This window comes from Halobaculum litoreum (assembly GCF_030127125.1).
GTDB lineage: Archaea > Halobacteriota > Halobacteria > Halobacteriales > Haloferacaceae > Halobaculum > Halobaculum litoreum.
This window is the reverse complement of sequence record NZ_CP126156.1, coordinates 1,987,631-2,042,438: the sequence shown is the minus strand read 5'-3', so window position 1 is coordinate 2,042,438 and position 54,808 is coordinate 1,987,631. Positions and strand designations below refer to the sequence as shown.

Here is a 54,808-nt window from a genome sequence, read left to right as displayed (position 1 = left end):
GACCGCCTGACGGGGGTGCCGGCGCACTCGCGGGCTACGCGCCCCGCGGCACCGCGACCGCCCGCACGTCCGGGAGGCCGAGCGTGCGCCCGCGCCAGCCGCCGTCGGCGAACACCCGGGCCTCCCCGGCCTCGGTGACCGCGACGAGGTGACGGCCCGCGAACGCCGCGTCGACGATCCCGGCCTCGTCGTGCTCGGTCCACTCGGTCGCCGTCGCGTCGGCGCGCTCGTACGCCGCGGCGTCGGTCGCGGCGACCGCGCGCTCGCCCTCCTCGTCGGCGACGACACAGCGGAACGACCCGTCGGCGCCGGCGTCCAGATCCGCCATCCAGCCGTTGCCGAGGGTGTACAGCGTCTCGGCGGTGACCGCCAGCGGGACGCCCCGGTCGCTCACGTCGCGGGCGTCGTCGAGGCCGGCGTACTCCATCCCGCCGTCGCGGAGGCGGTGGACGCCGTCCCCGGCGGCGACGAGGCGACCGTCCATGCGCCGGGGGTCGTCGACCGACCCGACCGCGACCCACGCGTCGCCGGTCGGTTCCGCGTCGGGGGCGTCGCCCTCGGCGTCGCCCGCCAACAGCGAGACGGTGCCGTCGGGCGCGGCCGCGAGCACGCCGTCGCCGGCGACGCCCACGGCGACCGCGGGCCCGTGGCCCGTCGGGGCGAAGTCCCCCACGAGCACGTCCTCGTCGGTGGCGACCGCGAGCGCGCCGCCGCGGGCGGCCACGTCGCGGGCGTCACAGCGGTGTTCGATCCCGAACTCCCCGACGATGTCGCCCGACAGCGAGACGCTCGCGACCCCCATCGAGGAGGCGACGAACACCCGAGCGACGTCGTCGCGCTGCGTGAACACGCGCTTCTCGGCGATAGTCGGCATACGCGGGCGTCCGACGGCGCGGCGAATAAGTGCCGCGGACCGCGCGAGGGCGACGCCCGCAGGCGGTCCGGCGTCCCCTCGGGAACGACCCGGTCCGGACTTGTTCGTTCCCGAACGAATGACAATAGCTAACACGCGACATCGAGAACCGACGGGGTACGCATGCCAGAGCCAGTGATCGCGTCGGTCGGCGCCTCGCCGCTGGGCCGGACGGAGTTACCGGGTCGGGACCTGTTCTCGGTCGCGCTCGCGGAGGCGTTCGACGGCCTCCCCGACCCGGCCGACGTCGTCGAGGCGGTGTACGTCGGCAACCAGTCGGAGACGTACGAACACCAGATCATGACCGGGACGCTGCTGGCGGAGTGGGCCGGCCTCCGGCACGTCCCCGCCGAACGCGTCGAGGGGTGTGCCGCCGCCGGTGCGCTCGCCCTCCGGCACGCCGTGAAGGACGTCCGCAACGGCGAGCACGACGCCGTGCTCGCCTGTGGCGTCGAGAAGATGACCTCGGCGGGCACCGCCGGCGCGACGGACGCGCTGTCGGCGGCGTTCGACCGCGCCATCGAGCAGCGCTCCGGCGTCACCGCGCCCAGCCAGTACGCCCTGCTCGCGCAGCGCTACCTCCACGAGACGGACGCCACCGAGCGCGACCTCGCGGAGATCGCGGTGAAGAACCACGCCAACGCCGCGCGCAACCCCCGGGCGCAGTTCCCCAAGGAGATCGACGTCGACACCGTGTTGGACTCGACCCCCGTCGCCCCGCCGCTGAAGCTGTACGACTGCGCGCCGGTGGGCGACGGCGCCGCCGCCGTCCTCGTGACGAGCGCGGAGCTGGCGGCCGAGCTCGACGGCCCACAGGTGCGCGTCGCCGGCAGCGGCGCCTCCGCGAACAACATCGCGGTCGCCGAACGCGACATGACCGACATCGCGGGCGCCCGCATCGCCGCCGAGACGGCCTACGAGGAGGCGGGCGTCGACGCCGCGGACGTCGACATCGCGGAGGTCCACGACGCGTTCACCGTCTGTGAGGCGCTGCTGTCGGAGGCCGTCGGCTTCGCGCCCGAGGGACTGGGCTACCAGAGCTACCTGCCGCCCGAGGAGCGGGCCGACGGCTGGACCGACGTCCGAGTGAGCCCCAGCGGCGGGCTGAAGGCCCGGGGCCACCCCATCGGTGCGACCGGACTCCTGCAGGCGCTGGAGGCGTACGAACAGCTCACCGGCGCGGCGGGCGACCGCGCGGTCGACGGGGCCGAGACGGCCCTCCTGTTGAACGAGGGTGGCGTCGCGGACGCCGTGACTGTCGGGCACGTCCTCACGACGGCGGAGGCACCATGACCGACGCCGACCTCGACGCGTCCGACCCGCGGACGCTCCCGGGCTTCTTCGACGCCCTCGCGGACGGCGACCTGCTGGGCGGCGTCTGTGGCGACTGCGGACAGGTGCTGTTGCCGCCGCGACCGACCTGCTACGCCTGCGGCAGCCGCGCGGTCGCCGTCGAACCCCAGTCGCCGCGGGGCGAGATCTTCACCTACACCGCGGTCCACACGCCGCCACCGGCGTTCGCGGCGGACGCGCCGTACACGGTCGCGGTCGTGGAACTCGCGGACGGCGGTCGTCTCCTCGGGCGCGTCGACGCCGACTACGACGACGTGTCGATCGGCGACCCGGTCGAACTCGCGGTGCGGGAGCCGACGGCCGACGAACGGGAGATCGCGCTCGACTACGAGGAAGACTGGCCGGTCCACGTGTTCGAACCGCGCTGAGTGGCCTCCCGGCGTCACGCCGGAGTCGCTGTTCCTCACGGTGGTCGGCGACCGACGGCGCTCGGCCGACGCTCCTCGGTCGAACGGGCACAAGAGGGGTGATATGGGAATCCGTGACCGCGGAGGTGCGGTCTCGGCGGTCGCTCAGTCCTCCTTCGTCTTGATGTCGGCCGAGAGGCCCTGTGCCATCTCGATGTCCTTCGAGTTGTTCAGGGTCCACGCCGTCCGCTCGGTCACCGCCTCGATCACCTCGCGGGCGCTGGGGTAGCCGTTGCCGGACTTCTTGACGCCGCCGAACGGGAGGTGGACTTCGGCGCCGATACAGGGCAGGTTCCCGTACGCCAGCCCGATTTCCGCGTTGTCGCGGAAGTAGTTGATCTGGCGGTAGTCCTCGGAGATGATCGCGCCCGCGAGGCCGTAATCCGTGTCGTTGTGGATCTCGACGGCGTCCTCGATGTCGCCGCTGTACTTCAACAGCGCCACGTGCGGGCCGAACACCTCCTCGTGGGTGCAGCGCAGGTCCTCGTTGGGGTCGGCTTCGTACACGAACGGGCCCACCCAGTGGCCGTCCTCGTGGCCGTCCGGGATCTCCGAGTCGTCCAGTTCCTCGCGGTCGACGAGCACGTTCACGCCCTCGTCTTTCGCGAGTTGGTTGTACTGCGAGACCTTCTCCTTGTGCTCGGCCTCGATGAGCGGGCCCATGAACGTGTTCTCGTCGAGCGGGTCGCCCACGGCGACGTTCTCGGCGTTCGCGACGAACCGCTCCTTGAACTCGTCGTACACGTCCTCGTGGACGACGATGCGCTCGCTCGACACACATCGCTGGCCGGTCGTCTTGAACGAGGACATCGTCGCGGAGTGGACGGCCGTGTCCAGATCCGCCTTCTCGGTCACGACGATGTTGTTCTTGCCGCCCATCTCGGCCGCGACGAGTTTGCCCGGCTCGCCGCCGACCTTGCTGGCGATCTTGTGGCCGACCTCCGCGCTACCGGTGAACAGGACGGTGTCGACGCGGTCGTCCTCGACGATGGCGTTACCGGCGTCGCCGAAGCCCTGGACCATGTTGAACACGCCGTCGGGCACGCCGGCGTCCTCGAACATCTCCGCGAGGATCTGCGCGCACCACGGCGTCTGCTCGGCCGGCTTGAACACGACCGTGTTTCCTTCCACCAGCGCGACGGCCATGTGCCAAAACGGGATGGCGACCGGGAAGTTCCACGGCGTGATGCAGCCCACCACACCCCGCGGTTTCCGCCGCATGTACGCGTCCTTGCTGGGGATTTCGGAGGGGATCACGTCGCCCTTGGGGTGGCGGGCGTCGCCGGCGGCCCACTCCACCATGTGCCACGCCTCCGTCACGTCGGCTTTGCCTTCGGAGATCTCCTTGCCGCACTCCATCGTGACGATCTCTCCCAACTCTTGGTGACGCTCTTTCAGCTCGTGGTAGATGTCCCAGAGGTACTCCGCGCGGTCGATGTGCGAGAGCTGCTTCCACTCTTCGAAGGCGTCGTCGGCGGCGGCGACCGCGCGGTCGACGTCGGCCTCGGTGCCGCGGCGGAACTCGCCCAGTTCGTCGCCGTCGGCCGGGTTCTCCGAGACGAACGTCTCGTCGCCCGTCCCGTCGGTCCACTCGCCGTCGATGTAGTGCTGATACGCATCCGACATGGGTCGGTGTCCGTCACCTCGGAGGGTAACTCCCGAACCGTCCATGGTCGGTCGACGCCCACCCGACCATGGTCGGCCGGCTACTGGTACCTATTCGCATATATAGTTCCGGACGGACTATACACACGATGAGTCAAGTCCTGAACGCCGGAACCCGGTTGACGCTCGATCTGTGGCATCCGAACTGTTGGGCGATCGAGGCGACCGAGCGAACGGGCGGCGGGGTGTTGGCTCACGCCATCTACGACACGCCGCGGGCCGCCCCGGAGTCGGTCAACGGCCTGTTCACGGCGTTCGGCGAGACGACCGCGGAGGTCGAGGAGCTGCTCGACGAGATCCGCGCGTCCGACCACGCGGGGGAGGTGCTGGAACTGCAGGAGCGGTTCGGCCGCGCGCGCGACGCGCCGGGCAACGTCGTCCGGGAGTTCTTCCTCGAGTACGACCCCGACGACATGGTGTGCCCGACGCTGCTGCGCCACGGCTTCGTCCACAGCGCCCCCGTCCGGATCGAGGGCGGCCGCGAGGAGTGGCAGCTGTGTTTCACCGGCGAGCGCCCGGAGATCGAGGCGGCGCTCGACGGCGTCCGCGCCGACGCCGGCGCGGAGGTGTCGGTCGTCTCGATCACCGCCGCGGACGGCTCGGCGGCCCGCTCCGAGCGCGACCAGCGCCTCGACACGCTCACTCCCACCCAGCGCGAGGTGTTCGAGGAGGCGCGCGCGGCGGGGTACTACGAGTGGCCCCGCGGCTGTTCGACCCGCGAGTTGGCCGACCGGGTCGACATCTCGAAGACGACGCTGCTGGAGCACCTGCGCAAGGCCGAGTCGAAGCTGCTCGACCCGTAGCCGCGTTTAGCTCAACACCGCCCGCAGCGCGAACAGCGCGTTCTCCTTGCGCTCGCGCACGCGACGGTAGAAGTACTGGAACCACTTCGAGCCGTACGGGATGTACTGGTTCACCTCGACGCCCGACGCCGCCAGCTCCGCCTGCGCGTCCTCGCGCACGCCCATGAGCATCTGCACCTCGTAGTCGGTGCCGTGTTCGGCGTGGAGGTCGGCCGCGAGGTCGATCATCGCCGGGTCGTGGCTCCCGACGGCGACGCCGCCCTCGAACGCCTCGAACATGTAGCGGAGACAGTCGCGGTACGCCTCGTCGACGCGGGCCTTCTGCTTGTGGGCGATCGCCTTCGGCTCGTCGTAGGCGCCCTTCACCAGCCGGACCTTCCCCGGGAGCGGGGCGAGCCGTTCGAGGTCGTCGGGCGTGCGCTTCAGGTTCGCCTGCGTGCACAGCCCCACCCGGCCGTCGGTCTCGACGGCGTGGCGCTCGTAGGCGTCGAGCGTCACGTCGGTCGTCTCGTGGTCCTCCATGTCGATCCACACGAAGCAGTCGGCGGCGTCGACGATCCGGGCGAGGTTCTCCTCGAACACCGCCGCGGAGACGTCCAGCCCGATCTGTGACGGCTTCACGGAGACGCAGGCGTCGAGGTCGCGCCCCGCGAGCTCCTCGACCAACTCGACGTACGCGTCGGCGTCGGCGTCGGCGCCGGCGCGCTCCTCGTAGTGCTCGCCGAGGAGGTTGAGGATGGCGCCTATCCCCTGCCGGTTCAGCTCCTCGACGTGCGCGAGCGCCGTGTCGGAGTCCTCCCCGGCGACGAAGTTGTTCGCGATCGGCGGGATCATACCGTGCGATCCGGATCGATCCCCCCTAAGTCGCCACCCGACCAAACGTTTCATCCGGCGTTCGCTGAACGAATGTCCGCCGGCGCCCCGAACGGTGCGACGATCGGGGCGCGGATCGGCGATCGACCGCCGATTCCGACCATGGTCGGGGCGGGGTATAGGGCTAAGGTTGTGCACGGAAAACACTGTTAGTCATGGTACCGAATGACGAGACCGGACCGAACCGGCGCGACGTCCTGCGGGCGTCGGGACTCGCGGGCCTCGGAGGGCTCGCGGGTCTCGCCGGCTGTGTGAGCACGACCGACAACGAAGCGACAGAGACCGACACCGAAGCCTCCGGCGACGGCGGCGGCGGCTCGGACAGCGACGGGGGCGACTCCGGGGGCGACGGGGGCGACTCCGGACCGTACACCATCGGGATGGTGAACTCCCTCACCGGCTCGCTGTCGGCGTTCGGGCAGCGCAACGAACGCGGGAAGGACCTCGCGCTGGCGGCCGTCAACGACGTCGGCATCGGCGGGCGCGACATGGAGATCATCGTCGAGGACTCCCAGTCCGAGTCGCAGGCGGGCGTCTCGGCGGCCCAGAAGCTGGTGAACCAGGACGGCGTCCCGTTCCTCATCGGCGCGGTGGGGTCGGGCGTCTCGCTGGCTATCTACCAGTCGGTCATCCAGGGCACCGACGTGGTCCAGTTGAGCCAGAACTCCACCAGCCCGGACCTCACGAACTTCCCCGGGCTGCTCCGGATGTCGCCGACCGGGTCGACCCAGTCGACGGCGCTGGCGAACATCATCGGCGAGGACGGCTACGACTCCGTCGCGCTGGCGTGGGTGAACAACGACTACGGGCAGGGGCTCGCCGAGACGTTCCGCGAGGCGTTCGACGGCGAGATCGCGTACGACCAGCCCCACGACCAGGGGCAGTCGTCGTACTCCTCGACCGTCTCCGGGATGGCCAACTCCGGCGCCGACGCGTGGCTGTTCATCACCTACCAGCCCGAGTTCACGACGATGGCCCAGGAGGCGTACTCCAACGGGTACGAGGCGCAGTTCTACGGCGCCGACTCCGTCGCCGGGCCGGACGTCCTCGGCAACACGCCCGAGGGGAGCCTCGACGGCATGAAGATCGTGACGCCGTCGGCCGCCATCGACCAGGAGAACTACCAGAACTTCGCCAGCGAGTTCGAGAGCGAGTACGGCGAGGCGCCCACCTCGTGGTCGGCGTTCGCGTACGACTGCGTGATCACGGCGGCGCTGTCGATCGCGACGGCCGACGAGTTCACCGGGGCGGCGCTGCAGGAGACCGTCCGCGACGTGACCCGTCCCGAGGGCGAGGAGGTGTTCACCTTCGCCGAGGCGATGGACGTGCTCGGCGACGACGGCACGCCCTCGGACATCGACTACCAGGGCGTGTCGGGTCCCATCGACTTCGACGAGAACGGCGACCCGGTCGGGTTCCTGCAGATCCTGACGGTCGAGAACCACGAGTACACCCAGACGGGCACGATCGAAGGCTAAGCGAGGATGTCCGTCCTCGAATATTTGGCGAACGGACTGGTGTTCAGTAGCATCATCGTACTGGCGAGCATCGGCCTGTCGCTCGTGTACAGCATCGCCGACTTCGCGAACTTCGCCCACGGCGACACGATGACCGTCGGGGCGTACTCGGCGCTGGTCACCTTCGGGTTCGTCGGCGGCCTCGGCGCGCGGTTCCTCGGGCTCCCGCTCGGGTTCTTCGTCGCGCTGGCGGTCGGCGTCGCCGTCGCGGCGCTCGTGGCGGTTATCACCCAGCGGTTCCTCTACGACGCCATGGACGTCGACTCCATCGGGATGCTCATCACGAGCATCGGAGTCGCGTTCGTGTATCGCGCGCTCATCCAGTTCCAGTTCGGCTCCGACTTCGTCGAGTTCGGCATCCAGGTGCTGCGCCCGATCGAGTTCCTGATCCCGTTCGGCGTCCGGATGACGCTGCACGACGTGGCGATCATCGTGTCGGCGGCGATCCTCGTCGCCGGCCTGCACACGCTGTTGCAGTACACCGACCTCGGCCGGAAGATGCGCGCGACCGCCGACAACCCCTCGCTCGCGCGGGTGAGCGGCATCCGCGTCGACCGCATCACCCTGTGGACGTGGGTCATCGGCGCGGGGCTGGCCGGCGCCGGGGGCGTGTTCCTCGGCCTGTACAACCAGATCTCCCCGCGGATGGGGTTCAACATCCTGCTGGTCGTGTTCGCCGCGGTGATCCTCGGCGGCATCGGCTCCGTCTACGGCGCGATGCTGGGCGGCTTCCTCATCGGGATGATCAACCAGCTCACCCCGATCCTGACCGACGTGGGCATCCCCATCGGCATCGAGTACGCGAACGCCATCGCGTTCGTGATCATGGTCGCGGTGCTGCTCGTGCGGCCGAACGGCATCGCCGGCGGCCAGGGGGCCGGGACATGAGCGAGTCGCCGGGGCCCGACGCGGACGCGGACGCCGCCAGCGCCGGCCGCTTCGGCGACCTCACGCCGACCGAGCAGGGCGTCCTCGTGTTCGTCGCGGGGCTGCTCGCGCTGCTCGCGCTCGGCCTCGTCACCGGCGGGCTCGGCCCGACGTACTTCATGTACCTCATCGGGCTCGTCGGGATGTACGTCCTGCTGTCGTTCGGGCTGAACGCCCAGTGGGGGTACACCGGACTGATCAACTTCTCCGTCGCGGCGTTCTTCGGCCTCGGCGCGTACGGCACCGCGATTCTGACGGCCGACAACTCCCCGATCGCCGGGGGGATCTCGCCGGTGCTCGGGCTGTTCGTCGGCCTGCTGCTGGCCGCGGTGTTGGCGGTGATCATCGGGATCCCGACGCTGCGCCTGCGGGCCGACTACCTCGCCATCGCCTCGCTGGGGCTGGCGGAGGTCGTCCGCCTGATCGTGCTCAACGAGCGCGAGTACACCAACGGGAGCGCCGGCCTGCGCGGCATCCCCGGCTTCTTCGAGGGGTGGCCCGTGCTGTCGACGTTCCCGCAGGCGATGCCGGGGCTCCGGATCGAGATCGTTCCGGGGAGCCCGATCGTGCTGCAACAGCCGTTCTACCAGGCGCTGCTCAACGTCGGGCTGGTGTTCGTGTTCGTCGCGATCACCTTCCTCCTGTTGCGGCGGGTCCACCGCTCGCCGTGGGGGCGGGTGCTGCGGACGATCCGCGGCGACGAGGACCTGGCGGAGGCGCTGGGGAAGAACACGTACGCGTTCAAGATGCAGTCGTTCGTGCTCGGCAGCGTCATCATGGCGCTGGCGGGCGTGTTCTACGCGCACCTGAACCTGTTCGTGAGCCCGGGCGACTTCGAGCCGATCAACACGTTCTACGTGTGGATCGCGGTGATCCTCGGCGGGAGCGGCTCGAACCGCGGCGCGATGTTCGGCGGCTTCGTCGTCATCGCGATCCGCGAGGGGACCCGGTTCCTCAACGGGATCGAGTTCATCGCGTTCGACATCGGGCCGCTGCGCCTGCTGGCGGTCGGGGTGCTCATCATCCTCGTGATGCGCTTCCGGCCGGAGGGCGTGTTGCCGCCCCAGCGCGAACTGATCTGGCCGTCGGCGCTCGACGACGCCGACGTCCCCGGTCCCGGGGAGACACAGCGCCCGCACGCGACCGACGGGGGTGAGCAGTCGTGAGCGACACCGAGTCCGCCGGCGACCCGGACCCGGCGGCCGACGGCGCCGCGCCCGACGCGGACGCCGAGTCGACCGGCTCCGTGTACGAGGGCGCCAACCTCGACAAGGAGGACGTCGTCCTCGAGGTCGACGGCCTCGTGAAGACGTTCGGCGGCCTCGTCGCCACCGACGACGCCTCCTTCCAGGTCGAGCGCGGCACGGTCACCGGGCTCATCGGCCCGAACGGCGCCGGCAAGTCCACCCTGTTCAACCTCATCTCGGGGTTCTACGAGGAGGACGCCGGCACCGTCACCGTCAACGGCGCCGACGTGACCGACGCCACGCCCCACCGGATCGCCGAGCACGGCCTGATCCGGACGTTCCAGACGCCGCGCAAACTGGAGGGGATGACCGTCCGCGAGGCGATGCTCGTCGGGCCGCAAAGCCAGACGGGCGAGTCGTTCCTGTCGCTGTTGACCGCGGGCGACACCGTGCGCGAGGAGGAGCGCGCCAACCTCGAGGACGCCCAGCGCATCCTCGAGGAGTTCGAGATCGGTCACCTCGCGACGCAGGCGGCGACCGACCTCTCGGGCGGGCAGATGAAGCTCGTCGAGTTGGCGCGGGCGATGCTCGCCGAGCCGGAGGTGCTGCTGCTCGACGAGCCGGTCGCCGGGGTGAACCCGACGCTGGCGAACAAACTGCGCGACCAGATCGCCCGGCTCAACGAGCAGGGCGTCACCTTCCTGATCATCGAACACGACATGGAGTTCATCATGAACCTCGCCGACCCGATCGTCGTCCTCGACCGCGGCAGCGTCCTCGTCGAGGGGACGCCCGACGCCGTGCGCGCGGACGACCGCGTCATCGACGCGTACCTCGGGGGTGGCGAATGAGCGACGCGGGTCGCGGACGGGGCGCCCGGCTCGGACGCGCGGGCGGGGCGCGCGGCGACCGGCGAGCGCTCCCGGACGGCGGCGTCGCGGAGGCGTCGCCCGCGGAGACGGCCGCGGACCCCGTCCTCTCGGTCGAGGGCGTCGACAGCGGCTACGGCGACGTGCAGGTGCTCGACGACCTGTCGTTGACCCTCGAGCAAGAGGAGATCGCGTGTCTCGTCGGCCCCAACGGCGCCGGCAAGTCGACCGTCCTGAAGACGGTGTTCGGCCTGCTCACGCCGTGGGAGGGCCACGTCCGCTACCGCGGCGACGACATCGGCGGGATGGCGCCCGAGGACATCGTCCGCATCGGGATCGGCTACGTCCCGCAGACGGACAACGTGTTCGCGAGCCTCACCATCGAGGAGAACCTCCGGATGGGCGGCGTCGCCCGCGACGACGACCTCGAACCGGTGATCGAACAGCTGTACGACCGCTTCCCGATCCTCGAGGAGAAGCGCGCGGCGAAGGCGCGCACCCTCTCGGGCGGCCAGCGGCAGGTGCTGGCGTTCGCCCGGGCGCTCGTGATGGAGCCGGACGTGCTGCTCATCGACGAGCCGTCGGCCGGGCTCGCGCCCAACACCGCCGACGAGGTGTTCGCCGACGTGCAGGCGGTGAACGACCTCGGGACGGCGATCCTGATGGTCGAGCAGAACGCCCGCAAGGGACTGGCCATCTCCGACACGGGCTACGTGCTCGACCAGGGGAGCGTCGCGTACGCCGACGACGCCGACGGCCTGCTCGACAACCCCGAGGTGTCGCGGCTGTACCTCGGCGGGTAGACGGGCGGACCGCGCCCGACCCCGTCTGGATCTCTTCTAACCGACACACAGCGACTCCCGTCACGGAGCGACTCGGAGCGCAGACCGACCAGTCGTCACGACGCCCGGCTACCGTCCACTGTACAACGTTCCCCAGCAGTCTCTCGAAGACATCTGCCCTGCGTCGTTTTAACTGACACTTTTCGGCACGCGGTCGGTACGAACGACACGTGACCGATTCCATCCCAGACACCGTGACGAACGCACTCGAAGCGGTGCCCGTCGAGGACGCGACGGCACTGGAAGCCGGTGCCGGAGTCGGCAACGGGACCGCGGGACTCCTCGCGGCCGACGCGGAGACGGTGTATTCGGTGACGGACGAGGTCGACCACGCTGAGACGGTACGCGAGCGCTGTCCGGCGGCGACGGTCCTCCAAGCGGATCTCGGTGCGATCCCACTCCCGGACGACACTGTCGACGTGGTGGTGGCGCACGGACTGTTCAACGTCTTGCCGAACGAGACGGCTGCGGCCGTCGCCGCCGAGCTAACGCGGGTCGCCGCTCCCGGTGGCTGGCTCGTGATCGACGACTACGGTCCCCACCCATCCGACTCCCGTATCAGGCGGCTCTTCGCCGTCGAGAACGCGCTCGCAGAACTCGCCGCGGCGCGACCGGCCTACGTGTTCTACCCGGCGGACGAACTCCGAACCCTGTTCGAGGGCCACGGGTGGACCCACGAGCGGACGACGACGCTCCTCGACCCGGTGCCGTGGACGCAGGGGCATATGGATGCACACGTCGACGCGGCACGGCGAGCCGCGACGGGGGTCCCGGACGAGGTCGCCGACCCACTCCTGCGCCGGGCCGAACGACTGGCTGCGGAGGGTGCAGACCCGACGGGTCGGATGTACTCACTGGCGTTGCGGCACGAGGCGTGACAGCGCCGGTGACCGGTGGTGACGCTGGCTCGACTGACTCGGTCGTTCCAGCCGTGGATCGTGTGACCGTCTCGGGCCTGCGTCGGTGCGATCCGCCGCCACACGCGGCATCGAAACCCTTAGTGTACGAACCCGCCAAGCCGGCGGTATGCAGAAGCTCATCGTCCACGGCGACCCCGGCCTGCGCAAGGACGGCGTCATCAACTACGACGGGCGGGAACTGCGCGTCTTCTCCGTGCAGCGGCAGGGCGAGTACCACGGGCCCGACGAGCCCCAGCTGTGGTGCACCGTCGGCACCGACGACGAGCGCGAGACGTTCGAGAAGAAGGAGTACGTCCCCCACTGGCTCGACGTCGACACCATCGACGCCGAGGCGCTCGACATCGTGAAGAAGGGCGGCGACCTCACGGTCTGAGACGGGCCGCCGCCGCGTTCTACTCGTCTTCTCCGTCCCGCAGTTCGGCGGCCGCCGGTAGCTCCGCCTCCGTCACCCGGTACACCGTCACCGTCTGCGTCGAGGCGTCGTCGACCTCATCGACGCCCGGGATCCCGCCGAAGTCGATCATGCCGAACTGTTCGTAGCGCGTGCGCTCGGCGGGGCCGACCCACACGTAGCGCACGTCGTACTCGCGGAACACCTCGACGGCGGCAGCCTCGGAGGTGTACGCGTCGTCGACGGCGCGGACGCGGGCGAAGTACGCCTCCGGCCCGCGGTAGCCGACCTCGTGGTGCCACCCGGCGACCGTCGGCAGCCCGGTGAGGCTGGCGGCGGGGCTGGCGTCCCAGCGGTACATCCGCGGCGAGTGGCCGTAGCGGTCGTCGGCGCCGGGGTAGACGCCGGTCGCGGGCGCCGAGAGGATGGCGGGCTGGCCCTCGCGGGCGTCGAGCCAGTCGATGGCGCGTTCCTCGCTGGGGTGGTACACCGCGACGAAGTCCGTCCCGTCGAGCGTCGGCTCCTCGGGATACCCCTCGCCGACGTGCGCCGGGAGCGCGAACGCGCCGTACAGCCCGGTCGACACGAGGAGGCCGGCGACGAACACCGACGCCAGCACGTCCCGCGTCCCCGGGCCGGGCCACAGCCACGAGGCGTCGGGCCGCGGGCGCGCCTCCAGCAGCCCCGCGAGGACGACGCCGGCGGCGGCGGCCCACAGCGGCCACACCTGCGCGTACGTCTTGAACACGGTGTTCATCCGCCCCGGCCCGGCCTGCTCGTTCAGGAACACCGCCTCGACGAGCAGCGCGAGCCCCGCGCCGCCGACGATCAACACGGTCTCGAAGCCGGCGCGGTCGGTCCGCAGCGCGACCCAGCCGGCGACGAGCAGGAAGCCGAACGGGCCGAGCGCGGGCAGGCCGACGGCAAGCCCCGCGAGCGTCAGTCCCACGAGGCCGGCCACCACCGCGAGGGGCGCCCGCGCCCGACGGCCGCGAGCAGTCCCGCGACGAACGTCGCGAGGAACGCCCCGTGGACGACGAGGAGGCCGCCCAGCGACGAGCGCATCTCGACGGGCAACACGGCGAGCGTCCGCTCGCTCCCGCTCCCGGTGACCGCCCCGAGCAGGAACGGCGAGGCGACGGCGAGCGCGAGCACGCCCGCGGCGGCGACGAGGCCCGCCGCGACGACGGGCCGGGCGAGTTCGTCCGCGAGGCGGCGGCCGCCGTGGCCGCCGTCCGTCGCCGCGGGGTCGTCCGCGGCGCCGCGGCCGCCCAGTCGGTCGAGCGCGCCGTCCACGCGAGCCGCGAGCGGGGCCGGCAGGAGCGTCCGGGGCGCGGCGGGCGCGGCCGCGAGCGCGAGCCACGCCAGCCCGAACACGCTCGGGAAACTCCACGTGTCGAGGACGGCTTGGAAGCCGCCGACGACGGGGACGACGCCGAACAGGAGGAGGCGGCGGCGGCGCGTCGCCGACGCCGGGGTGCGGTAGAGCGCGAACGCGAGCGCCGCCCCCAACAGGAGGAACGGCGTCATCGTCATGTGCGCGTGGAGGTCGCCGTTGAGCCACGCGAACAGCGGGAACTCGTTGATCGTGCCCGGGATGACCCGGCTGGCGGTCCAGTAGGAGAAGTCGCGGGCGACCACTTCGCGGGCGTCGACCCCGAGGAGACCCGCGAGCGACGACCGCGCCCCCGGCGGGAGCGTCCGGAGGAACACCCAGCCGGCGGTGTGGAGGTTCGCGGCGACGCCGACGAGGAACGCCGCGAGCAGCCCGGCGGTCCGGCGCGACCGGTCGCGGGCGGCGGCGACCGAACCGGCCAGATCGTAGACGGCGGCGACGAGCATGCCGAACACGCCCGCGAGCGCGAGGTTGTAGGCGAACCGCGCGGGCGTCGCGGTCAACAGCGCCCACAGCGCGGCCAGCAGGTGGCCGCCGTAGTAGTAGCGCACCCCCTCGCCGGCGAACCACATGTCCTCGGGCGGGAGCGCGCTCGCCCGCAGCAGCGACTTGAGGATGCCGTAGTCGAGGAACTTCTCGCCGGCGCCGGGGTCGACTCCGGGGTCGTGCGCCCGGATCAGGACGACGAAGAGGAAGCCGGCGACGAACACGGCGGCGGTCTCGGCGGCGACGGTGCGGTCGGGGAGGGCGGCGAGGGCGTCGTCGTCGACGGCGAGGTCGCCGTCGCGGAGGGCGTCGCGGTCGACGAGCGCGAGGGCGGCGAGCGCGAGGACGACGAGGAGGGCGACCGCGAGCGCGACGGGGCCGAACGCGACGCGGCCGACCCAGAAGGCGACGACGCCGAGCGTCAGCGCCGAGAGGGGCAGCGCGAACCCGACGCCGCGGGTCGCGGAGCGCGGGAACAGCCGCGCGGCGACGGGGACGCCGACGGCCCCGAGCGCGAGCAGCGCGACGAGCCAGCGGACGACGAGACCGTACTCCATCGATCTGTGGGGGTCGCCGCCGCGGTAAGTCCCTTTCCCTTGTTTCCCCGTCCCGGGGCGCCGCCGCCGGGCCAACGACTAAGGCCGCGCCCGCCGGTCGAACGCACGTGTCCACGGACGACGACGTCGCGACCCCCGTCGACGGGGGGCCACGCGGCGACAGACGGCTGGTGTTCGCCGGCGGCTTCGCACTCATCGCGGCGGTGCTCGGCTACCTCGCGGTGCGCGGGCTGGTCGCGGCGGGGTCGCTCGCGGGGCGCGCCGAGGTGCTCGCGCTCCCCGTGTTCGGCCTGCTCGGCGTCGTCGGCTTCGTGCTGTTCGTCGCGTCGTTCCTGGTCCGGTAGCCGGGCGGCGCGCCCCGAGCGGCCGGGTCCCCGGTCGCTGACCGTTCCGCACCGCTTTTACTCGCCGACAGGGAAGCAGGTGGTATGCAGCCGACCGTCGGGATCGTCGTCCCCGCCTACCGGCCGGACCCCGGTCGGCTCCGGACGTACCTCCGGGCGCTCCGCGAGGCGGTCGACCCCGACGAACTCCGCGTGGAACTCGACGCCCCGCCGGGGCGCGGCGGCGTGGCGACCGACGCCGCCGCCCTCGGCCTGCCGGACGCCGTCGACTGCCGCGTCGTCCGCCGCCGACGCGGGAAGGGCGCGGCCGTCACCGCCGGGTTCGAGGCGCTCTCGACGGACGTGTACGCGTTCGCCGACGCCGACGGCGCCACGCCCGCCGCGTCGGTCGCGTCCGTGATCGCCCCGGTCGTCGACGGCGAGGCGGCGCTGGCGACCGGCTCGCGCCGCCACCCGGCGGCGGACGTGCGCTCCCACCAGACGTTCGCGCGGCGGTTCCTCGGCGACGGTTTCGCGTGGATCGCCCGCCGCCTGCTCGACGCACAGCTGTACGACTACCAGTGCGGCGCGAAGGCGCTCACGGCCGACGCTTGGGCGGCGGTCCGCGACCACCTGTACGAACCGGGGTTCGCGTGGGACATCGAACTCGTCGCGGTCGCCGCGGCGCTCGACTACCGGATCGCCGAGGTGCCGGTGACGTGGGAGGACCAGCCCGGCTCGACCGTCTCGCCGGTGCGGGACGCCCTCGACATGGGGCGCGGCCTGCTCGTCGCGCGCCACCGCGCCCGGCTCATCCGCGACGACCGCCTGCACGGCCTGCTCGACCGCGAGGAGGGCGTCGCGCTGGTCGACCGCCGCGGCGACGGCGCCGAGGCCGACGGCGGGCGCCCCGGCGACGCCGACCGACCGACGGGCGGGCGCGACGCCGCGGGGAGCGACCCGGAATGAGCGACGACGCCGGCGCCGTCGGGACGCTCGCCTCGGGGACGCGCATCGGGCAGTTCGTCTCGGTCGGGGTGGTCGGGTTCGTCTTCGACATCGCCACCTCGACGGCCCTGCGCGAGGCGGGGGTGTTCCCGGAGCTGGCGGCGTTCATCGGCATCGAGGTGGCGGTCGTCGTGATGTTCCTGCTCAACGACCGCGTGACGTTCGCCGAGGAGGGGCTGGCGGGGCTCGCGCCGACGCTGCGCCGGCTGGCGAAGTCGAACGTCGTCCGCGCGGGCGGCATCGCGGTCCAGTTGGTCGTGTTCACCGTGCTGTTCCGGGTGGTCGCGCTCCCGCTGTCCCTGTGGGACGTCGACCTGTGGTTCGTCGTCTCCCGCGCCGGCGGCATCGGCGCGGGGATGGTCGTCAACTACGTCGCCGAGAGCGTGTTCACCTGGCGCGTGCTGGAGTGATGTGGGTGAAAGTCGCACACGGCGGCGGGATACGAAACACAACCCTTACAAGTGCAGGTCCAGTTCGATATGGTAGCGGGATGGGATAGCCAGGAGATTCCGCCGGGCTCATAACCCGGAGATCGGTAGTTCAAATCTACCTCCCGCTACTTCTGGCCGACCGGTCGACACGACCGGCTCGCCGTCGTCCGTCGCCCCGACGAGGGCGCTCCTCGCCGGTCGCGACGCGGCGCCGTCGACGACGCTGGGTATTTGTCGCAGCGGCCGTGACCGGTCACACATGGCCGTGACCGACGGGACCGTGTCCTTCGACGTGGACGCGGCGGTGGGGGGGATCGAGGCCGCGCTGGACGAGGGGACGTCGCTCCGCGTCTTCGCCGCGTTCACGCCGGAGACGTACGAGATCGTGTACGTCGACGACCCGACGCGCGCGGCGTACGACGACGACGCGGAGATGGCGGCCCACTTCGACCGGATCCACCAGTACGCGGGGATCGACTTCTCGGAGATCGGGCTGTTCGTCGACGACCTGTTCCCGGCCGCCGAGGGCGTCGAGTACCTCGCGACCGGGATGGACTACCTCACGGTCGTGCGGGTGTTCCTCGGCGACGAGGGGCTGTTGCTGTCGCTGGACCCCGACGCGGACGTGGCACGGGTCGTCGACGCGGTCGACGCCGCCCTCGACGCCGACCTCGGCTCCGCCGGCGACAGCCTCGGCGCGGCGACGTTCTGAGTCGCCGGCGGTGTCGCGCCGGCGGGGCGAGTCAGTTGCCGGTGAAGTCGATCCGGCTGCCGCCCTCCTCGCGGTCGACGCCGCTGGGCCCGCGGTGTGCGAAGGCGTAGTCGTCGTCGTCGACGTACACCGCGCCGTCGACGACCGTCACGTCGACCGTCTCCAACACGGAGCCCTCGCAGGGCCCGAAGTCGCAGTAGCCGGTGTCGAGTTGGAACGTCGCGCCGTGCTTGTTGCACCACACCTCGCCGTTCGTGACGCGCGCGCCGTCGCCCTTGTCGAGGCGGACGTCCGTCCAGTGTTGGCAGTAGTTGCGGTACGCGACGACCGTCCCGTCCGACAGCCGGCTACAGATCGCCTCCGCCGGCTCGCCGTCGGCGGTCCGGACGGTGAACAGCAGCGTCCCGTCCGCGGGCACCTCCTCGACGTCGGCGACGCGGGCGTCCTCGTCCATACGCCGGCGGAGGGACGCCGCGTTTGTATGCCTCCCTATTCCCGGCGGTCCTCGCCGGGGACCGAGTCGTCGTCGCCGCCGGCGACCCCGGCGTCATCGGCGCCGTCCGCCGCGTAACACGCGCGCTCCACGCGCTCGTCGTACAGCCGCGAGAGCAGCGTCGTGACCGGTCCGCCGCCGATGGCGACGCCGTCGTACGTCCCGACGGGCCGGAGTTCGCGGATCGAGGACGCGAGGAACGCCTCGTCGGCGCCGCGCACGTCGTCGGGCGTGTAGCGGCCCTCCTCGACGGGGAACCCCTCCTCGCGGGCGATGTCGAGCACCTCGGCGCGGGTGACGCCCGGGAGCACCGGCCCGTCAAGCGACGGCGTGCGGATGGCGTCGTCGGCGACGAAGAACAGGTTCGCCGTCGCACACTCCGCCACGTGCCCCTCGTCGTCGAGCAACACCGCCTCGTCGGCGCCCGTCACCCGCGTCTCGACGCGGGCGAGCACGTTATTGAGGTAGTTGTGCGTCTTCGCCTCGCTCGGGATCGCGCGGTCGGCCACCCGGCGGGTCTTCACCGTCTGGATCGTCGCGGGCCCGTCCCACGTCGACTCGCCGCCGCGGTCCTCGCGCCCGCCGCGCGGGAGGGGCTTCACGAGCACCACGACCGTCGGCGCCGTGTCGGCGGGCTCGGGCGGCGCGAACCCGGGCGTCTCCCCGCGCGTCACCGACAGCCGGACGTACGCGTCCGCGAGGTCGTTCGCGCGGAGCGTGTCGCGGACACGTGCTCGGAGGTCCAGTTTCGACAGCCCCACCTCGTCGGCGGGCATCCCGAGCGCGTCGAGGCTCCCGAACAGGCGGTCGGCGTGGGCGTCCCAGCGCCACAGCGTCCCGCCGTACGCGCGCACCGTCTCGAAGGCGGCGTCGCCGTACTGGAAGCCGCGGTCGCGCACCGACACGGACGCCTCGCTGGCGGGCACGAGGTCGCCGTCGACGTGGTACAGGCGGTCGTCGCTGTCCGCCCCGCGGTCGTTCACGCGAACCCACCCCGCTCGCAGACCCGGAGGAACGCCCGGACCATCGCCTTCCCGTCGGGCGTGAGGATGCTCTCGGGGTGGAACTGCACGCCGACGTGCGGGCGCTCGGTGTGGCGCACGCCCATCACCACCTCGCGCTCGTCGTCGGTCCACGCCGTCTCGGCGAGCGTGTCGGGGATCGCGTCGTGTTCGACACACAGCGAGTGGTAGCGCCCCACCTCGAGGCGGTCGGGCAGGCCGGCGAACACGCCGCGGCCGTCGTGGCGCACGTCGGAGGGCTTCCCGTGGACGACCTCCGGCGCGAGCGTCACGGCGGCGCCGTTGGCCGCACACAGCGCCTGGTGGCCCAGGCAGACCCCGAGCGCCGGGCGGTCCAACTCGGCGAACACGGGGACGGAGACGCCCGCCTCCTCGGGCGTCCCGGGGCCGGGCGAGACGACGACGCCGTCGGGGTCGAGCGCGCGGATCCCGTCGACGTCGACGCGGTCGTTGCGGCGGACGAGCACCTCGTCGGCCAGCTCGCCGACGTACTGGACGAGGTTGTACGCGAACGAGTCGTAGTTGTCGACGACGAGGATCCGTCCGCCGACGGCGTCGGCGGCCGGGTCCGGCTCCCCGCGGTCGGCGCCGGCGTCGCGGCTCACTCGTCCACCTCCATGCGCCCGTCGAGCGCGTCGTCCACCGAGCGGACGAGCGCGCGGGCCTTCGCCAGCGTCTCCTCGTACTCGGCCTCCGGGTCGGAGTCGTGGACGATGCCGGCGCCGACGCGGAGGTGGTAGCGGTCGCCCGTGCGCACGAGCGTCCGGATGACGATGTTGGCGACGAGGCGGCCGTCGAAGCCGGCCGCGAACATCGACCCCGTGTACGGCCCCCGGCGGGTGCCCTCGAGCCGGTCGATGATCGCCATGGTCTCCGGCTTCGGGGCGCCGGTGATGGTGCCGCCGGGGACCACCGCCGCGAGCGTGTCCGCCAGCGAGCGGTCCGGGCGCTCCTCCCCCTCGACGAGCGAGACGAGGTGCATCACCTCCGAGTAGCGGTCGACCCGGCGGTACTCCGGCACCGAGACGGTGCCGTACGCGCTCACCTTCCCCAGGTCGTTGCGTTCGAGGTCGACGAGCATCGCGTGTTCGGCGCGCTCCTTCTCGTCGCCCGCGAGCTCGGCCTCCAGCGCGGCGTCCGTCTCCGGGTCCGCGTCGCGCGGGCGGGTGCCGGCGATGGGCTCGGTTTCGAGTCGAGCGCCCGCGTCGCCGCCCGCGTCCCCCGGTCGGTCGCCTCGCCGGGCTCGCGCCGCAGGAGGAGTTCGGGGCTCGCGCTCACGAGGTCGACGCCCGGGAACTCCACGAGCCCGGAGTACGGCGCCGGGTTCCGGGCGCGCAGGGCGGCGTAGGCGACGACGGGGTGGACCGCCGCCGGGGCGACGAGCCGCTGGCTCACGTTCGCCTGGAAGGTGTCCCCGGCCCGGATCGCCTCCTTGACGCGGCGGACGCGCTCGGCGTAGGCGTCGCGGCCGCAGTCGCTCTCGAAGCTGACGGCGTCGGCGGCGGCGGCGGGCGCGGACCCGACGGACGGGTCGCCGTCGACGGCGCGCTCGGCGAGGTCGCGCGCGGCCGCGACCCCGGCGTCGTAGGCCGCGTCGGCGTCCGCGTGGTCGGCGACGCGCGGACACGACGTGACCCGGAGCGTCACCGCGCCGTCGTCGCGGGGTTCGCTCCACGACGCCAGCGTCGTGTACAGGCCCGCCTGGAGGCGCGGGAGGCCGCGGTCGTCGACCGCGCCGTCCGGGGGGAACGACTCCAGCTCCCGGGCCGTGTCGTACGAGAGCCAGCCGAAGACCCCGCAGGGGTACGGCACCGCGCAGTCGCCGCGCACCAGCGTCGCCGTGTCGAGCAGCCCGGCGAGCGCCTCCAGCGTCGGCGACGGGTCGGCGTAGTCGCCGTGTCCCGGGTGGTCGGGGTCGCGGACGCTCGCCTCGGGAGCGACGGTGAGCGTCTCCGCCGGGTCGACGCCGAAGTAGCCGCGTCCGGGCTGGCCGCCGGTCGTCTCGTAGAACACGCCGGGCCGGGCGGCCGTCCGGGCGCGGCGGTACGCCTCGAACGGGTCCCCGACGGTCACCCGGCCCTCGACGGGGATCCGGGCGTCGGCGGGGGCGTCGGCCGCGAGTCGGCGGAACGACTCGCGGTCCGTGACCGTGTGCATGCACGGGACTCCTCCCGGCAGGGAAAAAGCGGGTTCGGTTCCGGCGCTACGCGTCGTAGTCGGTCGCGCGGTCGATCCAGCGGTTCACGCGCTTCTCGGAGACGGTGGTCCCCTCGGCGACCGCGGCGGCGTCGGCGGCCGCCAGATCCGCGACGGTGTGGATGCCCAACTCCGCCAGTCGCTCGGCGTACGCCGGCCCGATCCCCTTGATCTCGTCGACCGGGACGCCGTCGTCGTCGTCGGCCTCGTCGTCGGCCGTCTCTTCCTCGTCGTCGGGGTCGGCCTCGTCCTCCTCGGCCTCCTCTGCCTCCTCGGCGTCGACATCGGCGTCGTCGGCGTCGGTCGTCACGTCGTCGGCCCCCGGACCGGCGGCCTCCGCGGGCTCGGCGGCGGCCGCGGCGTCCGCCGTGGCCTCGGCCTCGTCGACGAGCGACTCCGTCGACGCGTCCGCGTCGGTGCCGGCGGCCACCGGCTCGGCTTCCTCGTCGGCCTCGTCGTCGTCCTCCGCGGCTTCGTCGGTCCCGTCGTCGTCGGCCGCCTCGTCGCCGTCCTCGGCGGGCACCTCGGCGTCGACCTCCCCTCCTCGGCCGCGCCGGCGTCGGCGCCCTCGGCGGCCTCCGCGGGCTCGGCGGCGCCCTCGTCCTCGTCGACGGCGCTCCCCGTGGAGGCGGCGGCGTCCGTCTCCGCGGCGGCGGCCTCGTCGGCGTCGTCGGTGCCCTTCACGGCCGCCTCCGTCTCCGCGTCGGCCGCCTCGCTCGCCGTGTCACGCTCGCGCTCGACGGTCACGGCCGTCTCGCCCGACCGCGACCCGTTCGACTCGCGCCCCCCCAGTCCGAGCAGTCGCTTGATCTGCTGAATGATTCCCATTTGGCGAAACGACGCCGGCGCCTTTTAAAAAACCAGCGGCGGGACTCGGGAAAACCGGACGGCGTGAGGGCGACGCGTGTCCGTTACGGCAGTTCCGCGCGCAGCGCCTCGTTCATCGCCGCGACGGGCGCGTCCTCGCCGGTCCACCGCTCGAACGCCTCCACCCCCTGGAACAGCAGCATCCACGCGCCGTCGACGGTGACGGCGCCGGCCGCGCGGGCGTCGCGCAGCAGGCGGGTGTCGAGCGGGGCGTACACCGCGTCCAACACCGCGAGGTCGGCGTGGAGCAGGTCGGCGGGCACCGGCGTCTCGTCGGCCTCCATCCCCACGGTCGTGGCGTTCACCAGCAGGTCCGCGTTCGGCACCGTGTCGGCGAGGCTGTCGAGTCCGCCGGCCGTCACCGTCGTCGGCGTGTCGAGGTCGTCCGGGAGGGCCGTCCGCACCTCGGCGGCGAGCGACTCGGCTCGCTCGGCCGTCCGGTTCGCGACGTGGAGCGTGACGGCGTCCTCCGCGAGCGCGAACGCGGCGGCTCGTCCCGCCCCGCCCGCGCCGACGACCACCGCGGCGGCGCCCTCGCGCTCGGCGTCGTGGCGGGCGAGCGCCCGTCGGACCCCGGCCACGTCGGTGTTGTACCCCCGCGGCGGGTCGGTCGTGCAGTCGACGGTGTTGACCGCGCCCACCGCCGCGGCGAGGGGTCCGGCTCGACGGCGTCGAGCACGTCCCGTTTGAACGGCACTGTCACGTTCAGGCCGGCGACGCCGAGGGTCGTCGCGGCCTCGACCGCGGCGGCGCCGTCCCCCTCGTCGGGCTCGAAGGTGACGTACCGCGCGTCGAGCCCGAGCGCGTCGTAGGCGGCCTCGTGCATCGGCGGCGACAGCGAGTGCCCGACCGGGTTCCCGATCAGTCCGTACACGTCCATGGGCTACGTCGGTCGCGGCGCCCGATAAAACACGGCGTGCGCCGCGGCGGTCCGCCGATCGTCGGCTCGGCGCGACGGCTCCGGACGGGTATGTACCCCACACGTGTCTACTGACTGAGGATATCCGCGCTGAGAGCCGGCGGGGCAGCGTTATCTACCGGACTCCGCCACCGGCGGGTATGTTGGAACTCGCGGGGGCGCTCCCCCCGTTGGAGATTCGGACCAGCCCGCGGTGGATCTGGATGGCGCTGACGACGGACGGCGCCGGGGTGTCGCTGCTGCTCGGGGTGGTGCTGTTGTACCTCGGGGCGGAGTCGCTCGTGACGGGGGCCAAGGGGCTGGCGACGGACGTCGGCGTCCGCGCGGCGGTCGCCGGCGTGACGGTCGTGGCGTTCGCGACGACGGCGCCGGAACTGTTCGTCGCCGTCGTCGGGAAACTCGAGAAGACGACCACCATCGGGCTGGGGGCGGTCGTCGGGTCGAACGTCGCGAACATCTGCCTCGTGCTCGGGCTGTCGGCGCTCGTCCGGCCGATGGCCGTCTCCCGCGAGACGGTTCGCCGGCACCTCCCGTTCATGGTCGCGGCCGCCGTGTTGCTCGTCGCGCTCGGGGCCGACGGCACCCTGAGCACGCTCGACGGCGCCGTGTTCCTGCTCGTGCTCGCCGGGTTCACCGTGGTCCTGCTGCGCGGGGTCTCCGATCCCGACCCCGACGCCGCGGACGCCGCCGCGGGCGACGGCGCCGACACCGGGGCGGTCGTCGCCGACGGGGGTACCGCCGTCGCGGCGCCGCTGGGTCGCCTCGCCCGGGTCGACCCGCGCGACCTCCTCTTCCTCGGCGCCGGCCTCGCGCTCCTGCTCGTCGGCGCCCGGCGGCTCGTCGAGGGCGGCACCGCGGCGCTGTACCTGCTGGGCGGCTCCGACCGCCTCGTCGGCGTCACCGTCCTCGCGCTGGGGACGTCGCTCCCCGAACTCGCGGCCAGCCTCGTCTCGGCGCTCCGCGGCGAGGCCGACTTCTCCGTGGGGAACGTCGTCGGGTCGAACATCTACAACGTCCTCGCCGTCCTCGGGGTGTTGACGCTGCTGTCGCCGATCCGCGTGCCCGCCTCGGTGGTCGGGACGGACTTCCCGGTGTTGCTGGCGGCGACGGCGTGCTGTGCCCTGCTGCTCGCGGTCCGGGGGCGCGTCGGCAGGGTCGCGGGGGCGGGACTCCTCGCGGGCTACGCCGGCTACGTCTCGCTGCTCGTGTGACCGCGCCGCCGGCCGTCACCGTCGGTCCCCGGCTCTATAGTCTCAATATCGATACGTAGGTGCGCGACGTTAAGTAGGGGAGGTCGAACCGTCGCAGGTATGTTACAGTTGGCCGACGTGCTTCTGACGGAACACGGCCTGTTCTTGCTGTTGGGTGTCGTCTTCCTCTATCTGGGTGCCGAGTCGCTGGTGAAGGGGGCGGCCGGGCTCGCGCTCGGGATCGGGCTCCACGCCGCGCTGGTGGGCGTGACGGTCGTGGCGTTCGCGACGACGGCGCCGGAGCTGTTCATCGGCGTCATCTCCGGCGTCGACGGCGACTCCCAGCTCGGGCTGGGCGCGATCATCGGCTCGAACATCGCCAACATCGGGCTCGTGCTCGGCGTCGCCGCGCTGGTGCGGCCGCTGTCGGTGTCGTCGACGGTCGTGCGACGCCACGTCCCGTTCATGGCGCTGGCGGCGGGGCTGCTCGTCGTCTTCGGCCGCGACGGGATCATCGGGCGCGGCGAGGGCGCCGTGTTCCTGCTCGTGCTCGCGGCCTTCACGTTCGTGCTGTACCGGGGCGCGACCGGCGGGGTCGCGGCGAACGCGGTCGACGAGTCGGGCGCCGTCGCCGACGGCGGCGTCGTCGAGGAGATGCCCGACGTCGACCCCGACGGCGTCGACGTGCGCCACGTCGCGTTCCTCGTCGTCGGGCTGGCGCTGCTGTTCTTCGGGTCGCGCTGGCTCATGGACGGCGGGCGGTCGATCCTGTACCAGTTCGGCTTCTCCCAGCGGCTCGTCGGGCTGACGGTGCTGGCGTTCGGCACGTCGCTGCCGGAGTTCGCCGCCAGCGTCGTCGCGGCCGTCCGTGGTCAGGCGGAGTTCGCGGTGGGGAACGTCGTCGGGTCGAACATCTACAACGTCCTCGCCGTCCTCGGCCTGGTCGCGGTCGTCGTCCCCGTGTTCGTCCCCGTCAGCGTCGAGTCGTTCGACTTCCCCGCGCTCGTCGCGTTCACCGTGGCCGCTGTCGCGGTGATGCTGCGCGGCGGCGAGGTCGGACGCATCGACGGCGCCGTTCTGGTGGGCGGGTACCTCGTGTTCTTCTGGCTGCTGGTCCCGTAGGAGACCCGAGATCGGCGGCGACGCGCCCGGAATCGCCGCTTCGGGGCGGTCGAGGTGAAGCGCAAGAGTAAGGCGTCGCCGCGGGCACCGTCAGGGTAATGAGTTCGCGCCTTCGCCACCCCCCTGACGGGGCTGTTCGGGGGGGATCCTGCTCACCCTCCCGTGGGTCCTGTCGTGGCTGACCGGGCTGAACGAGTCGTTCTCGACGCTGACGACCGTCGGGGTCGCCGGCGTCGCGGTGCTCGGCGCCTCGTTCCTCCTCGCGTGGGGCGCCGAGACCGCCGAGAAGGACGTGCCGCGCGCGTTCGCCATCGCCGTCCTCGCGGTGCTGGCGGTCGCCCCCGAGTACGCCGTCGACGCGCTGTACGCGTGGCAGGCGGGGCAGGGCGACGCCGCCGCGGGCAACCTCGCGGTGGCGAACATGACCGGCGCCAACCGCATCCTCATCGGGCTCGGCTGGTCCGGCATCGCGCTGTTCTCCGTCTACCAGGCGTACGGCGGCAGCGGCGACGCCAACGTCGTCACCAACGAGAAGTTCCTCGGCGACTACGTCTCGCTCGACCGCGACATCTCGCTGGAGGTGGCGTTCCTGTTCCTCGCGACGGTGTACGCGTTCTTCGTGCCGCTGGGCGGCGGCATCGGCGCCGTCGACACCCTGTTCCTCGTCGGCCTGTACGTCGCGTACATCCTCGTCATCGTCCGCGGCGACGTCGAGGAGGTCGAAGAACAGGTCGGCGTGCCGGCCTACCTCCAGTCGAAGCCGTTCCCCGTCCGGGCCGTGTCGGTGCTGTCGCTGTTCGCCTACTCCGGCCTGCTCATCTTCACCGCCGTCGAGCCGTTCGCCCACGGGCTGGAGGCGCTGGGGCTCCAGTTCGGCATCCCCGAGTTCTTCATGATCCAGTGGATCGCGCCGCTGGCCTCCGAGAGCCCCGAACTGATCGTCACCGCCTACCTCGTGAACAAGGCGCGCTCGACGGCCGCGTTCAACGCGCTCATCTCCTCGAAGCTCAACCAGTGGACGCTGCTCATCGGGACGCTCGTCGTCGTCTACTCCATCTCCGCCGGCCAGTACGGCGTGTTGATGTTCGACGAGAAGCAGGCCGCCGAGATCTGGATCACCGCCGCCCAGAGCTTCTTCGCGCTCGGGATCCTGATCAACTTCAACATCTCCGTCCGCGAGTCGCTGCTGTTGTTGACGCTGTTCCTCTCGCAGGTGCTCGTGGAGTTCTACTTCATCCGGACGATGACCGAGGCGGCCGCCGAGGCCAACTCCATCCTGCTCCTGCAGGCGTTCACCGTCGTGTACATGGTGCTCGGCGTCGGCCTCCTCGCCGCCCGCCGCGACGAGATCCGGCAGGTCGCCTCGCTCACCCGCTCGACCGTCAGCGACGCGGTCGGCGGCGGCTCCGAACAGCCGGCCGACTGACGCTCCCGTCCCGTTTCCGTTCCCGTTCTCCCTCCCGCTCCCGCCCCCGGTCCCCTGTCGCCGCCCGTCCGCCGGAACCGACGCGTATTCCACCGCCTGTCCGCTACACCCGCGCAGTGATCGGTATCGTCGTCTCCCGGGCGGACCGCGCCTCCACCCACATCGCCGAGCGGCTGCTCGATCTGGCCGACTGGACCGAACGGACCGACGGCTCGCGCGCCGACGCCGACGGCGGCGGCACGTACCACGTCCTCGGCCGGGCGGGCGCCGACGGGGACGAGCGGCTCGAACTCCGCTCGTTCGACGACCTCCACATCCGGCTGGACGACCCGACGCCCGCCTTCTCGCGACGGCCCGACTACCTCGTGTTCGTCTCCCGGCACGCGGGCGACACCGGACCGTTGCTCACGTGCCACTTCACGGGCAACTTCGGCGCCGCGGAGTACGGCGGCGAGGCGGGGTCGTTCGCGCCCGCGTGCCCGGGCGTGCAGCGCGCGCTCGTGGCGGGCTTCGACGAACACGCGCCCGACGGGTACGGCGTCGCCATCGAGGGCACCCACCACGGGCCGACCGACCTCGCGGTGCCGGCGGTGTTCGCGGAGGTCGGCAGCGACGAGGCGCAGTGGGACGACCCGGCGGGCGCGGGCGCCGTCGCCCGCGCGGTGCTGGGCCCCGAGCGCGGCGCGACCGTCGCCGTCGGCGACCCCGAGCGCCCCCGGCACGTCGTCGGCTTCGGCGGCGGCCACTACGCCCCGCGGTTCGAGCGGGTGCTCCGCGAGACGGCGTGGGGCGTGGGCCACGTCGGCATCGACTGGCAACTGGACGAGTTGGGCCACCCCGGCGAGCACCCGGCCGTGCTCGACGCCGCGATCCGCGCCAGCGACGCCGACTACGCGCTCGTCGAGGGCGAGCGCCCGGTGCTGCGCGAGGCGCTGGCCGACCGGGGCGTGCGCGTCGTCGGCGAGTCGTGGGTGCGCGCGGTCGACGACACGCCGCTGGCGCTGGTCGACGCGCTGGAGGCGGCCCTCGTCCCGGTCGCGGACGGCCTCCGGTTCGGCGAGCGCGCGGCCGACGACGTGGACCCGACGGACGGCTACCGCGTCGACGACCTCCCGGCCGAGCTGCTCGCGGAGGCGCAGGGGATCGACGCCGACGCGACGCGGGCGGCCGTCGAGACGCACGCGGTCGCGTTCGAGACGGAGCAGGCGGGGACCCGCGCGGCCGGGCGGGTCGTGTTGCCGGTCGCCGACGCCGACCCGTACGACGCGCTCGTGGACGCTCTCGCGGGCGTGTTGCGCGGCAAGTACGACGAGGTGGCCCGCGAGGGGGACGCGGTCGTCGCGCGGGTGGAGTCGTTCGACCCCGAGCGCGCGGCGACGCTCGGGGTTCCCGAGGGCCCGAAGTTCGGGGCGCTGTCGTCGGGCGAGGCGGTCGAGGTGAACGGGCGCACGATCCGGCCCGAGACCGTCAGCCGGCGGCGCGAACGGGCGTTCCCCGTCTGACAGGTACGCCGTCGTTTCCGCGTCGCAGCGGCGCCGTCTCCGCCTCCGAGGGCGCCGTAGGGGCGCGCTACGGCGTCTGACAGATGCAAGACGTGAGGGGGAAGGATAATAACTCTCCGTCAGTAAGGCACCCGCATACCTATGGACTCCATCGTTGAGGACGCGATCAACGAGGCCGAGGAGGAGTCGGGGGACGTGGGGGACAACGGTGCTCCCGCGGACGCCGGCGCCGCGGCCTCGAACGACGACACGGCGGGGTCGTCGGGCTCGGGGGACGCCCCGCGAACGGGCAAGATGACCGACGAGGAACTGCAGGACGTCCTGAAGGACCTCCAGACGAACATCACCGTCGTCGGCTGCGGGGGCGCCGGCGGCAACACGGTGAACCGGATGGCCGAGGAGGGTATCCACGGCGCGACGCTCGTCGCCGCCAACACCGACGTCCAGCACCTCGTCAACATCGAGGCGGACACGAAGATCCTGATGGGCCAGGAGAAGACCCAGGGGCGCGGTGCCGGGTCGCTCCCGCAGGTCGGCGAGGAGGCCGCCATCGAGTCCCAGTCGGAGATCCGCGAGTCGCTCGACGGGTCGGACATGGTGTTCGTCACCGCCGGGCTGGGCGGCGGCACCGGCACCGGCTCGGCGCCCGTCGTCGCGAAGGCGGCCCGCGAGATCGGCGCGCTCACCATCGCCATCGTCACGACGCCGTTCACGGCGGAGGGCGAGGTGCGGCGCACGAACGCCGAGGCCGGCCTCGAGCGCCTCCGCGACGTCGCCGACACCGTGATCGTCGTGCCGAACGACCGCCTGCTCGACGCCGTCGGGAAGCTCCCCGTCCGCCAGGCGTTCAAGATCAGCGACGAGGTGCTGATGCGCTCGGTGAAGGGCATCACGGAGCTGATCACCAAGCCCGGCCTCGTCAACCTCGACTTCGCCGACGTCCGCACCGTCATGGAGAAGGGCGGCGTCGCGATGATCGGGCTCGGCGAGTCCGACTCCGACACGAAGGCGCAGGAGTCGGTGCAGTCGGCGCTCCGGTCGCCCCTGCTCGACGTCGACATCTCCGGCGCCAACTCCGCGCTCGTCAACGTCACCGGCGGCTCCGACATGAGCATCGAGGAGGCCGAGGGCGTCGTCGAGGAGATCTACGACCGGATCGACCCCGACGCGCGGATCATCTGGGGCACCTCCATCGACGAGGAGCTCGACGGCTCGATGCGCACGATGATCGTCGTCACGGGCGTCGACTCCCCGCAGATCTACGGCCGCAACGAGGCCGCGCAGGCGGCCGCCGGCGACAACCTCGAGGACATCGACTACGTCGAGTAGTCGAGTCCGCCGCCGTCGCGGTCCCGCCCGACGGCCGTCCGTCCACGGAGTCCACGACTCCCCGCCCCGCCGGCGAGCGCCCTCCGTTCGTCACCTCCGCCGCCAGCCGACGGCACGTCCCGCCGCTCCCGGCCGCGCGGGGCGCTCGGCGCCGGAGCAACAGATATAGAAGGAGCGGCGCAGTACGCCCGATAACCATGGATGTCAAGTACGACCTGACAAGCTACGTCAGGGTGCTCAAGCTGGCGAGCACGCCCTCCTGGGAGGAGTTCTCCCAGATCTCGAAGATCGCCGGCGCGGGCATCTTCCTCGTGGGCTTCCTCGGGTTCGTCATCTTCGCGGTCATGTCCGTGTTCACCGGAGGGATCTGACGGTGCCCATCTACTCGGTGAAGACGACGGCGAGCCAGGAGCGCACCGTCGCCGACATGATCGCCAGCAAGGAGATGGCCGAGATCCACGCCGTCCTCGCGCCCGACCAGCTCACCAGCTACGTGATGGTCGAGGCCGACGACGACGCCGTGATCCGCCGCGTGCTGGAGGAGGTGCCCCACGCCCGCGGGCTCGTCGAGGGGCCCGGCGGCGTGGCCGGCCAGTCGTCGATGTCGGAGGTCGAGCACTTCCTCTCGCCGACCCCCGACGTCGAGGGGATCGCCGAGGGCGACATCGTCGAGCTGATCGCCGGCCCGTTCAAGGGCGAGAAGGCGCAGGTCCAGCGCATCGACGAGGGGAAAGACCAGGTGACCGTCGAACTGTACGAGGCGACGGTGCCGATCCCCGTGACGGTGCGCGGCGACCAGATCCGCGTGCTCGACTCCGACGAGCGCTGACGCGCTCGTCGTGCTCCCGTTCGCTCCTGCTCGCGGGAACTCCGGCGAGCGGTAGGCTCGCGGTCGGTCGGTTCTTCTGTACGGTTCGTGCGGCGTCCCGCGAGAAGCGCCGGCGCCGCCCCTACACCGAGCCGTCGATCCGGTCGACGATCTCTTGGAGGTCGGCGGTCTCCTCGATCTCGGCTTTGATCTCCTCGCGCTCGCGCACGTCGTCGGAGTCGGCCTCGTACGCGCGGACGAACTCCGCGCGGGTGTGCTCGTCGAACGCGTGGCGGATGGCGAAGTAGCCGTCGGGGACGACGGTGCCGCACACCCGACACTCGTGTCGCTCGTGTGCGGTCGTCTGGTGGACGACGGCGTCCTCGACCGTGTCGAACGCCGCGTCGCACCCGTCGAGGCCACAGGCCCACCGGGAGGACATACCGGACCACACAGGAGGTGCCCGCTTAAGCGTTCCCGTGACGAGACCGCGACCCGGAAACGGAATCGTTACCGCCGGGCCGGTCGACGTCCGCCTGTGACCGGAGCACGGACCCGGGTCGACCCGCACGTGAAGGTGCTCGACGAGCGCGTCGTCGAGCGGGCGCGCGAGGCCGGCATCGACACGCTGGTGTACGCCCCGCACTTCACGCGGCTCCCGGAGATCCGCGCGCGCGCCGAGCGCCACTCGACCGACGCGGTGACGGTCGTCCCCGCCCGCGAGGTGTTCACCGGCGACTGGGGGAACCGTCGCCACCTGCTCGCGCTCGGGCTCTCCGAGCCCGTCCCCGACTTCATCACCTTCGAGGCGGCGCTGGCGGAGTTCGACCGGCAGGGCGCCGCCGTGCTCGTCCCGCACCCGGAGTTCATGAACGTGAGCCTCACGCGGGCGGAGGTGGGGGCGTACCGCGACCGCGTCGACGCCGTCGAGACGTACAACGCGAAGCTGTTCGACCACCACAACGACCGCGGCGCGCGGATCGCCGCGGCGTTCGACCTGCCGGGCTTCGGCTCGTCGTACGCCCACCGCCGCGGCACCGTCGGCGCGGCGTGGACCGAGTTCGAGGGCGACGTCCGGGGTGAGGACGCCCTCGTCGAGGCGTTCAGGACGGGGACGCCGCGGACGGTCGTCAGGCGGACGGACCCCGCCACGCGGCTGCGGCGGCTCGTCGAGTTCGCCCACCTCGGCTACGAGAACTCCTACGGGAAGCTCGACCGACTGTTCCTCTCGGGGATGGAGGCGACCCACCCGAGACACATCGCCTACGACGGCCGCTTCGACGACGTCGCGGTGTACTGAGACGGCTCGGACGGCCGCGCGCCGGCGTCGGGGACGCCGGCGGGACCTCCCTCAGATCGGCAGCCCGGCGAGCAGCGCTGCCACCTGCTCCCGCGGAGTCCCGGTGCTCAGGTCGACGACGAAGAACTGGACGACCGCCAGCACCGCCAACTCGGCGAGGGTGATGACCACGGTCACCGCGTCGGCGTGCTTGCTCGACGTGGTGACGCCGATGGGGAGCCCGTACTCGGTCTTGAGCAGCGGATAGAACAGCGCGATACCGCGCCTGCTGCCGACGACGTCGAGGACGTAGTGGGTGACCACCCCGATCCAGACGAACCGGAGGTTCCCGAAGTACAGCGGGTACGCGAGGAACACCGCGAGGACGGGGAGGTTGTGGAGCGTCTTGCGGTGTTTGCCGAAGGCGGTGTCGACGTCGGGGAACAGCGCCCCGAGCACGAGCGGGACGAACAGTTCGGCGATGGTGACGAACGTCTCCACGTCGCCGGAGGGCTGGAGGACGTACCCCAGTCCGATCGCCAGCAGGATGGCGTTCAACACGTGGCCCTTCTTGTTCACGCCCCTCCCTGTTCGCGGGAGCGACCAAACCGTTTCGGCATCGCCGCGTCGGACGGTCGCGTGACGCCGGGGCCGTCGCCCCCTCCCCGTCGGCTACCCGCGCGTCCCGACCGCGGCGAGCAGGTCCGACAGCGCCCGCCGTGCGATCCGCTCTTTGATCTGCGTCCGGCTCCCGTCGAACTCGTAGCGCTCGACCGTCGCCCCGCTGTCGCCCGTCCCCCACTCGCCGGCGTACGCGACGCCGACGTAGACGGTGCCGACGGGCTTCTCGTCGGTCCCGCCGCCGGGGCCGGCGATCCCGGTGGTCGCGACACCCCAGTCGACGGCGGCGGTGTCGCGCACGCCGCGGGCCATCGCCCGCGCGACCGGCGCCGACACCGCCCCCTCGGCGTCGAGGTGTTCGCGCGGCACCGCCAACTCCTCCAGTTTCGCGTCGTAGCTGTAGGTGACGACCGAGCGGTCGAAGTAGTCGCTGGAGCCGGCGACGTCGGTGAGGAGCGACCCGATCAGGCCCCCGGTGCACGACTCGGCGGTCGCGACCGTCTCGCCGGCGTCCCGGAGGGCGTCGCCGACGCGCGCCTCGACGGGCGGCTCGGCTGCGAACTCGCGCATACGGGCCCCACAGCCGGCGCCGGCATAAGACCGCGGGAGTGAAGGGGCGAGCGCACGCAGTTCCGGCGACACACCGTGCGCTACGACCGCCCGCAGTTCTTCCACGTGATGCAGTACGCCCAGTCCGCCGACCGCGACGTGGTGGACATGGTGTCGGGGAATCCCGACTGGGAGCCGCCCGCGGCCCTGCGCTCGGGCCTGCGCGAGTACGCCGACGCCGACCCGGACGCGTTCCAGTACCCGCCCAGCGAGGGACTGCTCGACCTTCGCGAGGAGATCGCCGCCAGACGGAACGTCGACGCCGACCGGGTCGTCGTCACCAACGGCACCGGCGAGGCGAACTACCTCGCGATGGCCGCGGCGCTCGACCGCGACGCCGGCTCCGAGGTGCTTCTCACCGATCCCGTCTACCCGTACTACCCCGGCAAGGCCGAACTGCTCGACGCCGAGCCGACGCTCGTGGCGACCGAGCGCGACGGCTCGCTCGACCCCGCGCGCTTCCGCGAGGCGGCCGGCGAGGAGACGTCGCTGATCCTCGTGAACACGCCGAACAACCCGACCGGCGCGGTGTACTCGCGGGAGTCGCTCCGCGCGCTCGCCGACCTCGCGGCCGAGGTGGACGCGACGCTCGTCGTCGACGAGGTGTACGACCACTTCGACTTCACGGGGGAGTTCGAGTCGGCGCTGACGCTCGACTCGGACCGGGTGGTCGTCACCACCGGCTACTCGAAGTCGATGGCGATCACCGGCTTCCGCGTCGGCTACGTCGTGCTCCCCGACCACCTCGTCGACACGGCGAAGACGCGCCACATGCTCGTCAACGTCGCCACCTCCCGGCCCCCGCAGGTGGCCGTGCTCGAAGCCCTGCGGGAGACCGACGCCGACTACTACGCCGACGTCCGGGCGATGCTCCGCGAGCGGGTGGAGACGTTCACGGACGCGCTCGACGCCGCGGGCGCCGAGTACACCACCCCCGCGGGCGCGTTCTACGTCCTCGCTCGGTTCGACGACTTCTCGGGGACGATGGCGAACGCGAAGCGGCTGATCGACGAGGCGGGCGTCGCGGGGATGCCGGGGGAGACGTTCGGCTCCGCGCGCGACGAGTGGCTCCGGTTCGCGTTGGTGACGCCACGGGTCGACGAGGCGGCCGGGCGGCTGGCGGACTACTTCGGCTGACGCGCCGCGGCGAGGACTTTTGGGGCGGACGGGAGAACGGGCCCGGCGATGTCGCTCCCCGACCGCGAGGCGGTCCCCGACGCCGAGAAGTGGGACCCCTCGCTCGTCTTCGAGACGCCCGCCGACTGGGAGGCGGCCGCCGACGCGTTCGCCGACCGCCTCGACGAGCTCCGCGCGTACGAGGACCGCGCGACCGCCGACGGCGAGACCCTCCGCGAGCTGCTCGACCTCGTCGAGGAGCTGCGGGTCCGCCGGCTGGGGTCGCTGTGGCTGTACGCGCTTCTCACCTCCTCCGTCGACACGACCGACGAGGCGGCCCGCGACCGCGTGGCCCGCTACCGCGACCTCAAGGCGGAGCTGGATGCGGCCGTGGGCTTCCTAACTCCCGAACTCCGGGAAGCGGGGCGCGACCGCGTCGCGGCGCTCGTCGACGAGACGCCCGAGCTGGACGGCCACCGGGCACACCTCGACCGCCTGCTCGCGGGCGCCGACCACGCCCTCTCGCCGGCGACGGAGTCGGCCCTCGGGGAGCTCGGCCCGACGCTCGAGGCCGGCTCCGGCGCCGGTCGCGCCATCGCAGAGGGCGACGTCGAGACGCCGACCGTCGAGGCGCCCGACGGCGGGACGGAGACGGTCACGGGCACCGCGACGGCGCGGCTGCTCCGGTCGCGCGACCGCGCGTTCCGCGAGACGGTGTTCGAGCGCCGCCGCGACGCGCTCGCGGCCCACCGCCACGGGATGGCCGCCGCCTACGTCGAGCGGATCCGCGCGGACGTCCGGCTCGCCCGCCTCCGCGGGTTCGACTCGGCGCTCCACCGACGGCTGGAGGGACGGTTCCCCGTCGCGGCGTACGACACGGTGATCGACGGGATCGCCGACCGGCTCGACCCGTACCACCGGCTGCTCGCCGCCCGGAGCGCCGTCACGGCGGGCGACGAGCTGCGCGAGTGGGACGTCCACGTCCCGCTCGTCGACGGCGACCCCCCGACGGTACCGTACGGGGAGGCGACGGAGCTGATCTGCGACGCGCTCGCCCCCCTCGGTGAGGCGTACGTCGACCGGCTCCGGTCGATCCTGGCCGAACGCCGCGTCGACGTCCGCCCGACGGCGAACAAGCGCCGCGGCCCGAAGGCGATGGCGCTCACCTCCGTCGCCGACGGCCCGTTCCTCGCGCTGCGGTACGACGGCGACCTCCGGGCGCTGTACCTGTTCGCCCACGAGCTCGGCCACGCGATGCACCGACTGCTCGCGAGCGACGACCAACGGGCGGTCGATCAGGGGATCCCCGACCACGTCGCGGAGGTGCCGTCGTTCGTCCACGAGGTCCTGCTCGCGGACCACCTCGCCGACGTCTGGGACGGCGACCGGGGCCGCCACGCCGAGGCCGTCTTCCTCGACAAGCTGCCGCTGTACCGGGCGGCCCGCGGCGGGCGGTTCGTCCGCGGGCTCCACGAGACGGTGGCGGCGGGCGGCGACCCCGGTCCCGACGCGATCGACGACCGCCACCGGGACCTGCTCGGGGAGTTCCGCGCGCCCGTCGCGCTCGGGGACCGCGCGGGGGCGGGCTGGCTGGAGATCGACCTCTCGCGGGACCCGTACCACGCGTACCTGTACGCCGTCGGCTCCGTCGGCGCGCTGAGTCTGGCCCGTGCGCTGCGCGAGGGCGCCCTCGACGCGGCGGAGTACCGGTCGATGCTCGCCCGCGGGCGGAGCGTCCGCCCCAACGAGGCGTTCGCGCCGGCGCTGGACTTCGCGGACGAGGCGACCACGGAGCGGGGCGTGCGGGCGTACGCCGACCGGGTGGACCGCCTCCTCGGCGCCATCGACGCGTCGGCGTAGGGTGGACCGCGGCGCTCCCCGAGCGACGGATAGACAAGCGTCCGCGACCGACCGCCGGGCAATGAGCGACATCGACGTGGAGCCGGTCGACGAGATCGACGAGGAGCCGGACGACGCCGACGCTCCGGCCGCCGAGGACCCCTCCCGGATGGGGGCGACGATCGACATGCAGGGCGCCGCCGGACTGTCGGACCCGGGCGCCCCCGAGTACGTCCTCTACGGGGGGAAGGGCGGCGTCGGGAAGACGACGTGTGCGGCCGCCACGGCGCTCGCGAGCGCCCACGACGGCGTCGCCACGCTCGTCGTCTCGACGGACCCGGCCCACTCGCTGTCGGACACGCTCGACACCGAGATCCCCGCTCGGCCCTCGCGCATCCGCGAGGACGTGCCGCTGTACGCCGCCGAGATCGACCCCGACGCCGCGATGGAGGAGGGGCTGTTCGGGATGGGCGGCGGCGCGGGAGACGGTGCCGCGGGTCCGGGCGCGGACGCCGGCCCCGACGCGAGTCCGCTCGGCGGCCTCGGCGAGATGGGCGAGGCGATGGGCGACTCCCCGCTCGGCGGGATGCTCGGGGGGACGATGCCCGGCGCCGACGAGGCCGCGGCGATGCGCCAGCTGCTCGACCACCTCGACGACCCGCGCTTCGACCGCGTCGTCGTCGACACGGCGCCGACGGGCCACACGCTCCGGCTGCTCCAGCTCCCGGAGATGCTCGACTCGATGGTCGGGCGGATGATGAAGCTCCGCCAGCAGTTCTCCGGGATGATGGACGGCATGAAGGGGCTGTTCGGGATGGGCGACGGCGCGGGCGACGAGCCGGACCTCGACGAGCTGCGCGAGCGGATCACCCGGCTGCGCGAGACGCTCCAGGACCCGTCGAAGACGGACTTCCGGGTGGTGATGGTGCCCGAGGAGATGAGCGTCGTCGAGTCCGAACGGCTCGTCGAGCGGCTCGGGGAGTTCTCCATCCCGGTGAACACCCTCGTCGTCAACCGCGTGATGGAGGACCCCCGCGAGGTCGCCGCGTTCGGCGACGACGTCGACCCGTCGTGGATCGTGACGCCGAACCTGGAGGACTGCGAGTTCTGCCAGCGCCGGTGGCAGGTCCAACAGAACAGCCTCGCGAAGGCGTCCGACCTCTACCGCGGCCGCGACGTGAAGCGCGTCCCCCTGCTGGCCGACGAGGTGCGCGGGGAGGCGGCGCTGCGGGTCGTCGCCGCCTGCCTCGCCTGAGGGCGGTTCGTCACTCGTCGGCCCGCGGGTCGTCGCCGTCGCCGGCCGCGAGCGCCTCCGCGAGCGCCAGCGCCGCCGCGACGTGCTCGTCGGCGACCGCGTCCTCGGTGTCGCCGGCCTCGCGGAGCAGGCGCACGACGTGACCGGCGCGCTCGCGGACGGTCGCCGGGTCGGCGGGACGCTGTGCGAGGTCGCGGGCGACCGCCTCCGCCTCGCCGAGGTGTGCGCTCGCGCTCCGGGCCACGGGCCGCTCGGCGGTCGCCGCGAGGTGCTCGTGCATCGCCTCGACGCGGTCGTCGCTCACGGGTCAGGTGAACTTCGCGGCCAGTCCCCACAGCGCGTCGGTCACGCGCGTCGGGAGCAGCCGACCCACCTCCGCGACGGTCGCCATCGGCCCGACCGGGTACCGCGCGGGCGGCTTCGTCGAACTCGCGGCGTCGACGACGTCCTCGGCGACGCGCTCGGGCGTCACCGAGAGGAACCCCCCGCCGCCGCCGACGGCGTCGTAGTCCTCGAACAGGTCGTAGAAGAAGTCGTACGCCCCGGTCCGGTCGAGGCCGTCGACCTCGGACTCCGCCCGCTCGTCGAACCCGGTGTCGACGGGCCCCGGCTCGATCAGCGAGACGGAGATGCCGTACTCGCGGACCTCGTTGCGGAGCGCGTCGCTCATCGCCTCCAGCGCGTACTTCGACCCCGCGTACACGCCGCCGCCGGGGAACGACATCCGGCCGACCGCCGAGGAGACGTTGACGATGGCGCCGTCCTCGCGCCGGCGCATCGCGGGCAGCACCTCGCGGATCAGGCGGTGCGGACCGTACACGTTCACGTCGAACTGGTCGGCGACCGCGTCGGTCGGCACCTCCTCGATCGGCCCCAGTTGCGCGTAGCCCGCGTTGTTGACGAGCGCGTCGATGCGCCCCTCCTCGTCGAGGACGCGGTCGACGACGCGCTCGACGTCGGCGGCGTCGGTCACGTCGAGCGTGGCGATCCGGCAGTCGTCGTGCTCGCCGAGCGTCTCGATGTCGGCGGGGTTGCGCGCCGTCGCGTACACCGTCCACTCCTCGTCGAGGAACGCCTCGGCGCTCGCCCGGCCGATCCCGGAGGAACACCCCGTGATGAGAACCGTCCTGGTCATGTCGGCGTCCACGACAGCCCCGCAGTTAACTCCCGCCGTCTCGACGCCGGTCGATCCGCGCCCGGGACGGCCGGTCGCCGGTCAATCCTCCTCGGGCACTCCCGCGGCCGCGACCTCCCCTTTCGCCTCGTCGGCGTAGGCGTCGGCGAGCCGGGTCGGCTCGGGGATTTTGTACTCGCCGCCGAGCGCCGCGACGAGAGCCGTCGCGGTGTCGGCGCTCACGCGGTGGCCCGGGCTCACGTACAGGGGGTTGATCACGGGCGAGGCGTCGTACTGGCGCGACTGGAGCGCGTGCCCGATCACGGTGCCCGCGGGGGCGTCGACGCGGTCGTCGGCCCGGATCGGCGTCCGCCAGCCCGCCGGCCGGCCGTCGGTCCCCTCGTCGGGCGTCCCGCACAGCAACGACTTCGCGACGCCGACCGCCGGCGCGTCGAACAGGACGCCGACGTGGGTCGCGATGCCGGCCTGTCGGAAGTGGATCCGGCCGCTCCCGTCGAGGACGTACAGGTCGGGCTCGGTCTCCAGCGTCGCCAGCGCGTCGACGATGGGGCCGCCCTCGCGGAACGCGAGCAGTCCGGGGACGTACGGGATCGACAGGTCGGTCACGGCGTACGCGCGTTCGACCACCTCGCCCCCGCGGAGGACGACGACCGCCGAGACCGCGCGGTCGTCGAGGAACGCCTGGTCGACGCCGGCGACGAGCGGCGCGTCCGCGGGCGGGTCGGGGGCGAGCCCGACGCTCGCGGGGTCGAAGGACGCTCGTCCGAGAACGTCGCGGCGGCGGCGATGTCGCGCTGGAGCGCCGCCATCCCCTCGCGGTCGAGCGCGGGGTCGGGGAGGAACTCCGGGCGGACCGGCGTCGGCATCGCCGGTCAGAAGCGGCCGCGACCGGGCCCGCCGAGGCCGCCGCCGCCGCTGCCGATCTGGTTCGGAACGTTCCGCCGACCGTCGGCGACGTTCGCGTACAGGACGCCGAGCAGGAGGCCGGCGAGGTGGGCGCCGTGGGCGATGTTGCCGAGGATCCCGCCGCTCGCGAGGACGCCGACCAGCGAGAGGGCGGCGTACAGGAGCGTGATCGTCCGGATCGACAGCGGGATCGGGGGGATGAGCAGCATCACGCGCAGGTTGGGGTTCACCACCGAGAGGAACCCCATGATCGCCATGATCGCGCCCGACGCCCCCACGACGCCGTTGATCGGGTCGCCGAGCAGGAACCCGAGCCCGATCTGTGAGAGCCCCGCCACCGCGCCGGTCGCGAGGAACATCACCGTGAAGCGCTTGCTCCCGAGGTAGCGCTCCACGAGCGGGCCGAAGAAGTACAGCGCGATGGAGTTGCCGGCGATGTGGTAGAAGCCGCCGTGGGCGAACACCGAGGTGACCCACGTCCAGACGTACTGCGGGTTCGCCGAGGTCAACACGAACAGGTCCGTCGCGAGGCCGCCCGCGCCGAGTCCGACGCTCAACAGCAACTGCGCGCCGAACGTCACCCACATCAGCGCGAGGAACACGTACGTCATGTTGCCCCGGAACGCACCCGCGATGCCGCCGGTGCCCGTCTCGCGGTCGATACGCGACTTCACGCGACCCGTGACGCCGCCGGAACCGGCGGAACCGCCGCCGCCGACGCCGTCGTCGTACCCGGAGTCGAACACGCCCCCCGGGTCGTTCCACTCGTTCAGGCCGGGACAGTCGTGGTTCTCGGGGAGGCGATGTTCCGCACAGAAGGACTGGCCGCACCGTCTGCACTGGTACGGGAGGTTCTCGTACTCGCCGCACTGGGAGCACTCCGCCATTACCCGCTTTAGCCGCGGGCGGGTTATATGCCTGCCCCTCACGGGAGTCGCGACGCACGACGGCCCCGGGGTGGTGGGTGGCTCCGTCAGGCGTCGGCGGCCGCCTCGGCCTCCTCGTCGTCGTCGTCCGCGTCGCTAACACACACCGGCTCGGTCGGCACGACGGTCACGTGGTCGATGCCGACGGCGGGCTGTTTCGCGGCCATGGTCGTCTCCGAGTACCCGCCACACGCACAAGAAATTACTCATACGCATAACGCATCCGGCGGCGGCCGGGCATGTTCACGGCTAATCGGCGGCGGCGGGGAGAAGCGAGAAACCGGCGGACTGCGGTCCGACTACGCGAAGTGCTCGTCGTAGAGGTCCTGCGCGTGTTCGATGGCGTCCATCGCGGCCCGCTTGTCCTCCCAGCCGAGCGTCTCGACTTCCTTGCCGGCCTCGAGGTTCTTGTAGGTCTGGAAGAACTCGTCGATCTCGTCGAGCTGCTGTTGCGGGATGTCGTCGAGGTCCTCGATGTGGTCGAAGCGCGGGTCCTCGGTCGGGACGGCGATCACCTTGTCGTCCTGCTCGCCGTCGTCGTCCATCTTCATGAGCGCGACCGGCCGGGCCTCGATCACGCAGCCGGGGAACGTCTGGTCCTCGACGAGCACGAGCACGTCGAAGGGGTCCTCGTCGTCGTAGTACGACTGCGGGATGAAGCCGTAGTCCGAGGGGTAGTGGACGTTCGAGTGGAGGACGCGGTCGAGGACGACGCCGGGGATGTCCTTGTCGTACTCGTACTTGTTCCGCTCGCCCTTCAGACACTCGACGACGGCGTAGATCTCCTCGGGGGCGTTCGGGCCCGTCTCGAGGTCTTCCCAGAGGTTCGTCATGCGCCCGACGGTTCCGCCAACGCGAGCAAATGCCTTTCGGCATGTGGCGGGTCGCTCCCGGTCTCCGCGGTGTTCCCGTGAGAGTATGGTGGGACTACCACCCGAATATTGTCGCCTGTGGGTTTAAGTAAATGATTACCATACCGACTAGACACGAACCGGTCGACGCTGGGGGGCGCCCCGACCATCGCACGAATAGTGGCTTCTCGACTCTTGTAACGGCCGAATCCGTTGTTCGGTTGGGAACAATTATATACTCCCGTGACCTTCCAACCGGTGACCATGTCAGAGGCACAGGCAGAAACCGAAGTGGTCAGTATCGCGCGGGATCTCACCGCGTTCCAACAGAACATTCTCGTCATCCTCTCGGAGGAGGCGATGTACGGGCTCGCGATCAAGCGCGAACTCGAGAGCTACTACGACGCCGAAGTCAACCACGGGCGGCTGTACCCCAACCTCGACGACCTCGTCGAGATGGACCTCGTGGAGAAGAGCGAACTCGACAAGCGGACGAACCAGTACGCGCTCACCGAGACCGGTCGCAAGGCCGTCCTCGACCGCCTGAACTGGGTCGTCGGCAAGTACGTCACCGACGACGAGCGCGCCGCGGACGTGCGCGGGCTCGTCGACGACGCGCTCGACGCGTAAACCGAGGCGTCTCGACACCGGCGGCACGTCGCCGCGGCGGGCTCACAAGGGAGTCGGCTCGTCCGCGGCCTCGAAGACGTACCGCACCGACGCCTCGACGGCGTCGCGCTGTTCTTCCGACGGCCACGCGTTGCGTGGGAAGTACTCCGCGAGGAACTCCGACACCTCGTCGGCCGTCGCCGCGTCCATCGGCTTCGCGTAGTGGTTCCCCATGAAGTCCGCGAACGCGCGGGCGTTGGCCGCGTGGACGTCGTCGTAGTCGGCGGCTACCGCCTCGACCAACTCCGTGTTGTGGTCCTCGACGGCCTGCCAGTCGTCGGGGTCGCCCGGGCCCGACAGCGGCACCTCGACCGCGCGGCCGGTGTCGTCGATCCGGTCGATCCGGACGGTGCCGTCCTCGATCCACTCCTCGGGGTACAGGACCAGCGTGTCGTCCTCCTCGCGGACGCGGGCGGTGAAGTCGTGTTCGGCCAGCCTGTCGCCGCGGTCCTCGCGGTAGGCGTCTGCTTCCGCCGCGTCGACCGCCTCCCGGGCGAGCCGGGTGAGCCGCTCGGCGGCGTCGACCGTCGGCTCCGGGAGTTCCTCGTCCCGATCGTCGGGTCGGTCCTCGGTCGGTGCCACGTCGTCCGTCCCCTCGCTGTCGTGTCGTTCCTCCATCGTCAACCCTCGAACGCCTCGTTCGCCAGTTCGTCGGCGCGTTCGTTTAGCTCTCTCGGGACGTGTTCGAGGCTCCAGCGGTCGAACCGCTCCAACAGCTCCCGCACCCGGACCCGTTTCTCGCGGAGCCCGGGGTCGTTGGCGTTCCACTCCCCGCGGACCTGTTTGACGATCAACTGGGAGTCGCCGCGCACGTCGGCCTCGTCGAGGCCGTAGTCGACGGCGGCCTCAAGCGCCCGGATCAGCGCCGCGTACTCCGCCTTGTTGTTCGTCGTGTCGGGGATGCGGTCGCTCCCCTCGGCGACGATGCCGTCGCCCGTGACGATGGCCCACCCGATCGCCGCGGGCCCGGGGTTGCCACGCGAGGCGCCGTCGAAGTAGACGTGGCCGCGGCCGCCGCCGTCGCGCACGAGCGCGGCGAGTCGCTGGGGGTCGCTCCCCTGCACCACCACCTTGTCGTCGTACGCGACCGCGGTCGCGCCGTCCCGCTCGGCACGCCAGCGCTCGTGGTCCGTGTTCCCCGCGACCGCCTCGACGCCGGCGTCCGCCAGCCGCTCGCGGGCCGCCTCGGGGTCGCACTCGATGACCGGCATACCTCCGCTCGCCGCCGCCGGGGCGAAAGGGTTGTCATCCCGGTGGCGTCGGCGGACGACCCGCGCGGGGAACGTTCATGTCCGCCGAGCGGCTAGCCCGAAGCGACGTGAAGCTGGACGACTACGTCGAGTTCGAGGAGAACGAGCGCGCCGAGCGGCGGCGGCTCGCGCAGGAGAAGTCGTACGAGCTGATGGACCACCTCGAGTCGTTCCAGCACCGCTTCGACGAGGCGACCGGCGGCGACTCCGTGTTCGGCTCCGTCTCCCCCTCCATCTTCGTCGGTTCCAGCAACTACCCGAACCTCTCGACGGGCCTGCTGTCGCCCGTCGGCCACGAGGACGACGCCGCGGCGTACGAGACGAGCGGCGCGTGGTACGAGGAGGGCGTCTCCATCTCGGACGTGTTCGAGCGGCGCACCTCGCTGCTGAACTCGAACAAGGGCGTCGACGCGCGCGACGCCGCGGACGTCCACGACGCGTGGGACGGCTTCCTCGGGGTGCAGCGGGAGGTCGCCATCGCCGACCGGCCGGTCGACGTGGAGGTGTTCCTCGACGACGGGCCGGCCATCGACTACGACGTGTCGCCCGACGACATCGCGACGCCGACGGGGCCGCGCGCCCGCGCCGCCGACGCGGACCTCACCGAGAACCCGCACGTCCCCCGGCCGGTGAAGAAGACGCTGGAGGACGACGACTGGCGCGCCGAGGGGGCGATGAACTACCTCTACCGCCGGGGGTTCGACGTGTACGACATCAACACGGTCCTCTCGGCGGGCGCGCTCGGGCGGGGGGAGAACCGCCGACTCGTGCCGACGCGGTGGTCGATCACCGCCGTCGACGACACGGTCGGGAAGTACCTCCGCGGGACGATCCGCGACCGCCGGAGCGTCGACACCGTGCAGGTGTGGCGCAACGAGTACCTCGGCAACGCCTTCTGGGTGGTCCTCGCCCCCGGCGACTGGGAGTTCGAGCTGGTCGAGATCAAGTCCCCGGGGAGCATCTGGCACCCGGACCCCGCGGGCGACACGTACCTCTCGTCGGCCCACGAGAACCGCGAGGGGCGGACGAAGTACGTCGACGAGACGGCGGGCGCGTACTACGCCTCCCGGTTCGGCGTGCTCGAACACCTCGCCGACCGCGGGCGGCAGGCGAAGGTGCTCGTCATCCGGCACGTCTCCGACGACTACTGGGGGCCGGTCGGCGTGTGGCAGGTGCGCGAGAGCGTCCGCAACGCCTTCGAGGGGGAACACGGCGAGGCGGAGACGTTCGAGGACGCCGTCCGCGGCGTCAGCGACCAGTTGCCGGTGTCGCTGGCGCGCCTCCGGCAGAAGTCGACGATGGTCGCGGGGCTCCAGTCGAGCCTCGCCGACTGGACGACGTAGCGCGGCGCCGACCGCGCGGCCGGCGACCCCGGACACCAGAGTTACAACGCCCGATCGCGACGCCCCGAGCATGTCCCCCCTGTTCGGCACGGTCCCCGGCGGTCCGGAGCTGTTGATCATCCTCCTCGTCCTGCTGCTCCTGTTCGGCGGGTCGGCCGTGCTGGTGCTGTTCCTCGGCGTCGGCGGCCTCAAGCTCCTCGGCGGCGCGGGCGGGGACGACGACGAGCGCCTCGCGGCGGTCGAACGCGAACTCGCGGAGACGCGCGCCGAACTGGCGGAACTGCGCGACGAACGGGGGAGCGGGCCGGACGACCGCGCCGGCGACGGTCCGAGCGACGCCGACGGCGACCACGAGCCGGACTACGACGAGTCGAGGTCGTCGTAGGCGGCGGTCACCATCTCGCCGGTGTCGGCGATGATGTCGTCCATCGCCTCGCCGTCCGAGTCGAGGCCCAGCAGCTTCGCGACCCGCATGATCGAGACGTGGTAGACGGTCTGGACGCCGGGCTCCTCCTCCCAGATCACGACGTTGCACGGCATGAGCGCGCCGAGCGTGTTGTCCGTCGCGTCGAGCGCGCGGTCGGCGATGGCGGGGTTGCACGCGCCGAGCACGTAGTAGGGGTCGCGGTCGGCGTCGACCTTCTCGTTCAACAGCTCCGACGGCGAGAACTCGACGGGCACCCCGAAGCCGTGGTCGGCGAACACCTCGCGGACGTGGTCGATCGCCTCCTCGTGCGTCATCTCGAGGGTCGCGCGCTTCTCGCCGTAGTCCTCGCCGCGGATCGCCCCGGGATCGATGGGTAACTGCACGGCTCGGCGTTCGCTCGGATCGGTGGAAAAGGTGGCGCCGGTGCGCGGGCCGCGCCCGTCCGCCGTCGGTCGATTACTCGGCCGTCCGCACGGGACCGCGACCGATCACGTCCTCGACGGCGTCGACGAACGTCTGGCGTCGGTCGAAGTACGTGTCGTCGACCTCCGCGAGCACGTCGGCGAGGTCGCGGGGGCCGTCGGGGGTTCGGATGACGGCGTCGCCCTCCTTGTCGAGGACGCGGGACTTCTCCTGGGGCCAGGTGAGCCGCGAGGCGACGCGGGCCAGCGGCGCACCGTCGACCGCGGGGCCCTCGCCGAGCTCGACGGCCGGCTCCTCCTCCTCGGGTTCGTCGTCGTCGGCCATGTCACCGGATTCGATCAGGGTCCGCCTAACCCTTTCGGAGCGCCGCTGGGGCGCGCTCGGGAGCGCGCCCCGGTCGCCCCCGGCGTGCGGCGGCGACCGCGGGCGACACGCCGGCGCCCACGGGGCCGCGACCGCCCCACGGCACGGCCGCGGATCGTCATGCCGGCGTCTGACGTACCGTTTTAAGTGATGATGGTATAACACCGTGTATGAGCAGTCTCGCCGAGGTGTACGAGGGCCAAGTCGGCGAGTACGCCAGCCTCCGCCGCCTGTATCTCGGCGTCGCGGCGTTCTCGGTCGGTGCCCTCCTCGTCGTCGCGGGCATCGTCGTCGCGGCGACGGACCTCACGACGGCGGCGTTGGGGTGGAACCTCGGACAGGCGCGCGAGACGGCGGGGATCCTCGCCGGACTCGGCATCCCCGCGACGTTCCTCGGCGTCCTCGTGGTCATGCCGACGAGCCCGCGAACGCAGGCGGCGGCGGTCGTCGGCGCCGGCGTCGCGGTGCTGGGCGTCGCCCTGTTCGCCCACGCCTACCCCTGCCACTGGTCGGGGGCGCGGTGCGCCGGCACGTACGCCGACCTCACGCTCCCGACCGCCGGCGTGTACTTCCTCGGCGCGTTCACGACGTTCTGGTGTCTGTTCACCGGCGTCGCGAACTTCAAGGCCCGGAACAACCCCGGCGGCACGGTGTCGCTGGAGGTGACTCGCGAGGGCGAGACGAAGGTGATCGAGGTGCCGAAGGCGACCGCCGAGGAGATCCGCGGCGCCAAGGGCGTCACCGGCAGCGTCGGCGGCGTCGGCCTCCTCGGGTCGACGCCGGACGGCAGCGTCGAGACGCAGACCAACCGCCCCGAGATGAAACAGCGGCGTGCGACCGAACGGGCACAGGCGGCGACCGCGGGGTCCGCCGGCGCCTCGAGCACGGCCAGCGACGGCGGCGCCTCGACCGCCGACATCACGCCGTTGGCCGACGACGGGCCGTCCGCGGCGTCGTCCACGGCGCCGTCCGGCCCCGCCGCCGGCGACCGTCCGACCGAGCGGTCGCAGTCGCCGGGCGACTCCTACTGCGGCTCGTGCGGGCACTTCCAGTACGTCCGCACCGACCAGGGGATGCAGCCGTACTGCGGCCTCCACGACGACCTCATGGACGACATGGAGGCGTGCGACGACTGGAGCCCGCGCTGAGTCGGTCGCTCCCGCTCCCGGGTCGCGGGTCCCGCGGCACCCGCATCACGACCCACCGTCCGTCGTCGTCGCCTCACAGCGACGCGAGGGTCTCGCGGACGTCGGCCCAGTGGCTCCCCTTCCAGAAGTGTTGGCCGCAGTCGACGCACCGCCAGACGGGTCGGTCCTCGGGCGCGTAGTCGGGTCGCCGCTCGCCGTCGCCGACGCGCTCGACCGGTCCGTTGCACCCGCCGCACCGTGCCGGCCGCTCGTCGAGCCGGAGGCGGACACCCGCCTCGCGGAGCTCCCGCAGTTGGTCGACGACGTCGCGCTCGCGGAGCAGCAGCGCCCCCGGGGTCGCCGCGGCGAGGTCGCGGTCGCGGGTGAGCAGTCGCCGGCCCCCGGCGACGGCGCGCTCGCGGACGGCGTCGTCGGCCTCGACCCCCTCGTCGAGCGCGTACGCCGCGTCGTACCCGCACATCCGGAGGTAGCTCGCCAGCCCCCCGAGCATCGCGTCGAGGAGGAGCGCGTCCCGCTCGGGCGTGATCGCCGCCGGGTCGTCGGCGCTCGGATCGCGGTCGTCGTCGGCGCCGGCAGCGCCGTCGGCTCCCGTCCGGTCGTCGCGGCTCATCCCTCGAGGAAGTCGCGCAGCCCCGCGGCGTCGCGCGTGTTCACCACGTCCGCCGCCGTCGCCCACCCGCGCCGCGCGGTGTGGACGCCGTAGCGGACGTTGTCGAACTCCGACGGCGAGTGGGCGTCGGTGTTCACCGCGACGGGCGCGCCCGCCTCGACGGCCGCGCGCACCGCGTCGCCGTCGCAGTCGAGGCGCGCGGGGTTGGCGTTCACCTCCAGCGCCGTCCCGGCGGCCGCGGCCGCCTCGGCCAGCCGCTCGAAGTCAACCTCCAGCCCCTCCCGGCGGTTGATCAGTCGCCCCGTCGGGTGGCCGAGCACGTCGACGTGGGGGTGTTCGACCGCGCGGATCAGCCGGTCGGTCGCCTCCCCGCTGTCGAGCGCGGCGTGCGGGGAGGCGACGACGATGTCGAGGTCGGCGAGGAGGTCGTCGCTCGTCGTCACGTCGCCGTCGGCGTCGATGTTCGCCTCCACGCCGTGGAACACCTCGACGTCGGCGTCCTCGCGGACGGCCGCGACCTCGTCGGCCTGCTCGCGAACGTCGGCGTCGGAGAGCCCGGCGTCGCCGAACACGCCCGGCCCCGCGGCGTGGTCGGTGACGCAGTGGTAGTCGTAGCCGCGGTCGGCCGCGGCCCGCACCATCTCGGCGACGGTGGTGCCGCCGTCCGACCAGTTCGTGTGCGTGTGGAGGTCGCCGCGGATCGCCCCCTCCGTGACGGGGTCCGGGAGGTCGCCGTCGAGGGCGGCCCGTATCTCGCCGGTGTCCTCGCGCAGCTCCGGCGGGATCACCGGCAGGTCGAGCGCGCCGTACATCTCCGCCTCGTCGGCGCCGCCGAGGCGCTCGCCGACGCGCTGGCCCGCGTCGGCGTCGTCGACGTCGCGCACGTCGAACACGCCGTACTCGTTGAGCTTCAGCCCGCGGTCGATGGCGAGGTTGCGGAGCGTGACGTTGTGGGCCTTCGAGCCGGTGAAGTACTGCAGCGCCGCCCCGAACTCCTCGGGGACGACGACCCGGAGGTCGATCCGGACGCCCTCGGCGCGGACGCTGGCCTTCTGCTCGCCGGCCTCGATGACGTCGTCGGCGCCGTCCCAGTCGACGAACGCGTCGACGACCGCCGCGCCGTCGTCGCTGGCGACGAGCACGTCCACGTCGCCGATGGTGGCCTTCCACCGCCGGATCGAGCCGGCGACGTCGATACGCTCGACGAACGACTCGTGGTCGAGGTGGCCGACCACGTCGTCGGCGAGGGGCCGCGCGTCGCCGAGGCGCTGGCGCTTCCCCGCCTCCTTGGCGAACCCGACGTTGTCGAGGATGTTCTGTTCGGTCTTGGCGCCGAACCCCTTGATCGCCCGTATCTCGCCGGCCTCGGCCGCCGCCTCCAACTCGTCGAGCGTGGCGATCCCCAGTTCCTCGTACAGCGTCCCGACGGTCTTCGGGCCGACGCCCTCGACGCGGGTGAGCGCCGCCATGTCGACGGGCAGGTCCGCACGCAGTTCCTCCAACTCCTCGATCGCGCCGCTGTCGAGGTACTCGACGACCTTCGACGCGATGGCGTCGCCGACGCGGTCGATCTCCGCGACGGCGTCGGCCCCGCCCGCGGCGGCCATGTCCTCGACGGCCCGGGGGTGGTCGCGGATGTTCTCGGCGGCGCGGCGGTAGGCGTTGGGCTTGTACTCGACGCCCTGCGCCTCCAACAGGTCCGCGAACTCCTCGAAGAGGGCGGCGACCTCGGCGTTGCGCATACTGTGTCGTTGGGCGTGGCTGGGACTTAGAACGACGGGCCGCCGCTGGGGGCGTCGCCCGACGGGGCGTCGGCGAGTCAGTAGCCGCCGCGTTTCCCGGCGCTCCCGTCGTCGCGGCCGAGCGCCTTCTTCAGGAAGTTCATCCACCGTTTCTGGTCCATCGCCTCCTGCCGGCGCGCCTCCCCCTCCACGTCGGCGGGGCGGAGGTTGTCGAGCGCCTCCAGCGCGCGGTCGATGCCGATGATGCTCGCGGCGATCTCCTCGCCCGTCGCGAAGTCGACGCGGTTCTCCTCGATCTCCGCGAGGCGTTCGAGGCGCTCGCGCCGGAGGTTCCGCTTGGCCCGCTCGACGCGCTCGCGCTCGCCCTCGGGGATCGTGTCGCGGCGTTTGATCTCGAAGACGAACGTCCGCAGGTCGATCTCCTCGCCTTGCACCTCGATGCGGTCGGGGATGTCCGCGCCGATGGTCGCGCTCTCCTTGTTGACGCGCTCGAGGAGCTGTTTGCGCTGGTACTCCTGCACGGTGGGGTCGACGACAGTAGGGCCGCCGACGTGTTTCGTGTTTCGCTCGTGGTCGGTCCCCGACCGCCGATCCCCGCCACCCGAATCGTTAATGGTCCTTCCGGCAGTTGTTGCGACCATGTACGACGACGACGACCTCGCGGAGATCCGTGAGTCCCGCGAGGAGTGGGAGTCGGAGACGCGGGACCCGGTCATCGACGCCCACGGCGAGCGGAAGGACCGCTTCGCCACCGTCTCGAACCTCGAGATCGACGACCTGTACACCCCCGAGGACGTGGCCGACCTCGACTACGAGGCGGACCTGGGCTTCCCGGGCGAGGAGCCGTACACCCGGGGCCCGTACCCGACGATGTACCGCGGGCGGACGTGGACGATGCGGCAGTTCGCCGGCTTCGGCACCGCCGAGGAGACGAACGAGCGGTTCCACTACCTGATCGAGAACGGCCAGACCGGCCTCTCGACGGCGTTCGACATGCCCTCGCTGATGGGGAAAGACTCCGACGACCCGCTGTCGGACGGCGAGGTCGGCAAGGAGGGCGTCGCCGTCGACACGCTGCGCGACATGGAGATCCTGTTCGACGGGATCGACATCGGCGAGGTGTCGACCTCGTTCACGATCAACCCCAGCGCGCCGGTGGTCTTCGCGATGTACGTCGCGCTCGCCGACGAGAAGGGTATCCCGCGCGAGCAGCTGCGGGGCACCTTCCAGAACGACATGCTCAAGGAGTTCATCGCGCAGAAGGAGTGGGTGATCCCCCCGGAGCCGTCGCTGGATCTGGTCACCGACACCGTCGAGTTCGCCGTCGAGGAGACGCCCGGCATCTACCCCATCTCCGTGTCGGGCTACCACATCCGTGAGGCCGGCTCCACCGCGATCCAGGAGCTGGCGTTCACGCTCGCGGACGGGTTCGCGTACGTCGAGGACGCCGTCGAGCGCGGGCTGGACGTCAACGAGGTGGCGCCGCAGCTGTCCTTCTTCTTCAACTCCCACAACTCCATCTTCGAGGAGGTGGCGAAGTTCCGCGCCGGCCGCCGCATCTACGCGCGGATCATGGACGAGTGGTACGGCGCGGAGGACGAGGCGTCCAAGCGCCTGAAGTTCCACACGCAGACCGCCGGGCAGTCGCTCACGGCCCAACAGCCGCTGAACAACATCGTCCGCGTGACGATCCAGGCGCTGGCGGGCGTGCTCGGCGGCACGCAGAGCCTGCACACCAACTCCTTCGACGAGGCCTTGGCGCTCCCCAGCGAGGAGGCCGTCCGCGTCGCGCTGCGCACCCAGCAGATCATCGCCGAGGAGTCCGGCGCCGCCGACTCCGCCGACCCGCTGGCGGGCTCGTTCATGGTCGAGAGCCTCACCGACGAGGTCGAGGAGAAGACGATGGCGTACCTCGAGGAGCTGAAGGCGATGGGCGACGGCTCCGTCCGCGACGGCGTGCTCGAGGGGATCGACCAGGGCTACTTCCACCGCGAGATCCAGGAGGCCAGCTACGAGTACCAGGAGCGCGTCGACGACGGCGAGGAGGTCGTCGTCGGCGTCAACAAGTACACCGTCGAGAACGACCCGGAGCCGGACCTGCTCCACGTCGACGAGGAGGTGCAGGAGCGCCAACTCGCCCGCCTCGCCGAGGTGAAGGCCGAGCGCGACGACGACGCCGTCGAGGCGGCGCTGGCGGCGGTGGACGAGGCCATCGAGAACGACGAGAACGTGATGCCCGCCGTCGTCGACGCGGTGAAGGCGTACGCGACGATGGGCGAGATCATGGACGTGTTCGAGGACCGCTACGGCGCCTACCGCGAGAAGATCGGGCTGGCGTCGTAGGCGCGCCGCACGCGGCCGATCGCCACACGGTACGGTTTCTTTCGCTTCGGTGGACTTACTTCCATGGTCGGCGTGAACAGGGACGATGGACGGCGTTCTGTGGTACGTGCTCACCGGCACCCGGGGCGGGGCGAACCGGGTGCGGATCCTCAAGGCGCTCGACGAGCGCCCGCGGAACGCCAACAAGCTCGCCGAGGCGCTGGAGGTGGACTACACCACGGTCCGCCACCACCTCGACGTCCTGTGCGACAACGACGTCCTGCGGAAACAGGGGGGCGACTACGGCGCCATCTACCTCCCGACGGACCGCGCCCGCCAGCACTGGGACACGGTCGAACAGATCATGGAGAAGGTCGAATGACGGCGACACCATTCCGGTCGAATTTTGGAAAGAGTATAAACGCAGCACCGCGCTACTGGAGGACGAGCCGATGAGTCTCTGGTTGCAGGTGATCTGGGTCGCCGCCGCCCTCAACGTCGTCCTCCTCCTCGGGTTGAGCTCCGTCTGGGCCCGCAACTACAGCCAGTTCCGGTCGAAGCACACGCTCGGGCTGGCGGCGTTCGGGTTCGTCCTGCTCGCGGAGAACGCCACGGCGCTGTACCTGTTCTACTTCCACCCGCAGATCAGCGCGTGGATCGCCGCGCAGGCCCCCATCGCCCACCTCGCGGTCGGCGGCCTCCGCCTGCTCGAACTCGTCGCCATCGCGTTTCTCGCGTGGACGACCTGGGACTGACCCGGTCGCGCGCCCGTCGCCGCTCCGCCCATTCTGTCGGCGAATCTTCGCGATAATCCCGCCCTAGACCCCCGGATCCGCCGGATCGTGCGTCTGGAAAAACCGCGCGACGACGCGGCGAAATCGACGCGGTGAGGCAGTTTTATCACGGTCGATTCCGACGTATCGCGTGACTATGTCAGACGATGACGTGGAACTCGAGGCCCGGCTCGAAGAACAGGAGGTGTTCGAGCCGTCCGAGGAGTTCGTCTCGCAAGCGAACGTCTCGGACGCGGGGATCTACGAGGAGTTCGACGAGAACTGGCCGGAGTGTTGGGAGCAGGCCGCGGCCCTCCTCGACTGGGAGGAGGAGTACGACCGGGTGCTCGACGACTCGAACCCGCCGTTCTACGAGTGGTTCACCGACGGCACGATCAACGCCTCCACGAACTGCCTCGACCGCCACCTCGACGAGCGCGGCGACGAGGCCGCCATCGAGTGGGTCGGCGAGCCGGTCGACGAGGACAACGTCACGCTGACCTACAGCCAACTGCACGAGAAGGTGAACGAGGCCGCGGCGGCCCTGCGGGATCTGGGCGTCGGCGAGGACGACGTCGTCACGATGTACATGCCGATGATCCCGGAGCTCCCCGTCGCCATGCTCGCGTGCGCCCGCATCGGCGCGCCCCACTCGGTCGTGTTCGCCGGCTTCTCGGCGGACGCGCTGGCGACCAGGATGAACGCCGCCGACTCCGAGTACCTCGTCACGTGTGACGGCTACTACCGCCGCGGCGACCCGCTCGACCACCTCGACAAGGCCAACGAGGGGCTCGCGGGCGTCGACCACGATACCGAAACCGTGGTCGTCGACCGGCTCGGCCCGAACGGCGACGACTTCGGCCACGACCTGGCCGCCGACCAGCACGACTGGGGCGAGCTGATGGCCGCCAACGAGGGCGCGACCGTCGAGCCCGTCGACCGCGACGCCGAGGACATGCTGTTCCTCATGTACACCTCCGGCACCACCGGCCAGCCGAAGGGGGTGAAACACACCACCGGCGGCTACCTCTCGTGGGTGACGTGGACCTCGCAGGCGGTGCTCGACATCAAGCCCGAGGACACGTACTTCTGCTCGGCCGACATCGGCTGGATCACGGGACACTCGTACATCGTGTACGGGCCGCTCGCGCTCGGCACGACGACGATGATGTACGAGGGAACGCCCGACCACCCCGACCGCGACCGCCTGTGGGAGATCGTCGAGGAGTACGGGGCGACCCAGCTGTACACCGCCCCCACCGCAATCCGCGCGTTCATGAAGTGGGGCAAGCAGTACCCCGAACGGCACGACCTCTCGAGCCTGCGCCTGCTGGGGACGGTCGGCGAGCCGATCAACCCCCGCGCGTGGAAGTGGTACTACTCCAACATCGGCGACGAGGAGTGCCCGGTCGTCGACACGTGGTGGCAGACCGAGACCGGCGGCATGATGGTGACGACGCTGCCCGGCGTGAAGGACATGAAGCCCGGCTCCGCCGGGCCGCCGCTGCCCGGGATGGACATCCGGATCGTCGACACGAACGGCGACGAGGTCGAACCCGGCCGGGCCGGCTACCTCACGGTGAACAAGCCGTGGCCGGGGATGCTCCGCACGCTGTACAAGAACGACGAGCGCTTCATCGAGGAGTACTGGCGCGAGTACTCCGACGTCGACTCGGACGACCCCGACGACTGGGTGTACTTCCCCGAGGACGGCGCGAAGATCGACGAGGACGGCTACATCACGGTGCTGGGCCGCGTCGACGACGTGATCAACGTCTCCGGCCACCGGCTCGGCACGATGGAGATCGAGTCGGCGATCGTCGGCGTCGAGGGCGTCGCCGAGGCCGCCGTCGTCGGCGGCGACCACGAGGTGAAAGGCGAGGCCGTCTACGCGTACGTCATCGTCGAAGAGGGGCAGGAGGAGTCCGAGGCGTTCCGCCAAGAGATCGTCAAGGGCGTCGAGGACGCCATCGGGCCGATCGCGCGGCCCGAGCAGGTGATCTTCACGCCGGCGCTCCCGAAGACCCGCTCCGGGAAGATCATGCGGCGTCTGCTGGAGGACATTGCCAACGACGAGGAACTGGGCGACACCTCGACGCTGCGCAACCCCGAGGTCGTCGAGGACATCCGCCGGGTCGTCCAGGGCGACTGACCGCCGGCCGTACCGCCCCCGACTCCCGGTTCTCGGTTCTTTCGCGCTACTCGCCGCCGAGCCACGCCGCCACACACGCCTCGTCGCAGAGGTGGTGGCGGTCGTCGCCGCCGATCTCCCGCGACAGCGTGATCAGGACGTGTCGCTCGGACAGTTCCAACTCCGTGTCGCACTGGGGACACCGCCCCCGCGCGTTCCCGCCGGGTCGCCATCGGTAGTGCGTCGCCGCGTGGGCGACGGTCGCGCTGCCGTCGGGGTGCGGGCGTCCCACGAACTCGCTGAGCGTCATGTCGTCCCCTGCGTGCGGGAGTGACTTATCAATTATCTGTATAGTTTCGGGTGTGGGAATCCGTTCCTCACCACCGGATCGGAGCGGTGGGGAGCGCTCGTGAGACGCGACGGGCCGCGCGGGCGTCCCCTCGCCATCGCCGGGATCGATCCCTGTCGGGTGGTACCGTCCCCACAACGATTATCACGAACGTGCCTGAAGTTCCGGCCGACCATGGAGATACCGCTGCTGGTGACGGATTTCCTCGACCGCGCCCGACGCAACTACGGGGGACACGAGGCCGTCCTCGGGGTGGACGGCGACCGC

General features: G+C 71.8%; 55 protein-coding genes, 1 tRNA gene and 5 pseudogenes (1 of these 61 only partly in view). 35 read left to right on the top strand and 26 right to left on the bottom strand.

Annotated elements, in window-relative coordinates; all coding sequences use genetic code 11:
- Positions 1-34: 34 nt before the first annotated feature.
- Positions 35-874 (bottom strand): HVO_0234 family beta-propeller protein, encoded by an 840-nt coding sequence (locus P0R35_RS11155; RefSeq protein WP_284012536.1) that lies wholly within the window; start codon positions 872-874, stop codon positions 35-37.
- 162 nt (positions 875-1,036) lie between these two features.
- Between P0R35_RS11155 and P0R35_RS11150 the strand changes: the two genes are divergently transcribed.
- Positions 1,037-2,206, top strand: a complete 1,170-nt coding sequence (locus P0R35_RS11150) for a thiolase C-terminal domain-containing protein (RefSeq protein WP_284012535.1) — start codon at positions 1,037-1,039, stop codon at positions 2,204-2,206.
- The gene (locus P0R35_RS11145; protein ID WP_284012534.1) at positions 2,203-2,634 is read left to right on the top strand and encodes a Zn-ribbon domain-containing OB-fold protein; all 432 of its coding nucleotides are present in this window, start codon (positions 2,203-2,205) and stop codon (positions 2,632-2,634) included. Before P0R35_RS11150 ends, P0R35_RS11145 begins: the two co-directional genes overlap by 4 nt.
- Positions 2,635-2,778: 144 nt before the next feature.
- Here the strand turns inward: P0R35_RS11145 and P0R35_RS11140 are convergent, their stop codons facing one another.
- A complete protein-coding gene (locus P0R35_RS11140) occupies positions 2,779-4,299 on the bottom strand; it encodes an aldehyde dehydrogenase family protein (RefSeq protein WP_284012533.1) in 1,521 nt (506 codons plus the stop codon).
- A 128-nt stretch (positions 4,300-4,427) separates the two neighbouring features.
- Here P0R35_RS11140 and P0R35_RS11135 point away from each other — a divergent pair, with 128 nt between their 5' ends.
- Positions 4,428-5,141, top strand: a complete 714-nt coding sequence (locus tag P0R35_RS11135; protein ID WP_284012532.1) for a helix-turn-helix domain-containing protein — start codon at positions 4,428-4,430, stop codon at positions 5,139-5,141.
- A gap of 6 nt (positions 5,142-5,147) precedes the next feature.
- Here P0R35_RS11135 and P0R35_RS11130 read toward each other — a convergent pair whose 3' ends face one another.
- Entirely contained in the window at positions 5,148-5,975 is an 828-nt protein-coding gene (locus P0R35_RS11130) for a proline dehydrogenase family protein (RefSeq protein WP_284012531.1), read from the bottom strand.
- Between the two features lie 194 nt (positions 5,976-6,169).
- Between P0R35_RS11130 and P0R35_RS11125 the strand changes: the two genes are divergently transcribed.
- The 7 genes from P0R35_RS11125 to P0R35_RS11095 all read left to right on the top strand — a co-directional run bounded on the left by P0R35_RS11125 (position 6,170) and on the right by P0R35_RS11095 (position 12,649).
- The gene (locus P0R35_RS11125; RefSeq protein WP_284012530.1) at positions 6,170-7,492 is read left to right on the top strand and encodes an ABC transporter substrate-binding protein; all 1,323 of its coding nucleotides are present in this window, start codon (positions 6,170-6,172) and stop codon (positions 7,490-7,492) included.
- Between the two features lie 6 nt (positions 7,493-7,498).
- Positions 7,499-8,419, top strand: a complete 921-nt coding sequence (locus tag P0R35_RS11120; RefSeq protein ID WP_284012529.1) for a branched-chain amino acid ABC transporter permease — start codon at positions 7,499-7,501, stop codon at positions 8,417-8,419.
- Positions 8,416-9,624 (top strand): branched-chain amino acid ABC transporter permease, encoded by a 1,209-nt coding sequence (locus P0R35_RS11115; protein ID WP_284012528.1) that lies wholly within the window; start codon positions 8,416-8,418, stop codon positions 9,622-9,624. The genes P0R35_RS11120 and P0R35_RS11115 overlap by 4 nt, the downstream gene beginning before the upstream one ends.
- Positions 9,625-9,704: 80 nt before the next feature.
- Entirely contained in the window at positions 9,705-10,496 is a 792-nt protein-coding gene (locus P0R35_RS11110) for an ABC transporter ATP-binding protein (protein ID WP_284014616.1), read from the top strand.
- Positions 10,493-11,317, top strand: coding sequence for an ABC transporter ATP-binding protein (locus P0R35_RS11105; RefSeq protein ID WP_284012527.1), 825 nt, complete (start codon positions 10,493-10,495; stop codon positions 11,315-11,317). Before P0R35_RS11110 ends, P0R35_RS11105 begins: the two co-directional genes overlap by 4 nt.
- Positions 11,318-11,526: 209 nt before the next feature.
- On the top strand, positions 11,527-12,234 hold the full coding sequence (locus P0R35_RS11100; protein WP_284012526.1) for a class I SAM-dependent methyltransferase: 708 nt from the start codon (positions 11,527-11,529) through the stop codon (positions 12,232-12,234).
- A gap of 148 nt (positions 12,235-12,382) precedes the next feature.
- Positions 12,383-12,649: an HAH_0734 family protein gene (locus P0R35_RS11095; protein ID WP_284012525.1), complete on the top strand. Its 267-nt coding sequence runs from the start codon at positions 12,383-12,385 to the stop codon at positions 12,647-12,649.
- Between the two features lie 19 nt (positions 12,650-12,668).
- On the opposite strand, the pseudogene P0R35_RS11090 reads toward P0R35_RS11095, so the two are convergent.
- Positions 12,669-15,106, bottom strand: a pseudogene (locus tag P0R35_RS11090) (DUF2298 domain-containing protein).
- Between the two features lie 107 nt (positions 15,107-15,213).
- On the opposite strand from P0R35_RS11090, the gene P0R35_RS11085 reads away from it, so the two are divergent.
- From P0R35_RS11085 to P0R35_RS11065, 5 genes are all read left to right on the top strand, one after another.
- Complete coding sequence (locus P0R35_RS11085; RefSeq protein ID WP_284012524.1) at positions 15,214-15,450, top strand: hypothetical protein; 237 nt, start codon at positions 15,214-15,216, stop codon at positions 15,448-15,450.
- Between the two features lie 84 nt (positions 15,451-15,534).
- Entirely contained in the window at positions 15,535-16,398 is an 864-nt protein-coding gene (locus P0R35_RS11080) for a glycosyltransferase (protein WP_284012523.1), read from the top strand.
- Positions 16,395-16,847 carry a GtrA family protein gene (locus P0R35_RS11075; protein ID WP_284012522.1) on the top strand — a complete coding sequence of 151 codons (453 nt, stop codon included), beginning with the start codon at positions 16,395-16,397 and terminating at the stop codon, positions 16,845-16,847. Before P0R35_RS11080 ends, P0R35_RS11075 begins: the two co-directional genes overlap by 4 nt.
- 74 nt (positions 16,848-16,921) lie before the next feature.
- Positions 16,922-16,996: transfer RNA gene (locus P0R35_RS11070), tRNA-Met, on the top strand.
- A gap of 131 nt (positions 16,997-17,127) precedes the next feature.
- Entirely contained in the window at positions 17,128-17,580 is a 453-nt protein-coding gene (locus P0R35_RS11065; RefSeq protein WP_284012521.1) for a DUF7522 family protein, read from the top strand.
- Positions 17,581-17,611: 31 nt separating this feature from the next.
- Here P0R35_RS11065 and P0R35_RS11060 read toward each other — a convergent pair whose 3' ends face one another.
- The 6 genes and pseudogenes from P0R35_RS11060 to P0R35_RS11035 form a co-directional block, all read right to left on the bottom strand.
- On the bottom strand, positions 17,612-18,034 hold the full coding sequence (locus P0R35_RS11060; RefSeq protein WP_284012520.1) for a Rieske (2Fe-2S) protein: 423 nt from the start codon (positions 18,032-18,034) through the stop codon (positions 17,612-17,614).
- A 35-nt stretch (positions 18,035-18,069) separates the two neighbouring features.
- Entirely contained in the window at positions 18,070-19,056 is a 987-nt protein-coding gene (locus tag P0R35_RS11055) for an aminotransferase class IV (RefSeq protein ID WP_284012519.1), read from the bottom strand.
- Entirely contained in the window at positions 19,053-19,634 is a 582-nt protein-coding gene (locus P0R35_RS11050) for an anthranilate synthase component II (protein ID WP_284014615.1), read from the bottom strand. The genes P0R35_RS11055 and P0R35_RS11050 overlap by 4 nt, the downstream gene beginning before the upstream one ends.
- A 62-nt stretch (positions 19,635-19,696) precedes the next feature.
- Positions 19,697-21,252 (bottom strand): annotated as a pseudogene (locus tag P0R35_RS11045) (anthranilate synthase component I family protein).
- 46 nt (positions 21,253-21,298) lie between these two features.
- Positions 21,299-21,814, bottom strand: coding sequence for a helix-hairpin-helix domain-containing protein (locus P0R35_RS11040; protein ID WP_284012518.1), 516 nt, complete (start codon positions 21,812-21,814; stop codon positions 21,299-21,301).
- Between the two features lie 388 nt (positions 21,815-22,202).
- Positions 22,203-23,038 (bottom strand): annotated as a pseudogene (locus P0R35_RS11035) (shikimate dehydrogenase).
- A 242-nt stretch (positions 23,039-23,280) separates the two neighbouring features.
- Between P0R35_RS11035 and P0R35_RS11030 the strand changes: the two are divergent.
- From P0R35_RS11030 to P0R35_RS11000, 7 genes and pseudogenes are all read left to right on the top strand, one after another.
- Entirely contained in the window at positions 23,281-24,288 is a 1,008-nt protein-coding gene (locus tag P0R35_RS11030; protein WP_321170457.1) for a calcium/sodium antiporter, read from the top strand.
- Positions 24,289-24,387: 99 nt separating this feature from the next.
- Positions 24,388-25,389 (top strand): calcium/sodium antiporter, encoded by a 1,002-nt coding sequence (locus P0R35_RS11025; RefSeq protein ID WP_284012516.1) that lies wholly within the window; start codon positions 24,388-24,390, stop codon positions 25,387-25,389.
- Between the two features lie 98 nt (positions 25,390-25,487).
- Positions 25,488-26,815, top strand: a pseudogene (locus P0R35_RS11020) (calcium:cation antiporter family protein).
- 116 nt (positions 26,816-26,931) lie between these two features.
- Complete coding sequence (locus P0R35_RS11015) at positions 26,932-28,317, top strand: D-aminoacyl-tRNA deacylase (protein ID WP_284012515.1); 1,386 nt, start codon at positions 26,932-26,934, stop codon at positions 28,315-28,317.
- Positions 28,318-28,458: 141 nt separating this feature from the next.
- Positions 28,459-29,646, top strand: coding sequence for a cell division protein FtsZ (gene ftsZ / locus P0R35_RS11010; RefSeq protein WP_284012514.1), 1,188 nt, complete (start codon positions 28,459-28,461; stop codon positions 29,644-29,646).
- A gap of 197 nt (positions 29,647-29,843) precedes the next feature.
- The gene (locus tag P0R35_RS11005) at positions 29,844-30,017 is read left to right on the top strand and encodes a protein translocase SEC61 complex subunit gamma (RefSeq protein WP_276237974.1); all 174 of its coding nucleotides are present in this window, start codon (positions 29,844-29,846) and stop codon (positions 30,015-30,017) included.
- 2 nt (positions 30,018-30,019) lie between these two features.
- On the top strand, positions 30,020-30,475 hold the full coding sequence (locus P0R35_RS11000; RefSeq protein ID WP_276237972.1) for a transcription elongation factor Spt5: 456 nt from the start codon (positions 30,020-30,022) through the stop codon (positions 30,473-30,475).
- Between the two features lie 121 nt (positions 30,476-30,596).
- Here P0R35_RS11000 and P0R35_RS10995 read toward each other — a convergent pair whose 3' ends face one another.
- Positions 30,597-30,896: a DUF7565 family protein gene (locus tag P0R35_RS10995; RefSeq protein WP_284012513.1), complete on the bottom strand. Its 300-nt coding sequence runs from the start codon at positions 30,894-30,896 to the stop codon at positions 30,597-30,599.
- Positions 30,897-30,992: 96 nt separating this feature from the next.
- Here P0R35_RS10995 and P0R35_RS10990 point away from each other — a divergent pair, with 96 nt between their 5' ends.
- The gene (locus P0R35_RS10990; protein ID WP_284012512.1) at positions 30,993-31,754 is read left to right on the top strand and encodes a PHP-associated domain-containing protein; all 762 of its coding nucleotides are present in this window, start codon (positions 30,993-30,995) and stop codon (positions 31,752-31,754) included.
- Positions 31,755-31,805: 51 nt separating this feature from the next.
- Here the strand turns inward: P0R35_RS10990 and P0R35_RS10985 are convergent, their stop codons facing one another.
- The gene (locus P0R35_RS10985) at positions 31,806-32,312 is read right to left on the bottom strand and encodes a metal-dependent hydrolase (RefSeq protein WP_284012511.1); all 507 of its coding nucleotides are present in this window, start codon (positions 32,310-32,312) and stop codon (positions 31,806-31,808) included.
- 93 nt (positions 32,313-32,405) lie between these two features.
- Positions 32,406-32,924: a CinA family protein gene (locus tag P0R35_RS10980; protein ID WP_284012510.1), complete on the bottom strand. Its 519-nt coding sequence runs from the start codon at positions 32,922-32,924 to the stop codon at positions 32,406-32,408.
- A 108-nt stretch (positions 32,925-33,032) separates the two neighbouring features.
- Between P0R35_RS10980 and P0R35_RS10975 the strand changes: the two genes are divergently transcribed.
- The 3 genes from P0R35_RS10975 (at position 33,033) to P0R35_RS10965 (ending at position 37,173) form a co-directional block, all read left to right on the top strand.
- Positions 33,033-34,100 carry a pyridoxal phosphate-dependent aminotransferase gene (locus P0R35_RS10975; RefSeq protein WP_432765048.1) on the top strand — a complete coding sequence of 356 codons (1,068 nt, stop codon included), beginning with the start codon at positions 33,033-33,035 and terminating at the stop codon, positions 34,098-34,100.
- A 48-nt stretch (positions 34,101-34,148) separates the two neighbouring features.
- Positions 34,149-35,939, top strand: coding sequence for a M3 family oligoendopeptidase (locus P0R35_RS10970; protein ID WP_284012508.1), 1,791 nt, complete (start codon positions 34,149-34,151; stop codon positions 35,937-35,939).
- A gap of 61 nt (positions 35,940-36,000) precedes the next feature.
- Complete coding sequence (locus P0R35_RS10965) at positions 36,001-37,173, top strand: ArsA family ATPase (protein WP_284012507.1); 1,173 nt, start codon at positions 36,001-36,003, stop codon at positions 37,171-37,173.
- 10 nt (positions 37,174-37,183) lie between these two features.
- Here the strand turns inward: P0R35_RS10965 and P0R35_RS10960 are convergent, their stop codons facing one another.
- The 5 genes and pseudogenes from P0R35_RS10960 to P0R35_RS10940 all read right to left on the bottom strand — a co-directional run bounded on the left by P0R35_RS10960 (position 37,184) and on the right by P0R35_RS10940 (position 40,973).
- Complete coding sequence (locus P0R35_RS10960; protein WP_321170422.1) at positions 37,184-37,477, bottom strand: DUF8152 family protein; 294 nt, start codon at positions 37,475-37,477, stop codon at positions 37,184-37,186.
- 3 nt (positions 37,478-37,480) lie between these two features.
- Positions 37,481-38,308, bottom strand: a complete 828-nt coding sequence (locus tag P0R35_RS10955; protein WP_284012506.1) for an SDR family oxidoreductase — start codon at positions 38,306-38,308, stop codon at positions 37,481-37,483.
- 81 nt (positions 38,309-38,389) lie between these two features.
- Positions 38,390-39,174 (bottom strand): annotated as a pseudogene (locus tag P0R35_RS10950) (endonuclease V).
- Between the two features lie 6 nt (positions 39,175-39,180).
- Complete coding sequence (locus P0R35_RS10945; RefSeq protein ID WP_284012505.1) at positions 39,181-40,101, bottom strand: rhomboid family intramembrane serine protease; 921 nt, start codon at positions 40,099-40,101, stop codon at positions 39,181-39,183.
- 338 nt (positions 40,102-40,439) lie between these two features.
- On the bottom strand, positions 40,440-40,973 hold the full coding sequence (locus tag P0R35_RS10940) for an inorganic diphosphatase (RefSeq protein ID WP_284012504.1): 534 nt from the start codon (positions 40,971-40,973) through the stop codon (positions 40,440-40,442).
- A 282-nt stretch (positions 40,974-41,255) separates the two neighbouring features.
- Between P0R35_RS10940 and P0R35_RS10935 the strand changes: the two genes are divergently transcribed.
- A complete protein-coding gene (locus tag P0R35_RS10935; RefSeq protein ID WP_284012503.1) occupies positions 41,256-41,621 on the top strand; it encodes a PadR family transcriptional regulator in 366 nt (121 codons plus the stop codon).
- Between the two features lie 42 nt (positions 41,622-41,663).
- Here the strand turns inward: P0R35_RS10935 and P0R35_RS10930 are convergent, their stop codons facing one another.
- Complete coding sequence (locus tag P0R35_RS10930; RefSeq protein WP_284012502.1) at positions 41,664-42,278, bottom strand: DUF7108 family protein; 615 nt, start codon at positions 42,276-42,278, stop codon at positions 41,664-41,666.
- Positions 42,279-42,280: 2 nt separating this feature from the next.
- Complete coding sequence (rnhA, locus tag P0R35_RS10925) at positions 42,281-42,871, bottom strand: ribonuclease HI (protein WP_284012501.1); 591 nt, start codon at positions 42,869-42,871, stop codon at positions 42,281-42,283.
- Positions 42,872-42,978: 107 nt separating this feature from the next.
- Here rnhA and nreA point away from each other — a divergent pair, with 107 nt between their 5' ends.
- Both nreA and P0R35_RS10915 read left to right on the top strand, forming a co-directional pair.
- Positions 42,979-44,253 carry a DNA repair protein NreA gene (gene nreA, locus P0R35_RS10920; RefSeq protein ID WP_284012500.1) on the top strand — a complete coding sequence of 425 codons (1,275 nt, stop codon included), beginning with the start codon at positions 42,979-42,981 and terminating at the stop codon, positions 44,251-44,253.
- A 70-nt stretch (positions 44,254-44,323) separates the two neighbouring features.
- Positions 44,324-44,638, top strand: coding sequence for a hypothetical protein (locus tag P0R35_RS10915; protein WP_284012499.1), 315 nt, complete (start codon positions 44,324-44,326; stop codon positions 44,636-44,638).
- Here the strand turns inward: P0R35_RS10915 and P0R35_RS10910 are convergent.
- Both P0R35_RS10910 and P0R35_RS10905 read right to left on the bottom strand, forming a co-directional pair.
- The gene (locus tag P0R35_RS10910) at positions 44,614-45,063 is read right to left on the bottom strand and encodes a DUF302 domain-containing protein (RefSeq protein ID WP_284012498.1); all 450 of its coding nucleotides are present in this window, start codon (positions 45,061-45,063) and stop codon (positions 44,614-44,616) included. The genes P0R35_RS10915 and P0R35_RS10910 overlap by 25 nt on opposite strands.
- A 73-nt stretch (positions 45,064-45,136) precedes the next feature.
- On the bottom strand, positions 45,137-45,427 hold the full coding sequence (locus P0R35_RS10905) for a DUF5789 family protein (RefSeq protein WP_284012497.1): 291 nt from the start codon (positions 45,425-45,427) through the stop codon (positions 45,137-45,139).
- A gap of 209 nt (positions 45,428-45,636) precedes the next feature.
- On the opposite strand from P0R35_RS10905, the gene P0R35_RS10900 reads away from it, so the two are divergent.
- Positions 45,637-46,614, top strand: a complete 978-nt coding sequence (locus tag P0R35_RS10900; RefSeq protein ID WP_284012496.1) for a cell division protein CdpA domain-containing protein — start codon at positions 45,637-45,639, stop codon at positions 46,612-46,614.
- A 73-nt stretch (positions 46,615-46,687) separates the two neighbouring features.
- Here P0R35_RS10900 and P0R35_RS10895 read toward each other — a convergent pair whose 3' ends face one another.
- The 3 genes from P0R35_RS10895 to P0R35_RS10885 all read right to left on the bottom strand — a co-directional run bounded on the left by P0R35_RS10895 (position 46,688) and on the right by P0R35_RS10885 (position 49,487).
- On the bottom strand, positions 46,688-47,224 hold the full coding sequence (locus tag P0R35_RS10895) for a Mut7-C RNAse domain-containing protein (protein WP_432765004.1): 537 nt from the start codon (positions 47,222-47,224) through the stop codon (positions 46,688-46,690).
- Complete coding sequence (gene polX / locus P0R35_RS10890) at positions 47,221-48,966, bottom strand: DNA polymerase/3'-5' exonuclease PolX (RefSeq protein WP_284012495.1); 1,746 nt, start codon at positions 48,964-48,966, stop codon at positions 47,221-47,223. Before polX ends, P0R35_RS10895 begins: the two co-directional genes overlap by 4 nt.
- Before the next feature lie 77 nt (positions 48,967-49,043).
- Positions 49,044-49,487 carry a DUF5788 family protein gene (locus P0R35_RS10885; RefSeq protein ID WP_284012494.1) on the bottom strand — a complete coding sequence of 148 codons (444 nt, stop codon included), beginning with the start codon at positions 49,485-49,487 and terminating at the stop codon, positions 49,044-49,046.
- Between the two features lie 118 nt (positions 49,488-49,605).
- On the opposite strand from P0R35_RS10885, the gene P0R35_RS10880 reads away from it, so the two are divergent.
- The 4 genes from P0R35_RS10880 (at position 49,606) to acs (ending at position 54,213) form a co-directional block, all read left to right on the top strand.
- Positions 49,606-51,309 (top strand): acyl-CoA mutase large subunit family protein, encoded by a 1,704-nt coding sequence (locus tag P0R35_RS10880; RefSeq protein ID WP_284012493.1) that lies wholly within the window; start codon positions 49,606-49,608, stop codon positions 51,307-51,309.
- 85 nt (positions 51,310-51,394) lie between these two features.
- Complete coding sequence (locus P0R35_RS10875; RefSeq protein ID WP_284012492.1) at positions 51,395-51,670, top strand: winged helix-turn-helix domain-containing protein; 276 nt, start codon at positions 51,395-51,397, stop codon at positions 51,668-51,670.
- Between the two features lie 70 nt (positions 51,671-51,740).
- Positions 51,741-52,043 carry a DUF8036 family membrane protein gene (locus P0R35_RS10870; RefSeq protein ID WP_284012491.1) on the top strand — a complete coding sequence of 101 codons (303 nt, stop codon included), beginning with the start codon at positions 51,741-51,743 and terminating at the stop codon, positions 52,041-52,043.
- Positions 52,044-52,218: 175 nt separating this feature from the next.
- Positions 52,219-54,213 carry an acetate--CoA ligase gene (gene acs / locus P0R35_RS10865; RefSeq protein WP_284012490.1) on the top strand — a complete coding sequence of 665 codons (1,995 nt, stop codon included), beginning with the start codon at positions 52,219-52,221 and terminating at the stop codon, positions 54,211-54,213.
- A 46-nt stretch (positions 54,214-54,259) separates the two neighbouring features.
- On the opposite strand, the gene P0R35_RS10860 is transcribed toward acs, so the two are convergent.
- A complete protein-coding gene (locus tag P0R35_RS10860; protein ID WP_284012489.1) occupies positions 54,260-54,502 on the bottom strand; it encodes a DUF7576 family protein in 243 nt (80 codons plus the stop codon).
- Positions 54,503-54,715: 213 nt separating this feature from the next.
- Between P0R35_RS10860 and P0R35_RS10855 the strand changes: the two genes are divergently transcribed.
- Positions 54,716-54,808 carry the 5' portion of a long-chain-fatty-acid--CoA ligase gene (locus P0R35_RS10855; RefSeq protein ID WP_284012488.1) on the top strand. It continues 1,518 nt past the right edge of the window, so the window shows 93 of its 1,611 coding nt (coding positions 1-93); its start codon is at positions 54,716-54,718; its stop codon lies beyond the right edge, outside the window.

Bases quoted from the DNA above. Each gene is read 5' to 3' on its own strand.
- P0R35_RS11155 (WP_284012536.1), bottom strand. From the start codon at position 874: ATGCCGACTATCGCCGAGAAGCGCGTGTTCACGCAGCGCGACGACGTC.
- P0R35_RS11150 (WP_284012535.1), top strand. From the start codon at position 1,037: ATGCCAGAGCCAGTGATCGCGTCGGTCGGCGCCTCGCCGCTGGGCCGG.
- P0R35_RS11145 (WP_284012534.1), top strand. From the start codon at position 2,203: ATGACCGACGCCGACCTCGACGCGTCCGACCCGCGGACGCTCCCGGGC.
- P0R35_RS11140 (WP_284012533.1), bottom strand. From the start codon at position 4,299: ATGTCGGATGCGTATCAGCACTACATCGACGGCGAGTGGACCGACGGG.
- P0R35_RS11135 (WP_284012532.1), top strand. From the start codon at position 4,428: ATGAGTCAAGTCCTGAACGCCGGAACCCGGTTGACGCTCGATCTGTGG.
- P0R35_RS11130 (WP_284012531.1), bottom strand. From the start codon at position 5,975: ATGATCCCGCCGATCGCGAACAACTTCGTCGCCGGGGAGGACTCCGAC.
- P0R35_RS11125 (WP_284012530.1), top strand. From the start codon at position 6,170: ATGGTACCGAATGACGAGACCGGACCGAACCGGCGCGACGTCCTGCGG.
- P0R35_RS11120 (WP_284012529.1), top strand. From the start codon at position 7,499: ATGTCCGTCCTCGAATATTTGGCGAACGGACTGGTGTTCAGTAGCATC.
- P0R35_RS11115 (WP_284012528.1), top strand. From the start codon at position 8,416: ATGAGCGAGTCGCCGGGGCCCGACGCGGACGCGGACGCCGCCAGCGCC.
- P0R35_RS11105 (WP_284012527.1), top strand. From the start codon at position 10,493: ATGAGCGACGCGGGTCGCGGACGGGGCGCCCGGCTCGGACGCGCGGGC.
- P0R35_RS11095 (WP_284012525.1), top strand. From the start codon at position 12,383: ATGCAGAAGCTCATCGTCCACGGCGACCCCGGCCTGCGCAAGGACGGC.
- P0R35_RS11080 (WP_284012523.1), top strand. From the start codon at position 15,535: ATGCAGCCGACCGTCGGGATCGTCGTCCCCGCCTACCGGCCGGACCCC.
- P0R35_RS11075 (WP_284012522.1), top strand. From the start codon at position 16,395: ATGAGCGACGACGCCGGCGCCGTCGGGACGCTCGCCTCGGGGACGCGC.
- P0R35_RS11065 (WP_284012521.1), top strand. From the start codon at position 17,128: ATGGCCGTGACCGACGGGACCGTGTCCTTCGACGTGGACGCGGCGGTG.
- P0R35_RS11060 (WP_284012520.1), bottom strand. From the start codon at position 18,034: ATGGACGAGGACGCCCGCGTCGCCGACGTCGAGGAGGTGCCCGCGGAC.
- P0R35_RS11030 (WP_321170457.1), top strand. From the start codon at position 23,281: ATGGCGCTGACGACGGACGGCGCCGGGGTGTCGCTGCTGCTCGGGGTG.
- P0R35_RS11025 (WP_284012516.1), top strand. From the start codon at position 24,388: ATGTTACAGTTGGCCGACGTGCTTCTGACGGAACACGGCCTGTTCTTG.
- ftsZ (WP_284012514.1), top strand. From the start codon at position 28,459: ATGGACTCCATCGTTGAGGACGCGATCAACGAGGCCGAGGAGGAGTCG.
- P0R35_RS11005 (WP_276237974.1), top strand. From the start codon at position 29,844: ATGGATGTCAAGTACGACCTGACAAGCTACGTCAGGGTGCTCAAGCTG.
- P0R35_RS10995 (WP_284012513.1), bottom strand. From the start codon at position 30,896: ATGTCCTCCCGGTGGGCCTGTGGCCTCGACGGGTGCGACGCGGCGTTC.
- P0R35_RS10980 (WP_284012510.1), bottom strand. From the start codon at position 32,924: ATGCGCGAGTTCGCAGCCGAGCCGCCCGTCGAGGCGCGCGTCGGCGAC.
- P0R35_RS10975 (WP_432765048.1), top strand. From the start codon at position 33,033: ATGCAGTACGCCCAGTCCGCCGACCGCGACGTGGTGGACATGGTGTCG.
- P0R35_RS10970 (WP_284012508.1), top strand. From the start codon at position 34,149: ATGTCGCTCCCCGACCGCGAGGCGGTCCCCGACGCCGAGAAGTGGGAC.
- P0R35_RS10965 (WP_284012507.1), top strand. From the start codon at position 36,001: ATGAGCGACATCGACGTGGAGCCGGTCGACGAGATCGACGAGGAGCCG.
- P0R35_RS10955 (WP_284012506.1), bottom strand. From the start codon at position 38,308: ATGACCAGGACGGTTCTCATCACGGGGTGTTCCTCCGGGATCGGCCGG.
- P0R35_RS10945 (WP_284012505.1), bottom strand. From the start codon at position 40,101: ATGGCGGAGTGCTCCCAGTGCGGCGAGTACGAGAACCTCCCGTACCAG.
- P0R35_RS10940 (WP_284012504.1), bottom strand. From the start codon at position 40,973: ATGACGAACCTCTGGGAAGACCTCGAGACGGGCCCGAACGCCCCCGAG.
- P0R35_RS10935 (WP_284012503.1), top strand. From the start codon at position 41,256: ATGTCAGAGGCACAGGCAGAAACCGAAGTGGTCAGTATCGCGCGGGAT.
- P0R35_RS10930 (WP_284012502.1), bottom strand. From the start codon at position 42,278: ATGGAGGAACGACACGACAGCGAGGGGACGGACGACGTGGCACCGACC.
- rnhA (WP_284012501.1), bottom strand. From the start codon at position 42,871: ATGCCGGTCATCGAGTGCGACCCCGAGGCGGCCCGCGAGCGGCTGGCG.
- P0R35_RS10915 (WP_284012499.1), top strand. From the start codon at position 44,324: ATGTCCCCCCTGTTCGGCACGGTCCCCGGCGGTCCGGAGCTGTTGATC.
- P0R35_RS10905 (WP_284012497.1), bottom strand. From the start codon at position 45,427: ATGGCCGACGACGACGAACCCGAGGAGGAGGAGCCGGCCGTCGAGCTC.
- P0R35_RS10900 (WP_284012496.1), top strand. From the start codon at position 45,637: ATGAGCAGTCTCGCCGAGGTGTACGAGGGCCAAGTCGGCGAGTACGCC.
- P0R35_RS10895 (WP_432765004.1), bottom strand. From the start codon at position 47,224: ATGAGCCGCGACGACCGGACGGGAGCCGACGGCGCTGCCGGCGCCGAC.
- polX (WP_284012495.1), bottom strand. From the start codon at position 48,966: ATGCGCAACGCCGAGGTCGCCGCCCTCTTCGAGGAGTTCGCGGACCTG.
- P0R35_RS10880 (WP_284012493.1), top strand. From the start codon at position 49,606: ATGTACGACGACGACGACCTCGCGGAGATCCGTGAGTCCCGCGAGGAG.
- P0R35_RS10875 (WP_284012492.1), top strand. From the start codon at position 51,395: ATGGACGGCGTTCTGTGGTACGTGCTCACCGGCACCCGGGGCGGGGCG.
- P0R35_RS10870 (WP_284012491.1), top strand. From the start codon at position 51,741: ATGAGTCTCTGGTTGCAGGTGATCTGGGTCGCCGCCGCCCTCAACGTC.
- acs (WP_284012490.1), top strand. From the start codon at position 52,219: ATGTCAGACGATGACGTGGAACTCGAGGCCCGGCTCGAAGAACAGGAG.
- P0R35_RS10860 (WP_284012489.1), bottom strand. From the start codon at position 54,502: ATGACGCTCAGCGAGTTCGTGGGACGCCCGCACCCCGACGGCAGCGCG.